29 protein-coding genes are annotated in these 41,151 nt (G+C 35.5%); 22 read left to right on the top strand and 7 right to left on the bottom strand.

The features are described 5' to 3' along the window. Positions 1-697: 697 nt before the first annotated feature. Positions 698-1,219 (bottom strand): Fur family transcriptional regulator, encoded by a 522-nt coding sequence (locus tag ACP6PL_RS18190; protein ID WP_426546682.1) that lies wholly within the window; start codon positions 1,217-1,219, stop codon positions 698-700. Between the two features lie 155 nt (positions 1,220-1,374). On the opposite strand from ACP6PL_RS18190, the gene rd reads away from it, so the two are divergent. From rd to ACP6PL_RS18175, 3 genes are all read left to right on the top strand, one after another. Next, positions 1,375-2,073: a rubredoxin gene (gene rd, locus ACP6PL_RS18185; protein WP_426546681.1), complete on the top strand. Its 699-nt coding sequence runs from the start codon at positions 1,375-1,377 to the stop codon at positions 2,071-2,073. Between the two features lie 224 nt (positions 2,074-2,297). Continuing rightward, entirely contained in the window at positions 2,298-2,729 is a 432-nt protein-coding gene (locus ACP6PL_RS18180) for a transposase (RefSeq protein ID WP_426546680.1), read from the top strand. 682 nt (positions 2,730-3,411) lie between these two features. Then, positions 3,412-5,169, top strand: coding sequence for an alpha/beta hydrolase (locus ACP6PL_RS18175; RefSeq protein ID WP_426546679.1), 1,758 nt, complete (start codon positions 3,412-3,414; stop codon positions 5,167-5,169). Positions 5,170-5,440: 271 nt separating this feature from the next. On the opposite strand, the gene ACP6PL_RS18170 is transcribed toward ACP6PL_RS18175, so the two are convergent. Further along, entirely contained in the window at positions 5,441-6,241 is an 801-nt protein-coding gene (locus tag ACP6PL_RS18170; RefSeq protein ID WP_426546678.1) for a DUF1838 family protein, read from the bottom strand. A 577-nt stretch (positions 6,242-6,818) separates the two neighbouring features. On the opposite strand from ACP6PL_RS18170, the gene ACP6PL_RS18165 reads away from it, so the two are divergent. The 6 genes from ACP6PL_RS18165 (at position 6,819) to ACP6PL_RS18140 (ending at position 13,680) form a co-directional block, all read left to right on the top strand. Beyond that, on the top strand, positions 6,819-7,634 hold the full coding sequence (locus ACP6PL_RS18165; protein WP_426546677.1) for a DUF1838 domain-containing protein: 816 nt from the start codon (positions 6,819-6,821) through the stop codon (positions 7,632-7,634). A 410-nt stretch (positions 7,635-8,044) separates the two neighbouring features. Further along, positions 8,045-8,644, top strand: coding sequence for a hypothetical protein (locus tag ACP6PL_RS18160; RefSeq protein ID WP_426546676.1), 600 nt, complete (start codon positions 8,045-8,047; stop codon positions 8,642-8,644). A 26-nt stretch (positions 8,645-8,670) separates the two neighbouring features. After that, on the top strand, positions 8,671-9,345 hold the full coding sequence (locus ACP6PL_RS18155) for a response regulator transcription factor (protein ID WP_426546675.1): 675 nt from the start codon (positions 8,671-8,673) through the stop codon (positions 9,343-9,345). Between the two features lie 1,234 nt (positions 9,346-10,579). Beyond that, the gene (locus ACP6PL_RS18150) at positions 10,580-11,776 is read left to right on the top strand and encodes a methyltransferase domain-containing protein (protein WP_426546684.1); all 1,197 of its coding nucleotides are present in this window, start codon (positions 10,580-10,582) and stop codon (positions 11,774-11,776) included. A gap of 661 nt (positions 11,777-12,437) precedes the next feature. Then, complete coding sequence (locus ACP6PL_RS18145; RefSeq protein WP_426546673.1) at positions 12,438-12,695, top strand: hypothetical protein; 258 nt, start codon at positions 12,438-12,440, stop codon at positions 12,693-12,695. Between the two features lie 523 nt (positions 12,696-13,218). After that, complete coding sequence (locus tag ACP6PL_RS18140; RefSeq protein WP_426546672.1) at positions 13,219-13,680, top strand: DUF2267 domain-containing protein; 462 nt, start codon at positions 13,219-13,221, stop codon at positions 13,678-13,680. Between the two features lie 485 nt (positions 13,681-14,165). Here the strand turns inward: ACP6PL_RS18140 and ACP6PL_RS18135 are convergent, their stop codons facing one another. Further along, positions 14,166-14,333, bottom strand: a complete 168-nt coding sequence (locus tag ACP6PL_RS18135; protein WP_426546671.1) for a hypothetical protein — start codon at positions 14,331-14,333, stop codon at positions 14,166-14,168. A 433-nt stretch (positions 14,334-14,766) separates the two neighbouring features. Here ACP6PL_RS18135 and ACP6PL_RS18130 point away from each other — a divergent pair, with 433 nt between their 5' ends. The 6 genes from ACP6PL_RS18130 (at position 14,767) to ACP6PL_RS18105 (ending at position 21,171) form a co-directional block, all read left to right on the top strand. Then, complete coding sequence (locus ACP6PL_RS18130) at positions 14,767-14,895, top strand: hypothetical protein (RefSeq protein WP_426546670.1); 129 nt, start codon at positions 14,767-14,769, stop codon at positions 14,893-14,895. Positions 14,896-15,149: 254 nt separating this feature from the next. After that, positions 15,150-16,136, top strand: a complete 987-nt coding sequence (arsS, locus tag ACP6PL_RS18125) for an arsenosugar biosynthesis radical SAM (seleno)protein ArsS (protein ID WP_426546683.1) — start codon at positions 15,150-15,152, stop codon at positions 16,134-16,136. A gap of 159 nt (positions 16,137-16,295) precedes the next feature. Further along, positions 16,296-16,625 (top strand): ArsR/SmtB family transcription factor, encoded by a 330-nt coding sequence (locus ACP6PL_RS18120; protein WP_426546669.1) that lies wholly within the window; start codon positions 16,296-16,298, stop codon positions 16,623-16,625. 949 nt (positions 16,626-17,574) lie between these two features. Next, positions 17,575-18,015, top strand: coding sequence for a pentapeptide repeat-containing protein (locus ACP6PL_RS18115; RefSeq protein ID WP_426546668.1), 441 nt, complete (start codon positions 17,575-17,577; stop codon positions 18,013-18,015). 90 nt (positions 18,016-18,105) lie between these two features. Continuing rightward, positions 18,106-20,079 (top strand): CHASE2 domain-containing protein, encoded by a 1,974-nt coding sequence (locus ACP6PL_RS18110; RefSeq protein WP_426546667.1) that lies wholly within the window; start codon positions 18,106-18,108, stop codon positions 20,077-20,079. Between the two features lie 372 nt (positions 20,080-20,451). Beyond that, positions 20,452-21,171 (top strand): DUF928 domain-containing protein, encoded by a 720-nt coding sequence (locus ACP6PL_RS18105; RefSeq protein WP_426546666.1) that lies wholly within the window; start codon positions 20,452-20,454, stop codon positions 21,169-21,171. Between the two features lie 643 nt (positions 21,172-21,814). Here the strand turns inward: ACP6PL_RS18105 and plsY are convergent. The 4 genes from plsY to ACP6PL_RS18085 form a co-directional block, all read right to left on the bottom strand. After that, a complete protein-coding gene (gene plsY / locus ACP6PL_RS18100) occupies positions 21,815-22,489 on the bottom strand; it encodes a glycerol-3-phosphate 1-O-acyltransferase PlsY (protein ID WP_426546665.1) in 675 nt (224 codons plus the stop codon). Positions 22,490-22,855: 366 nt separating this feature from the next. Then, positions 22,856-24,085, bottom strand: coding sequence for a DUF3086 domain-containing protein (locus ACP6PL_RS18095; protein WP_426546664.1), 1,230 nt, complete (start codon positions 24,083-24,085; stop codon positions 22,856-22,858). Positions 24,086-24,404: 319 nt separating this feature from the next. Next, positions 24,405-24,797 carry a DUF3119 family protein gene (locus ACP6PL_RS18090; protein WP_426546663.1) on the bottom strand — a complete coding sequence of 131 codons (393 nt, stop codon included), beginning with the start codon at positions 24,795-24,797 and terminating at the stop codon, positions 24,405-24,407. A 218-nt stretch (positions 24,798-25,015) separates the two neighbouring features. Next, positions 25,016-25,813 (bottom strand): MlaE family lipid ABC transporter permease subunit, encoded by a 798-nt coding sequence (locus ACP6PL_RS18085; RefSeq protein WP_426546662.1) that lies wholly within the window; start codon positions 25,811-25,813, stop codon positions 25,016-25,018. Positions 25,814-26,013: 200 nt separating this feature from the next. Here ACP6PL_RS18085 and ACP6PL_RS18080 point away from each other — a divergent pair, with 200 nt between their 5' ends. The 7 genes from ACP6PL_RS18080 to ACP6PL_RS18050 form a co-directional block, all read left to right on the top strand. After that, positions 26,014-26,301 (top strand): hypothetical protein, encoded by a 288-nt coding sequence (locus ACP6PL_RS18080; protein ID WP_426546661.1) that lies wholly within the window; start codon positions 26,014-26,016, stop codon positions 26,299-26,301. 187 nt (positions 26,302-26,488) lie between these two features. After that, positions 26,489-29,245: a hybrid sensor histidine kinase/response regulator gene (locus tag ACP6PL_RS18075; RefSeq protein ID WP_426546660.1), complete on the top strand. Its 2,757-nt coding sequence runs from the start codon at positions 26,489-26,491 to the stop codon at positions 29,243-29,245. A gap of 22 nt (positions 29,246-29,267) precedes the next feature. Next, positions 29,268-30,569 carry a GGDEF domain-containing response regulator gene (locus ACP6PL_RS18070; RefSeq protein ID WP_426546659.1) on the top strand — a complete coding sequence of 434 codons (1,302 nt, stop codon included), beginning with the start codon at positions 29,268-29,270 and terminating at the stop codon, positions 30,567-30,569. 508 nt (positions 30,570-31,077) lie between these two features. Beyond that, positions 31,078-31,518 carry an Hsp20/alpha crystallin family protein gene (locus tag ACP6PL_RS18065; RefSeq protein ID WP_426546658.1) on the top strand — a complete coding sequence of 147 codons (441 nt, stop codon included), beginning with the start codon at positions 31,078-31,080 and terminating at the stop codon, positions 31,516-31,518. 167 nt (positions 31,519-31,685) lie between these two features. Further along, positions 31,686-32,126: an Hsp20/alpha crystallin family protein gene (locus tag ACP6PL_RS18060; protein WP_426546657.1), complete on the top strand. Its 441-nt coding sequence runs from the start codon at positions 31,686-31,688 to the stop codon at positions 32,124-32,126. A gap of 282 nt (positions 32,127-32,408) precedes the next feature. Beyond that, the gene (locus tag ACP6PL_RS18055; protein WP_426546656.1) at positions 32,409-32,849 is read left to right on the top strand and encodes an Hsp20/alpha crystallin family protein; all 441 of its coding nucleotides are present in this window, start codon (positions 32,409-32,411) and stop codon (positions 32,847-32,849) included. 312 nt (positions 32,850-33,161) lie between these two features. Then, the coding region (locus tag ACP6PL_RS18050; RefSeq protein WP_426546655.1) for a beta strand repeat-containing protein at positions 33,162-41,151 on the top strand (7,990 nt) is incomplete at its 3' end.

Genomic DNA, 41,151 nt, shown 5'->3' with positions numbered 1-41,151 from the left:
TTAAACCAGAATTATTTAATTATTAATTATTAATAATTAATAATTGGGTAAGAGGCAGATCTCTGCAAGAGGCAGCAGTCCGTCAGGATAACGCTCCGCATTCTGTCAGGAAAGCTTTGCGGAACACAAACATAATTATCAATTATTAGGAGAGGCTTTCAAGCTAGATTTGATTAATTATCAATTATCCATTGGTAATATTAAGTGTGATCTCACTCACAGCAAATTTCGGAGAAATGATGTACCGATTCAATGATAAAAATATTGTAGTGCAGGCATCTTGTCCGCGATGTGTGTACCTCATAACAATGGAAAGCGCTGTATCATTAACTCCCGCTTAACCCAAAGGTTTGAAATCTAGAATTTTCTTTTCTATCCCCTTGAAAAGGAAAGCTTGAGACCTTATTTATCGGTCGAAAAATAATGTTATGAATAAGCTTGAGTGTTTAAAGGAGTTGATTTGACTAATAATAGAGAATAGCTATCAAAAAAAATTGAAATTCTATATTGAAATTCTATTCCTCCTAACTCTGTCTTTGGTCTTCGGTAATCCTCAACAATAACCTAACTATTTGTAGGAAACATTTATCAGATCTGGTATAAATTGGAAACCAGCTTGTAGTCAAATATGCTATAATTGATCAAGGAGACAAAGACCTTTGAATAACGCTGAGATTATCGTTATCTAATAGAAGCTTCATTGCTTTGAACTGCGTGATTTAGAGCTACTATTCTCCCCTATTTTTTTAGATGTAATACTTTTAACTTTAGACTTTTGACTTCCTAGAAGCGGTTGACAACCTGGGCGATCGCATTTACCCTTCACAATAACCTCATAACTTTCAGGATGAAGTCCTGGAGGTAACTCATCTAATCGTATGTTACTAAAAGTTTCCCATCTTATGTCAACGATAGCACTACAGTTTTGACAGCAAAAATGATGATGTGGTTGAACATTGGCGTCATAACGAGTCACTCCCTCCTCGAGCAATACTTCCTTAACTAAACCAACCTCCCGTAATACAGTTAAAGCACTATAAATAGTTGCCTTAGAAGAAATTGGTAACTCGCTGTTTACTTCACTCAGAATTTCCTCAACAGTGGGATGATCTGAGCGAGACAAAAGATTGGAATAAACTGCAAATCGCTGAGGAGTAATTCTTAGCCCCTTAGCTTGCATTTTTCTCTGAATCTCAGTTGTAGAGTAGTTGTTCTTCATTATCGAAAGTTATGATATAAATTTTCAACTGATTCATAACTATAGCATATATAGTGGTTTCTTAAATAAAAATTAGTATTATACTTGACATATTCTTAAATCAGAATTATTCTTAGAAGTAACAGAGTCAAATAACCTACCCAGAGGAAAACACTATGGACTTGTCCAACTCTAACACTGCCCAAAATTTGTCCGATGCCTTTGCCGGAGAATCAATGGCTAACCGTAAATATCTCTTCTTTGCCGAAGTTGCGAAGAAATTAGGCATGGAAGATTTAGCCAAACTATTCCGGGAAACAGCTAATCAGGAAACCCAACACGCCTTTTCTCACTTTCGCCTGCTTCATCCTGAATTAGTAGTAGAAGATCCATCTACCCTGACTGAAGAGCAAAAAAAAGCGATCGCCTCTCGTTGTCTAGAATTAGCAATTGAAGGGGAAACCTACGAATATACAACAATGTACCCAGAATTTGCTGAACAAGCACGAGTGGATCGTGATAGTGAAGCTACCGCAGAATTCAAAGAGCAAGAAGAAGAGTCCCGCGAACATGCTACCACTTTTCGTCAAGCAGCTCATAAGTTTGGTTTACTCACCCATATTGAAAACCACCATGCTAATCAATATACAGAAGCTCTGGAAGGTCTCAATGGTGTTGCTCCCAAACAAAAAGTTGTTGGTAGTAAATGGATATGTCGTGTATGTTCGATGATTTACGATCCAGTTGTCGGTGATCCAGATTCTGGTATTGCTCCTGGCACGCCATTTGAAGACATTCCTGAAGATTGGTCTTGCCCAATCTGTGGAGCGCAAAAAAAATCTTTTGTTCCTTATGAAGAGGAAGTTGCAGCTTAAGTATTTATCAAGACTTAGGCATTGAAGCTATATATAGTGTATTATTTAGGAATTATTCCAAATAATACCACTACAATTAGTATCTTTGCCTAAGTCCTGTTTATATAAAAGCTGATTTATAAAGATATTCTAAAGAAAGTCTTTCCGAGTCAAAATAGAGATTAAGATTTTGCATATTTTAGCAACAACCGTTAAATTTGTTTAGTTTAGTATAATTATTACCAATGAGTCGTCTGCCTGAGATTGCAAATCCTTACAGAAAGATATATCCAAGCGACCTAAGTGATTCAGAGTGGAACCTCATCAAACCCCTACTACCTGCACCCAAAGGCTTAGGTCATCCCATTGAAGTCAATTTTCGGGAGATTCTCAATGGTGTTTTTTATGTACAACGAACTGGATGTCAATGGGAGATGATGCCCCATGACTTGCCACCTTACACTACTGTGTACAAATATTTTCAGAAATGGCAACGTTGTGGTTTGTGGCAGCAAATGCATGACAAAATTCGTCAACAACTATACAGCGAATTAAGAAAAGAAGGAAATTCTAGGGTTGCGATAGCTGACTCAGAATCAGTCACAACGGATAAAATTGATCGCTCTATAGTTTCAATGGTAGTAAGAAAATTAAAGCGCGTAAATGCCATGTTATAGAATTATTTTGGATTATTACAGCAGTTTTCATTTGAATAGAGCATATTAGGGTTAACTACATGGATAATACCTAGTACCGCTACGCGGAAGTCAGAATTCTGAATTCTGAATTCTGAAGTTTTGATTGGTAAGGCTTTGAGTATTTTGTCACTGGTCACTTATTTCTGTCATCCTGCACTAGTAGCGTATCTAAACTAAAATTGTAGGTGAACTCTAACCCCCTACTCACTTCCCTGCTAGCATTAGAGTAGTTTCTCCTCTCTCCTTGGAGGAGAGGTGTTAGGCGAGAAGTATTCATTTGCTCAAACTTACCCACAAAATAGATATTGACGAGCTAGTAGGATAGTTATAGTTTTGAATGTGTGGTTCACCGATCTCAAAAAGACATCTCCGATAATAAAAAATAAAATCAATTATCCCACAGAAATAATCAATTCTTTCCTCCTACTCTCTACTCCCTACTCCCTCTTTTCCAGAGAGCTCTAAAGTCCTGTAATTGCTTTTCATCGAAAGTCCCTAAATTCTTTTTTGGAGGTATCTATTTTTATTACAGGTAATTAAGGGAAAATTATATAATTCTGAAGTTGCTTAGTTGAGCCGATTGCTGCTTTTATTTATTGACATTCTGTAGCAAGCAAGATATAAATATTTTAATTCAATTCATATAATTTAGGAGTAATGAATGGTATTTCAGCGATTCATAACAAAATCTATTCCACAATTTATATTTTCCCTAGGATTAGGAATATTATCACCTATTTTTACTCCTATTCCTGCTATTTCTGCTGAAAAAATTATAATTGCTGTTCCCGATATTAACATCAAAGATCCAATAGAAATTTATCTGCCATCTTTTCAAATTAAAATACCAGTCCAATCTCTCGAAAACTTTGCCAAAGAAGGTCAATACACGGATGAGTTTGTGCTTTATTCAGAACTATTAAAAGATGAAATAAAGGAGTTGCAGCAACTTTTAAGAAAGCAGAAAAAAGAGCTACAGGAACTTTTGCAACAGCCTTTTGATTTAGATCCTAGTATTGTGGAAGCGTTTATGGAAGAACCAGTAGGAAAAGAATTACTAAAACGTTTAGGTGAAATTATCCAAACTGGAGACAAGCAAAATGGTAGTGAAGCTATTAAAAAATCATTTGAGTTAGCGGTTGCAGAACCAGATGGTTTAACTATTATTAATTTACTCAATAAATTTCCTGGAGATATTTTTATAGAACTGGAAGAAAGTGTTAATTTAGTTGATGAGTTAACAGAAAGATTTGTTGAAGAAAATAGGATTTTAACAGAACTACAAACACAAGCACAAAATGTAGCAGTTTCTCAGGATAAACGAAATTTTAATAATTTACCAGATTTAAGAAAAGCAGGGAATACGAGATGGGAAAAACAATCTTTTACTTTTAGAAATCCCAATCGCGATCGCTCTTCTCCAGCAGATATTTATCTCCCTAATATTTCGGGAAATAAATTAATTCCTGTAGTAGTCATTTCTCATGGTTTAGGTTCAGATTTGAATAGTTTTGTCTATATTGCTGAACATTTAGCATCTCATGGTTTTGCTGTAATAGTACCGGAACATATTGGTTCAAGTGCAGAAAAACTTGAAAAGATATTTGCAGGTTTTAGTAAACCTGTAGATGGAATGGAATTTATTAATCGGCCACTAGATATTAAGTATTTGTTAGATGAAATAGAGAAAAAAATAGGCTCCGATCCTAGATGGCGAGGTAGACTAAATTTGCAAGAGGTGGGGATATTAGGTCAATCTTTTGGTGGTTATACTGCTTTAAGTGTTGCAGGTGCCCCTCTCAACCTAGAACAACTACGAAAAGATTGCCAATCTGAAGACACTAAATTTATCTTCAATTTATCCCTACTGTTGCAGTGTCAAACTACTAATTTATCTACAGAAATCATCACAAATTTAAAAGATGAACGTATCACAGCAGCTATTGCAATTAATCCTGTTAGTAGTGGTGTATTTGGGGCTAAAAGTAAAGGTATTAGTCAAATTAAAATACCTATGATGATTGTTTCTAGCACTAAAGATATTTTTGCTCCACCAATTCCAGAGCAAATTGATCCATTCATCAGCTTAACTACTGCAGAAAGATATTTAGTTATAAGTAAACCAGCAACTCATTTTTCCTTTATTGCTGAAGAAGAAAAAACCTCTTCTACTATAGAACTACCAAAACAATTAATTGGTCCTGACCCGAATTTGGCTTATCCCTATCTTCAAGCATTAAGTTTAGCATTTTTTCAAGCTTATCTTCAAAATCAATCCCAATCATTACTATATTTAAGTCAGCCTTATCTCCAATATCTCAATCAAGAACCTTTTACTTTTAGTTTACTGAAGTCTCTTACAGAAAACGATATACAAAGAATAATTGATAATTTTTCTGAACAAGTTACAGATAAATAATTCTCTTTTTCTAGAGGAGATAATAGGCTTTTTAAGCATAATATATATTCGCGCTTCGGCAACGAATTGTTAAAAACATTGCTCTTAATTATTTATTACTTAATAACTCAAGTCTTAAGTAAGTATAGCATTCTTTTTTCATCCATGGTATAACCCAAACTGGGTTTGTTAATAGTAAAAGTTATTATTTTCACTGAATCTTTAACAGGGGTATAAGAGCTATGCAATTGTAGACAGCTGTATCTACTTCTGGCTAACTGGTGAATGCTGACTAAGTAGTTTCTGGAATTGGAAAAATTTCTCCCTTTAAATAAGCATCAAAATACTTCTTAAAATACAAAATACTTGTGACATTTGGTTCATCACTTTCATCGGGAGAAAATTCATAAATTGGCAATTTTTCTCTGACCAACTTAACTAAATTAGGATGAAGTTCTGCAAAAGATTCTACTCTAGAAATAGTAGTTTCAAACCTTAATCTAGCAGGATGACCATAACCTAACTTCATCCAAGGCATCCATGGACAATCTCTTGCCCATTCAGAAGGAGGTATTTCTGTTACTCCTGGTCGAGCTACACTAGAAGTAAAATATTCTACTCCCTGAAACTTTTCTCCAGGGCAATAATCTCGATACTTACTTTCCTTTGCCAAAGGGTGAGGATATTCTAAAGGAATTTCTATAACTTTTTGCACATATTCAGAATTCTCAGGAATAACAATTTTTTTAGGTGAGACAAAACCCTGTACCATCCGATTAGCAATATGCACTACCGGAACTTCTTTTACTCCTTCTCTTGGTCGCCAATAGTGTAATATTTCTTGAGTAGAAGCATCACAAAATAAACAAATTTCTCGATTAATTCTTTGTCCAGCTTCCCCATATTCTGGATGTAGTTTAATAAAAACTTTCGTAGCATTCATACCAATAATAGAAAACAACTTTTCTTTGGGTTTTCCAGGTGATTCTATCCACCAAACTTCTCCACCCCAGTTATAGTAAAGTTGTTTACCATGATTTTCTCTATAGAAGTTTAAATTATCAAATTCATATTCAGTTGTATATTCACTCATTATTGACTCCTGTTGATTGAAGAAGGAAGAAGGAAGAAGGAAGAAGTAAGAAGTAAGAAGGAAAAAGTTGATGAGGATACTTTCATCAAACCTCCCCGCTTCTACAAAGCCTAATCAATTTGATTGAAGAAGGAAGAAGTAAGAAGGAAGAAGGAATAAGGGAAAAGTTGATGAGGATACTTTCATCAAACCCCCCGCTTCTACAAACTCTAATCAATTTGATCGACTCTCTAGAAAGTGCGGTATTAGACTAATCAGGGAAAAATTAACAAATTCATAAGTTTTTTTTGTAACAGATAATTAGAGAAAACCTACACAAACATTTCGCTTTAAAAGGCAGGGTTTTAAACCTAATTATTTTGATAAAATTTCTCTTCTCAATCTACCACAAAATTGATTTTGATTGTAATTAATTAAAATGATTGAAAATCAAGGAGATATAAAATTTATTCAGTTAATAAATTAGATTCAGTAATCATCAAAGCAAATAACAAAAGAAAAAAAATCAGGCTTATAGCTAAGTAGCTGAATGCTAATTGCTGTATTATTATAGACAAAAAACTACAAAAGCAAACGAATGGTCAATCTCACAAAAAAACTACTTGAGGCAAAAGACTGGGTGAAAGTCCGTGCTAGTACCGATGCTCAACAATCTTTTCTCACTTGGCATGGTTCAGTTCATTCCTTTATTCCAGGGGAACCTAAACAGCATTTGTTTGAAATAGTAGGGATGAGTGTGGCTAGATGTATTCCAAAATTTGAGGGAGGTTGGGATTTTACTTCTAGGGAACTGACCTTTTATCTTGACCCCAAAACAGAAGAAAAGTTAGATACTTGGAAAAATCCCTGGACTGATGAAATTTTGCCAGTGCTTCATGTGGCCAATAATCCAGTACAGGGGTTATTTAAAAGGCCAATGCCAGCATTAGTTAATGAGGAGTTAACTACTTATAAGTTTGACCTTTTTTCTAGCTATCCTAATCCCCTAGGCGATGACCCGAAGTTTGCTGAATATAGTCCCCAATCTCTCTATCAAGCCACCGAACTGTTTAAGTTGACAGTATCTACCGCAGATTTGCAAAATCCTGAGACTACTTCTGTGTCTAAGGTAATGTTGGCATGGGATAGAGTTGGCCCTTGGTTACCATGGATGAAAATGGGCGATCGCCCTGGTAATCTTATTTATAGTGCTTGGGGTGGGAAGGTGGCTAGTCTGACAGAATTACCTTTATTAATTCAAGATGAAATTAATACTCGTGTTCCTTTATTTAAAAATGCTGCTAAGTCTCTTTTGGATCGGGATGATGTAACTTCTTGGATTTATTTTAAACAAAATTTTGATGCTTATTTGAAAGGAGAAAAATTTCCAATCATAGCGCCGGAAGTTGAATAATAGCAATTTCATTAATTGATAATTGATAATTGATAATTGATAATTGATAATTACCTCTGGTTAAAACCATCAGATTGAAGATAAAGAAATATCCTAGCACTTTTTTTTCCCTTAAAAGGGGAGGCTTTAAACCAGAATTATTATTAATTATTAATAATTCGGTAAGGATTCAGCTATCAGAACTTAGCTATTATTTTTTTTCGCCTTTATACTGCTAATATAAATCTGGTTTGTTAATAACAAAATTTATGAGTTTTACTGATTTTTAAGGGAAGTATTTGAGTCAGCAATTAGGTAATACCAATTATCAAAAAAAACTATACTAAGCTCGGATTTTGATATTAACATTCTTTCAGTCATAACTGATAATTGAATTAGAGCATATTTAATTTACTCGGAGCTGAAAAAATATGGGCACAATAAAATTAAGTATTATTTGTGGAATATTATTAGTTAGTTTTGGTTGTGGTCAGCCAGCAGAAAATACTACTTCCGAAAATCCCCAGTCTTCACCAATACCAGAATCTCCCTCTAGTTCCATGTCTCTGGAGCAAACAGGTAAAAATGTAGATGAAAAAACACAGAATAATTTAACTGAGGCACTCAATTCTTATTTACAAGAATTAGGTGTTAATTTAGAGACCGAGCAAACTTACAAAACAGAATATATTGACTTAAATGATGATGGTATTAAAGATGCTTTAGTTTTGATGACTACACAAGATTGGTGTGGAACTGGAGGTTGTAGTTTATTTATTTTTCAGGGTGGGGAAAACAAGTTTGAGTTTCTATCGAGTTCTAGCCTCATTCATCAGCCATTTACAGTTAGTGAAACTCAAACTAATGGCTGGCGAGATTTAGTTGTTGAGGTCCGCGGTGGTGGAGCAAAATCTGAGACTGTTACTTTGAAATTTGATGGTAAAGTTTACCCTTTAAATCCTTCTTTGGAACCTCCGATAAATTCCGAAATTACTATTAAAGGTGTCAAAGTTTTTCCTATAGTAGAATAGTAAAAAGTATAGAAATTAAAAAGCAAATGTCATCTCAGATTCTGATAGTTGAAGATGAAGAAAAACTAGCTCAATTTATAGAGCTAGAACTTAAATATGAAGGTTATGAAGTAACTGTGGCTAATGATGGATTTACTGGGCTAACAATGGCACGGGAAATTAAGCCAGATTTAATACTTCTTGACTGGATGTTACCAGGTTTATCGGGGTTAGAATTATGTCGTCGGTTGCGAACTACTGGGGATAAAGTACCAGTTATTTTGTTAACAGCTAAAGATGATGTGACTGATCGGGTGGCTGGTTTAGATGCCGGAGCTGATGATTATGTGTTAAAACCTTTTAGTGTTGAAGAATTATTGGCTAGAGTCCGGGCAAATCTCAGACGTACTCAAGAACCTAATCCCGATTTACTAATGTTTGATGACCTAAGTTTAAACAGAAGTACGAGGGAAGTTTATCGCAGTAATAGGGAAATTGAATTAACCGCAAAAGAGTTTGATTTATTAGAATATTTAATGGCTCATCCTCGGCAAGTTTTGACAAGAGATAGAATTTTGGAAACTGTCTGGGGTTATGATTTTATGGGAGATTCAAATATTATTGAAGTTTATGTTCGTTATTTACGTTTGAAGTTAGAAGCTAATCAGGAAAAACGGTTAATTCAAACTGTGCGAGGGGTGGGTTATGTTTTGCGTGATTAACTTAGGCAGAAGGTATTAAATGCTGAAAAAAATATAGATTTTTGGCTGGAGTAACTCATCTGGCAACAGTTCATTAATTGATAATGGATAATGAATAATGGATAATTACCTCTGGTTAAAACAGTACTTGATTGAATTATCATAAATCACAATTTCTTTTCTCTTGAAATAGAAGGCTTTAAACCGAATTGATTAATTATCAATTATTCATTGGTAAGATATTTTCACGAAAAAAGCACGAAAAATTATTTAGTGGCTGGCTTTTACAACTCTATAGTTGTTAAGTGAAATGGTTAAATAAAGAGCTTGTTTATTTTCTGGAGATGTCTATTAGATGTCAGGTAAAATCTGGCAATCGCGGTTATAACATGATATTAATTGGGTAAAGTATTTTTTTATCTTCCCTAATTTCCTATTTCCTATCTTCTAATACCATTTCTCAAAAACTTTTCTACACTTTCTTGAGTAGGGGAGTAGAGGAGTGGGGGAGAAGTAAAAACATCAATAATTAACGCTAATTGGCTAATAATTATTAAAAAAAATATTCATTCTGTGTTAATTACTTAATAATTTAAATATTACCTAAGTATAGCATTACTTGTTGGTAATTGGTATACAATCCAAAATATATATCTCACCTATTTGAGAATTACTATATTTATTTGAGACTATTACCCTTTCTCTACAACCGTGAAGAAAGAATAAAAAAGAAAAGCTCTATAAATAAATTTACTAATCAAATTGGCTGGCTCTCAACACCAAATTTTGTTGATGGATCTTATCTGATTTTTTAATTTTTCTCAGCAAATACTCATCTAAAAATGTTTTAAATAAAAATGTATACAAAATTCAAAAAAGATAGTTACAGTAAAAATATAGGGAACTGAGAAATGGGAGCTGGGAAAAATTGACCTTTGATCTTTAAATCTAAGAATATGACCTCTATATATGCCAACCTTACCTAAAACCAAAAAGTTAATGTAGGGGTAAGCTAATACGCATTTTAAATGGGTATTAGCAAGTCAGAAGTAATAAGGTTTTTCCTTTGCAAGAGGTAAACAAAAATAATAAGTCGTTTAAATGCACAACAGCTTATTTTTTCAACATGGTATAAATTGAGTAAATCATACAAGGTCTAGACTAGACTTTGTAAAATTTTACTTAATGTTTGCTTCTTCAGTTTAATTATTTGGTAAATATAATGAATCTGGAAAACTTGGAACAAGATTTATCAATGAACGATACAACTAAAAATGAAGAATTGACTGCTAATTACAACATTGAAAGTGCAGTTTTAGAACGTTATCAAGAAGGCGCTCAACAAGTACAACCTGACCTATGTTGCCCAACGGACTATGAGGAAAACTATCTTGATATTTTACCTCTAGAAATTATTGAAAAAGATTATGGTTGTGGAGACCCTACCCGCTACATATCTCCCGGAGAAACAGTTGTAGATTTAGGTTCTGGTGCTGGAAAAAATTGCTATATTATTGCTCAAAAAGTTGGTGCAGAGGGGCAAGTAATTGGGGTAGATTTTAATGATGATATGTTGGCATTAGCTCGGAAATATCAAGATAAAATCGCTGCAAAAATTGGATATAATAATACTAAATTTGTCAAGGGAAAAATCCAAGATTTAGCTTTAGACTTAGACTTAGTGCAAAATTGGCTTACAGCAAATCCGATTACATCTATCGATGCTTTAGCTGCTTTTGAATATGAGTGTAATGCTCTTCGCCAAGAACAACCTTTGATTCCAGATAATAGTGTTGATGTTGTAATTTCTAATTGTGTGTTGAACTTAGTCCGCCCCCAAGATAAACAGACATTATTTCAGGAAATTCATAGAGTATTAAAACGAGGAGGTAGAGCTGTTATTTCTGATATTGTCTGCGATGAAAACCCGACTTCAGAAATTATGAACGACCCAGAATTATGGAGTGGCTGTATTGCTGGAGCATTTCGAGAAGATATTTTTCTAGAAATGTTTGAAAAAGCTGGTTTTTATGGCATTGAAATTCTTAAACGTGAGGAAAAACCTTGGCAAGTAATTGATGGAATAGAATTTCGCTCTCTGACAGTTCGTGCTTTTAAAGGAAAAGAAGGAGAATGTTTAGAAAGAAATCAAGCTGTAATTTATCAAGGTCCCTGGAAACAGGTAGTTGATGATGATGGTCATACTTTATATAGAGGTAAAAGAATGGCTGTCTGTGATAAGACTTTCCAGATTTATACAGATAAAAATGGTCCTTACCATCAGGATTTTTTGCCGATTGAACCTTATACAAATATTCCTTTAGATATGGCAGAAAATTTTGACTGTAGAGATGAAAAAACTCGGCATCCTAGAGAAACTAAAGGTTTAGATTATCAAATAACAAACATTAATAATAATAGTAATTGTTGTACTCCTTCTGATTGTTGCTAAGTCATAATTTTCTGTAGAATGTTGCCCAATATAGATATCAGCTATAACAATCCTAAATAGGTTGTAATATTTTCTTTTAGGGGTTTGGCCTGCAAATCCCTTTTTTACTTTGGTTTAGAAACCAAACCCCTATAGTTTTTTTATAAGTATTCAGCCGTCAGCCATCAGCTATTAGCTATAACAGAGGAGCCAATTTGGAGATGAAAGTCTCATTTCCGGTTCTAAATACGAGTTGGGTAGAGTAACTTACCGAACTTACTTTAACACCTTATTTATTATTTTTGAATAGTTAGGTTTTTTGCTGGTATAAAAAATGATAATCCTCTAGAGACCTTCCATGGAATGTCCCTTCTTTGTGGTCTACTGAAATGAAAAGTGCTTTCAATAATTGATAATGAATAATTGATAATTACCTCTTCCTTTTAGGGAGAGGATTGAGGCGGTAGGGAAAATTTTTTCTTGTTTCTCCTTAAAAGGAGAGGTTTTAAACCTTAATTATTCCGGTAAATTATGAAGCTATGACTAATAGCTGACTTAATTTTTATTGCTGACTGGTATTAATGCAGTTCCTCTGCAAGAGGCTAGCTAATAGCTGAATGCTTACGTTTTTTTACGAAACTACGATAATATAGTAAGCGTTATAGTTAAATATCAAGTACCAATGAATAGAATCCCTAATTCCAATTCTCAGCCTCTAGATAATCATTTAGTTGAGTCAGAAGAAAATGAAAATGAGCAAATGGAAATCATAGAAGCTTATAATCCTGAAACTAAGGTAATGCTAGAACGCTTTATTTTAATGTTAATAGCAGTTGGATTAGTAGTGGGGGCAATTTTATCAGTTGGAGTGGTCTATGTTCTTGATAAAACTGGGTTTACAACTCCTCCTAATCAACAGCAAATAAATATAGGAAAATGAAAATTATTCACCTACTATTTTAAGCATTTAGTCGTCATATATAAGCTATCAGCTATTAGCTTATTTCCTTTGAATGAGGCATCATAATTGAAAAATTAAGCAATAATTAAAAGTATTGATAGAAGCACATTGGCTACTTACTAATGATTTAAGATTACTCAATTTTTTGAACTACTTACTGGAATTGATTGTGATATAAATCAAACGAATAGTTACTCATTTTTCTTCCTAAAATCTGACTGATAATAGCTATTTGCTTACCTATTATCTATGCTGGTTCATCAATACATTAACTACTCGACAAAAATTATCTTAGCAGTAATTTTTTTCGTATTTGTCTATAAGGTATTACACATTAAAATTGTGAATTCTAGATATAGACTTTCAGAAAAGTGTTGATAGCTTAGACTTCTTTCTCTATTCTTTCTTTTATATTCGTTTTACTCCCTATATTTATTATTCTTACAAAGCATATTAGCTTATGATATTATATAAATAATCTAATAAAATCAAGGATATAATTATGACTGATTCTCAACAAGTTCCTGTAGATGAAAAATTTGTACCTTTTCTCCAGAAAGTTCAGATTCAAGCAGGATTACCAGATATTTATGATGCTAGAGATATTAGTGTTATTGTATTTAGGACAATGCGTGATTTGATGACAACACAAGCATCTAATCAAGTCGCCTCAGACTTAGCTTCTAGTAGTGAAAAATCAGACCCAGATGAAATAGGAGAACTTTGGAAAGATAATAACCCACTTGTTGCTTTTCTGAGTAAAATTCGTCCTCCACTGATATTTGATGGCGATACTTTTATTTTCAGAGTTAACCAAGAAGCTGGAGTACCTAAAGGAATAGCACCTGAAACTGTAATTAAAGCTGTTTTTTCTGCTACTAAAGAAGAATTATCTCCAGAGAGAGTTGAAGAAATAGCTAGTTTTATGCCTGATAAAGTTAAGATTATGTGGAACGAAGCTTAGAAAATTAGTAAGTATTTAGCTGTCAGCTATTAGCTAGTCTCCTAGGTCATAATTACCTTAAAAGCTATTGATTTATTAATTCATTATTTTGGCAGGAGTAATTAGTCTCCAAGGAGAATTAAAAGTTATGTTTGCACAGTATTCCGCAGGAAAGAAAAAGGTTATCAGGTAACCTTAGTAAAAGTTATTACCTTCAAAAGATGTTTTAGGCTGTCGCCGACATGAAACGCAGCGTTTCATGAATGCGTAGGATTGCGCAGGAAAAACTGAATGCTAATAGCTGTTTCGCTCCGCCTTAATGTCGCGGAGCATTCCAGTACTAAAATGCTTACCTAAAAATTTTTAGCAGTATTAGTTAAAGTATCAAATTCAAAGCGCTGAGAAAAATTAGTTTCTCCATAAATATTAAAAGTAATAGTTGCCTCTTTTCATAAAGGTTCAACATAATGAATGGCATCTAGCTCCAAACTAATAATATCTCCTGGTTATAAAATTTGAGACCCAACTTGTGCAATTTTATTAGGAAATTTTCTATATTTTTTTTGTTGCCAGAAAGTATGTTTTTCTAACCCACTTAAAAGCGCAACTATTCCCCAGTTAGCATAATTATGAACAGGTGAAATATTTCCTGGTAGCCAAGCAACTATTTCCACAGTTAAATCAAAATATCGTTCTTCATAAAGTGTTAAAACTGACCAACCTATATCTGGATAAGGTTCTAAATAAAAAGTTTGTAACTAAGGAGAAGTATTTAATAATAAACTCACCAACGGACAAATTTTCTGAAGTCGAATTTAGTCATTTTGTTCTTTTAAAATAATATCTTCTACTTCTCTGAGAAAACGATAAAGTCGATAGGGATGTGTGGGTATTTATCTCTGAACAATAGAGTTAAAAATTTTACACTTACCGTCTTTCCTTACTAAAAAATCATGATTTTCTATAATAATGCAAATTTTTCAGCTTTTAGATATAATTAATTAATTATCTATCTCTTAATTGTTTCTCAGGTTAGATTCAGCTTCCCTAGATTTAATCATAGATGTCTGCTAATTAATAATAAAAAAATAAGGAAAGTTGATTTCTATGAAACTGAACTATTTTCTAACATTTGCTATTACTTCTTTTTTGAGTGGGGGAATACCTACTGGTTCTATTGCTAACCCCAAATTTTATACTGTATCAAATACTACTACAAGTGGAGCGATCGCATAAAATCCTTGTGCTGGAGCTAACCCCTGTTCTGGTAAAAACTCAGCAAATATTTATGTAGAAAATAACATTGCCATTCGTGGCGCAGATACAGTACCCTACTTTACCCAAAGTAGAGCAATACTTAAGATAAGGGAATATTTGAACTATAAATCAAATTTATTGGGTTAAATCTTGAGTTAAATTCCTATACTTATTAATTATATTGTCTAATCTCTAGCTGCAATTTTTAAAATTAGTTATTAAAATTTATGACAATGATTCAAACAGCTTTCACACTTTTCCAAACCAAACTTAGTACAACCTTAACTAAGAAAAAAATCACCGTTTTACAAGTTAATCTTGGTAAACGTTGTAACCTAGCCTGTAGTCATTGTCATGTCGAAGCTAGCCCAAAAAGAACAGAAGAACTTACGCCAGAAATTTGCGAACAATTAATTGAGTTAATTAATAGATTTCCCCAAATTAAAACAATTGATTTGACTGGGGGTGCGCCAGAAATGAATTATGGTTTTAAACGATTAGTTGAAGCTGCAAGAGCCAAGAATAAAGAAGTAATTGTTCGTTCTAATTTAACTATTTATTTTGTGCCAGGATTTGAAGATATTCCAAAATATTGTGCTGAAAATCAACTCAGAATTATTGCATCCTTACCTTGTTATTTAGAAGATAATGTTGATAAAATGCGCGGTAATGGTGTGTATAATGAATCTATTCGAGCATTGCAATCTTTGAATAGATTAGGATACGGAAAAAATCAAAGTCTGTTCTTAGATTTAGTTTATAATCCTCCAGTTCCCAATAATGATAAGTTTGCACTTCCTCCCAATCAAAAAAATCTAGAACAAGATTATAAAGATTATTTAAAAGAACATTTTAATATCGAGTTTAATCAACTGTTCACAATTACTAATTTACCTATAGGTAGAACTAAATTATTTCTGGAAAACCGAAAAATATATCAGCCTTATCTAGAATTTTTAGAGTCAAATTTTAACAGGGAAACTGTAGAAAGCTTAATGTGTAGAAATGAGTTGTCAATTGATTATTTAGGTAATGTTTATGACTGTGACTTTAATCAAATGGAAAATATTCCGGCTGAAACAAGGAAAGGTGAAAAAATTACAGTAGCTAAATTATTAGAAGCTAATAGTTTAGACATAATTGAACAAGTACAGACAGAAAATTATTGTTACGGTTGTACCGCAGGTTGTGGATCTAGCTGCGGTGGTGCATTAGTGTAATTTAGACAATGTGATATGATAAACATTAGTTATGTGTAATAGACATCTCCGAAACAGAATGTAGGAAAGTTCCATATAACTTTCCTACAATAGTTTGAAAAAAGAAATATTTAATTTCTGGAGATGTGTAATTAAATAAGCAAATCATTCCAAAAATTAATGCCACAAACATCCCTAAAATCATCTCCTACTTTTGTAGCAGCAAGCTTTCATGCACTTTCTGATCCCTTACGAATACAAATATTAGAACTATTGCAAAAACAAGAGTTATGTGTCTGTGATATATGTGATCGCTTGAATGTTCCACAGTCAAAACTATCTTTTCATCTAAAAAATCTTAAGGAAGCTTCCTTGGTTCAAAGTCGCCAGAATGGTCGTTGGATATATTACAGTCTTAATTTATCTCAATTGAAAATCTTAGAAAACTATTTATCAGAATACAAAAATATTAACCCATTGCCAGCCCAGCTTTGTGAAAATAATGATTAATATTATGTCCCAATGAACAGTTATAAATAATCAGGGAGGAGTCAGGAGCCAGGAGGGAGAAGTAGTGGAAATAAAAAATATATCAGGATGAGAAGGAGGAGCAAGTTTTTTATCACTAATTAAACGAACACCATATAAATTCAATGCCTGTTCATTAATTGATAATGAATAATGAATAATTACCTCCATTCTGGAGGGGCTGTGTGCGGAATTACTTCCGCACTTTATACGCCCCGTAGGGGACCTCAGAATTACACACTCGCTTCTGACTTCTGACTTCTGACTTCCGCGTAGCGGCACTAGCCATCCCACCCTACAGGAAGCTCCGCTTTTTCCTGAGACAATGCTCCGCAAACATTTCGGAGAGAACCGCTAAATGATTTATGCGTCAGCAAAACGGACCGATTGGATATGGGGCTTGCTATCTTAAAGCTCCGCTAACGTGTAGCGTTCCGGAGGGAAGGTAAACTTCGTTATCCCACCCTAGGGGAAACTGCTTCTTGCCTCCTTTCCTACGGAATGCTCCACAAACCGAGGAGTTGCCCCTGACAGAGGAGCTTTCCTTTCCTGCGTAATGCTACGCAAACACTTTTCATTTCGGTGACAGCCGAAGTCAGAAGTTGTGCGCCAGCAAAATGACCCCTTCTTCTCCTTAACTGGAGTTGCTTTAAACCTTTGGGGATTAATTATCAATTATCCATTAGTAAAAGTATTTCCAGTCAACAACAGTATAAAAATGCGTATAAAGGATATGAAAATACTGGCAATACTAACTATAGTTTTTACTAGAACAGGATCATCTCGAAAAAACTAGTTATCAGTTACAAAATCCTCAAACCCTTACTTTTTAAAACTTTTGACTTTTATTTTTTTGATTTTTGACTTACGAGTAGCTGTATTAGTCATTATAGTTATAAATAGTTAGGCTAGATTTTAATGATTCTAAATAATGATTAACCAACAAGTAGAACGAAACATTAGACTTTTGTTAGAGACTCGTGAGTGCCAAAACTGCTACCTAGAGGGAGCCAGACTAGGAGGAGTAAATCTAGGAGGAGCAAACCTTGGGGAAGCAAAATTACCAGTCGCTAACCTAGCAGGAGCCAAGTTAGGAGGAGCCAACCTGGGGGGAGCTAACCTAGGAGGAGCTTACTTGGGGGGAGCTTACTTAGGAGGAGCCAATCTTGGGGGAGCTTATATGGAGGGTGCTAATTTAGAAGGAGCTTATTTAGCCGGAGCAAACTTAGGAGGTAGCTATTTGGTAGGAGCAAATTTATCAGGAGCAAACTTAGAAGGAGCCAACCTGGGGGGAGCAAATTTGGAAGGAGCTACTCTAGAAGGAGCAATTCTCATTGGCACAATCATGCCAGATGGTTTCAGACATGAGTAGGTGAACTGAGGTGCAATTCAGTAATCTCCATGCTTTTGTTCTCAAAATTGATTAGGTAGTTTCAATCTCTATCTGAAGTAGTACATAAGTGTGGAGAATACTCGCTTACAAATGATTGAAAGAGGATTAATGGCCATTAAAATTATGGGGCTTATAAATTTTTGCCAATGGATAAATAAAAAAATTAATTCTCTAAGTATACCAATACCAGTAATTACCGTTTCTGGTATTACCATCCTCAGCTTACTATTTTTTAGACAGTTAGGAGGATTTCAACCACTAGAAGTAGGAATATTTGATGGCATGATGCGTCTGCGGTCTTATGAAGAGCCAGATCCTCGATTGTTAATAGTAGAGGTAACAGAAGACGATATTGAATATTTGCAGCAGTGGCCGATGTCCGATGAAATTTTGGCCAAAGTCTTAGTGTCTCTACAAAAGCATCAACCTACAGTAATAGGTCTAGATATATATCGAGATATTCCTAATCCACCTGGTCATTCAGAATTATTAGAACAACTACAAAAACCAAATGTTTTTGCTATTACTTTCATTGACAATCAATATATTGGCACCGTAAGGCCACCTGCGACAATGCCAGAAGAAAGAATTGGGTTTAATAATATTAGTATTGACCCAGATGGTATAGTTCGTCGTAATTTACTATTTACTGCTGATAGTAATAATAAAATATTGACAGCTTTTTCTCTACAATTAGCCATTAATTATCTTAAAAACTATGGAATTTTTCCTGCTCTAACTGAAAATAATGAATATAAATTAGGTGAGGTATTATTTAAAGAATTACAATCAAATTCAGGAGGATACCAAAGAATAAATGATACAGGATATAAAATTTTAATTAACTATCGTAATCCTAAATCTGTTGCTCCCAAAATTACTATAACGAATGTTTTAAAGGGTGATTTTGACCCCAAGTTAGTCAAAAATAAAATAGTTCTAATTGGTACTACAGCTCCTAGTGCTAAAGACCTATTTTTTACTCCTTATAGTTTAGGTCCTTTCAAGTTGTTCAAAATTTCAGGAGTGGAGGTTCATGCCCAAATTACAAGTCAAATTATTAGTGCAGTTCTTGATGATAGAAAGCTATTTTGGTACTGGGAGGAATCAACAGAAATATTATGGATTATATGCTGGTCAATAGTTGGTACTAGTCTAGCTTGGCAGATCGGAAAACCTCTAATTTTAGTGTTATTGAATTTTCTGAGTTTGGGGGTTTTAATAGGTATTAGTTATACTATTTTTCTGAATATGGGATGGATACCTGTAGCAGCACCAGCAGCAGGAATATTTATCACAGCTGGGATAGTTATAGGTTATAAAATTCAAGAATCATGGCAACAACAAAATATGGTAATGAAATTATTAGGTCAGCAAACTTCTCCAGAGATTGCTAATGCTCTTTGGCAAGAACGTTCAGACTTAATTAATAGTGGAATTTTACCACCCAAAACAGTTACAGCGACTATCTTATTTACTGACTTAAAAAACTTTAGCACTATCTCAGAAAAAAAATCCTCAGAAGCTTTAATGATTTGGTTAAATGAATATCTGAGTGCCATGACAGATATTGTGATTAATAATCACGGAATAGTCAATAAATTTACTGGAGATGGAATAATTGCAGTATTTGGTATACCAGTACCTCGTAACACTGTTGAAGAAATTGCTATAGATGCTCAAAATGCAGTTAATTGTGCTTTAGCAATGGACAAACATTTGTTAGAATTGAATCATCAATGGCAAAAACAAAGTGCTCCAGAAATAAAAATGCGGGTAGGAATTTATACGGGAACTGTAACAGTTGGTAGTTTAGGTGGAAAAAATCGCTTAGAATATGGAGTAATTGGGGATAGTGTTAATATTGCTTCCCGGTTAGAAAGTTTTGAGAAAGAATGTCATCCAGGAATTTGCCGAATTTTAATTGCTCAGGAAACTTTGGAACATTTAGGTGGAAAATTTCAAGTAGAATCTTGGGGTAATTTTTATCTTAAGGGAAAAGAAATACCAGTTGATGTATATTTGGTTATTGGTAAAAAATAATTTTTAATTAACTAAAAATAAATTATTTATCGAAAATATTTCAGCAGTGGAAAGTCCCATATGTTTAAAGTTGGTATGAAAAACGCGCCTTAAATGCCAGTCAAAATATTCTTTTGTTGTCCCCTTAAAAATTCTCTAAAATCCTCCACTATTCTCCTTTTTCCTGAATTCTGCGAATATTTTTTGCATAACCAGAATATGACTACGATATATAATAGTAATATGAATAAATTTTCCAATTGCTCCTGCTCACCTCTGAACCCTAAAAAATTAAAATGAATAGGCTAAAAGTTAAATAAAGATTTTTTGATTTTTAGGGAAAATAATTTCTAAGCAAACCATAATTAGAAAAAATACAAACCTGATCTAACTATGAATATTTATCAAAAAAAATTACTATCTTCCAAGACTATCAAAACTCTTGTTTTGACATTATTTTTGGGATTATCCACCATTACTTTCTCAAGCAGTACATTTGCAAATATTACTCCACGAACCGATAAAGGTACCGGAGATAGTGTTCCTGGAGGCACACGAGGTAGTTGCTTTTATAAGGATCAAAAACCTCTAGTTCCTTTAACTCCTAAAACAAATAACAGACAAGAATTAACCCTAGCATCACATCCAACAATATTTATTTATGTGCCAGAAAATAAAGCTACAGCAGGAGTATTTATCTTAAAAGATTCTACTCAAAAACAGGTTTATGAAGATATAGTATCACTCCCTGATAGTCAGGGAATTATAGATATTAAAATTCCTACCGATCAACCAGAGCTAAAAGTAGGTAAAAATTATAACTGGACATTCCGTTTAATCTGTGAAACTCCTATTCCTGAAGCTGTGGTGGAAGGCTCAATTGAAAGAGTTAATCCCAGCCCAGATTTAACAACAAAATTACAGCAAACTCCAGAGAGCGATCGCTGGTTAATTTATTCAGAAGCTGGTATATGGTATGAAGCACTGTTTACTTTAGCCGAACAAATTCGTTCTAATCCAAATGATTTAAAACTTACTTCAGAATGGGAAAATTTACTTAACTCAGTAGGTTTAAATGAAGTAGCTACAGAGCCATTAAAAAATAACAGATGATTAATAAAGTCAGAACTCAGAAGTTATATCATGTCTGCTAGTATCAGAACGTGTAAACAAGACCGTTAATATCTATAAGAAATTTAAGTTTTCTCGTGCTTTTAACCCTTCTTCCCTCTCTCCTAGATACTAAAGCCTTTTTCCTTACCCTTACCTTAAGATATCTATGCTTATCGGACATGATATTTAGAAGTTGTTTTTGTAACGGAGATTTTGGGCAACCCTCCAAAAACATTTCGCTTTAAAAGGCGGGGTTGCGTGACCCAATTATTGTGATAAAAATTATCAAAATCCTGGTATAATTATAGACTAAATGAATACAGAATATGATCGCCTAATCACTAACAATTAATAGACATCTCCAAAAATAAAAAATTAAATCAATCCCACACCAAAAAACCGTCAATTTTCTCCCCTACTCCCTAGTACCGCTACGCGGAAGTCAGAAGTCAGAAGTCAACCCACCCCTAACCCAACCCACCCCCAACCCCTCCGAGGAGGGGAGCAGGAGGGAAATTCAGAAGTTTTGATTGGTAAAGCTTTGAGTATTTTGTCACTGCTCACTTATTTCCGTCATCCTGCACCAGTCTCTACTTCGTACTCCCTAATCCCTCTTTTCTGGAGATGTCTAATAGTTTTGGACTTAAGACTCTGTTGATAACTTTTGCCCAATACGAGGCTCTGTACCAGCCAAGAGTCGCTCAATATTGGTGCTGTGACGCCAAATCACATACATTCCACCAACAATAGCAAATATTTCATAAGGAAGTGGTTTGCCTGTAATAAACATCAAACCAGAAACACTAACAGCAGCAATAATAGAACTTAAAGAAACAATACGACTAATACTAATAACAACAATAAATACAGCAAGTGTTCCTAAACCAACAACCCAAGACATTGCTAACAAAAGACCCAGACTAGAAGCAACCGACTTACCACCTTTAAAACCAATCCAAATAGATTTACTATGACCTACTATAGCCATTAATCCTGATAAAATAACCATCCATTCTTTTGCTAGATAAATATCAGTTATTCCAGCAGCAATAGTTAAGTTATGAACGAAAAGGAAAGAGTAAATATAGCGAACCAAACCGATCGCCAATGCTGCCTTCAAAATATCAATAACTAACACAACCAAAGCAGGCAACTTTCCCAAGGTTCTTAATATATTAGTCGCACCTGTGGAACCAGAACCTTGTTCACGAATGTCAATACCATAAAACCAAGAACCTATCCAATAGCCACTAGGAGTAGCTCCTAAGAGATAGGCAATCATTAATATTAACCCATTTAATCCTAACCAACTAATCATTAATTTATTCCTTTAAAAAATTAGTAATCGAAGCCATTAATTTGATATTTTACAATCAGGGAATGAGCAATCAAAAGTAGGTATTTTTATATAATTTTTCCTCTGGATAAACTCTGGATAAAATAGTTGAAAATTAATATGTAACACCCAAATTGAAAGATCAAGATATAGATTTTATCACCCTTTGTGACATACAATTATCTTTATTTATTTCTGTTCTTGTGTGTCAGAAATAGGAAGTCATCCCTCAGAAATTTTTTCTATGATAATTTTCGGTTAAGACTTTTTCTAGTTAGTAGTAAGTTTGAATTTTCCACTAATTTTTATTTCTAACTTCTGACTTTTGACTTCTGACTTCTGAATTTATTAAAACCTATCAGTTGAGTTTTGAGAATTAGGTTCAGGAGCAAAGGCCAACCATAAAGGGAACTGTAACATAGAAAGACTAATTTTATCTTCCGTATCATCAATCACAATAATTGGTAACTTGCCCTGCTTCAAGAACCGATCAGCTTTTTGGGCCAAAATCTCCGCATCCTCGAACAAAGCTACACCTCGGTCAGGACTAAAATCACGGCGGTCAATCCCCAGACAATCCTGTAAACCCCGACGCCATTCTCCCAAACGCTCAGGAGAATTAGCAAGCACCAAAGCGCGTACTCGGGTATCATATAAATCTCTCAGTACAGAAATAATTGCCGAAGCAACCAAAATATTTTGCAAGCGACTACCCATAGTTCTTAGGGCACCACGACCACCCTGAGAGAAAAACCAGTTGGAAACCCGTTCTGCATGAATAGGCTCAAATGTACGTCGCAATCTCCAAGGTTGGCCATAATAATCAGGCATATTCCGATATTCGTCAAGAATCTGGCGAATTTGTCTATTTTGTTCCTCAAAACCCATTTCGGCAAATTTGGGATTTTCAGAATTTCTCAGAGATTTAGGAGTATTTTCCGCCACAGGAGTAGTATATTCCTCTGGCTGTGGAGCCAATTCTAACTGTTCAGCAGCAGCAGCTAAATCCTGCAAACTTCCCACCAAATAATCTTTAAACCCCTGAATTCTAATTGCCAAATCCTGAGAAGCACCAGCAAAAGTAGTGCGCATCTCTCGTTGAATACGTTCTTTGCGACGCTCTAGTTTTTCTACCTCTACTTGCAATGTTTGTTTACGTTCTTCCAACTGGCTCAAAGCTTCTGGCACTAGACGTCCTATAGCCTTAGTCTGGGCCATTACTTCTTGTTGTAATTTAGCCTTAGTTTCTTGTAGAGTAGCTATTTCTTCTGTCAAGTTTTGTTTTTGCTCTTGAAAGTCAGAAACTTCTAAGGTCAATTCTTTTTCAATTTTATCAACTGGTGGAGTTATAGACTCCTCAGTCAAACTAGCAGCATCTGTAGAATTATCTTCAATCGATGAAACGTATGTTACTTCTATTGGTTGATTGGGTTCATAAGACTCAGCAACTTGTTGATTTGTAGGAATAGTTTGAGTTTCTATTTTTTCATCTAAGTCCGAAGCTGAAGGGATTATTTCATTTAAGGTATTAGATTGTTCTTTTTGTTCTTGTGGTTGTATTTCGTCTGGGTACATCATGGAAAAAAATATCAAAAATTTATGCTATTAATTAGAGGGATAAATAACCACAGGTTTAGTGTGGCGATAGTAATTTATGAAATGGGAATAACTGTATTTACCCCAGAAAGAGTTTTGTTTTTCAAATCCAAAATTTTATATCTCATTTAACTACCTATCAGCTTTTCCTGACGGAATGCTCCACAAACATTATCTAGCTGTCAGCTCAAAATTTTAAGGGTTTAAGCCTCCAATATATTTGAAGAAGCGCATTGTGCCTGTTAATGGGGTTTTAATCCTCTATTATACAGCTTAGAGAAGCTGATAGCTCAGTGCTATTTCAATCCTGATTTAAAGGAAAGTATTTTTCTAGGCAAATTTGCAACATTTTAGGATCGAAAATAATTGGTAGAAAATGGATACTTTTAACTTCTCTAAAATAGAACAGAATAGGGATAGGAGACCAAAATATTTCCCAGTTGAGCCAATCTTGATAAGGAAAGTTTCGTAAAAGTTTATCTGAACGGTATACTTCTAAGGCTGTCTCGGTAAATTTCAGACGGATAGTTAATGTTTGAACTAATAGAAAAAGTCCTAGTATAGCGATCGCTATACTTACCCACTTTTCTAAAAATGCCAAAGGTAATGCAGCAATTATTAGCACTAAAGGTATTTTATAACTAGGAGTAAGTTCAATAGTTTGTTTTGCTTCTGAGGTAGAAATAGTAGTCATGGTTTTATGTAAATTTATTAAAAGAGGTAGTAGGGAATAGGGAGTAGGGAATAGGGAGAAATAATTGATAAATTAAGAGTGCAATAATTAATTTTATTTTTTATTGTAAGAGATGTCTATTTTTACTTTGTCTCACTAGGCTAAGAAAAATTCCTAGTTTTTGATCTAGATTTAGTCATTTTATGACACTCTCCAATATTTTTTGACTATTCCCTAGTTCACAAACCTTGCTTCATTGCCCCACCCAAACCTTGGAACATTCCCCAAGATAGAAAGAAATTAAAAATAAAGATAGATATTAAAGATGTTACAACTGCTGTAGTCGTAGATTTTCCCACACCCTTAGCCCCACCAGTAGTAGTTAAACCCCAACTTGTACCAATTACAGCGATTAAAACGCCAAATATAACTGATTTAGTTAATCCACTACATAAATCCCAAATAGTTAGAAAACTGTGGACAGAATCTATATATATACTTCGGGGAATATCGTATAGATTCACTGCAATTACTAATCCACCAACTATAGCAGCTACCAAACATAACAAAGTCAAGATTGGCATCATTACACCACAAGCAATAACTCTCGGAATAACTAAATAATCTACTGGATCTGTTTTCAGGATATATAGAGCATCTATTTGCTCTGTCACCTTCATCGTGCCTATTTCTGCTGCAAATGCTGAACCTACTCGCCCCGCAACAACAACTGCTGTTAAGACAGGACCAAGTTCTCTCGTTAAAGTCAGAGCCAACATCCCCCCAACCATATTAGCTGTACCGAAAGCTACAAGTTCCCGGGCTACCTGAATCGTAAATACCATACCGACAAAACTAGCTGTCAATAAGACAATTAGTAAGGATTGTGGACCGACTATCGCCATTTGCTCAATGGTATTGCGACGATAAATTTTGCCCCGTAGCAAATGAACAACTACTTGGCCTGCTAAATATGTGGCGGCCAACATTCGTTGTCCCCATGACCCAAAAGTTAATCGAAAAGTAATCTTACTCAATAGAAATTAATAAATTACAACAATAAATCAAACAATGAGAGAAATTTACCAATCTTCAACAAGATTTTTGAACCAAAATTGAAGTTTTCTGACAGATTTAGTGATTTTGAGCGATCGCTCTCTATCTTAGAAAGTAGGTTAACCAAATAGGTTAACTTGCTACTGAGGTGGCATTATAGCTGGACTTATGGTTAATTATTATGAGTATTTTAACTGATTTGTTACGTTCTTTACTACTTGCAAGTATCTTTAGCTTTATAACTCCTATGATGTTAATTGGGGCTAGTTGGATGAGCTTTGCTGTAATTAGTCATCTTCCTAGTTTACAGAGAATTGGTCAATCTGGTATTGCTCAAATTTGGGAATTTTTAGCAACTTTCGGTAGTGGCCATCCTTGGCAAGGATGTTTAGTAATTGCTATTACCTGTAGTTTAGTGGGAGCAATGTTTGATACCTATGTGTTTTGTCAAAACTCACGGTTTAATTGAGATTGTATTTACCATGATTAACAAAAAATAAAAGCAATAGAGACGTTCAGTCGAATGTCTCTAAACTCTTACTAGGAAATCAATGGCTAATTGTCATTTAGACTTTTATATTTGGTATTTAATTGCGGAATCAAAATATTCAGGCTGTAATGATTACAGCTAACAAAATTTTATAAAAAGTCTTAAAATGCTCAAAATTCCCCCTAAACTTTCTATACGTTGGATATTAGCTATTCCTTTCATTGTCCAAATTATTTTAGTGGTGGGAATTGTTGAGTATTTATCAATCCGAAATAGTCAAAATTCGATTAATGATTTGTCGCTGAAACTTCGCCAGGAAGTCACAAGACGTGTCCAACAATATCTAAAAACCTATCTATCTACTCCTTTTATTGTCAATGGTATCAACTCTAATGCCATTGAATCAGGAGCCTTAGATATTCAGGATGTTGAAAGTGCTCAATATTATCTATGGAAGCAAATTCAACTTTTTGAATCTGTTCCCAATGTTGGCTTTGGCAATGAGAAAGGAGATTTTATTGCCATAGAGCGACAAGAAGACGGTTCATATATTTCAAAAATTGTCATACAATCGAAGAGCAAAAATAAGAATATCCATAAACTTGATAATCAAGGTCAGCAGGAAGAATTCATCAAAACAGTTTTGGATTTTGATGTACGCCGTCGAAAATGGTATCAAGCGAATAAGAGTTCAGGAGAACCGACATGGAGTAATGTTTATGCTTGGGTGAGTCGGGATCAACTTGCTCTCAATGCTGGATATCCTGTTTATGATAAAGAGGGTAAATTTCAAGGTGTCTTAGCGACCGATCTTGTGCTTTCTTATATTAGTAACTTTTTATCAAATCTTGAAATTGGTCAATCAGGTCAAGTCTTTATCATTGAAAAATCTGGTCAGCTAATTGCTAGCTCTACTATTGAGCAGCCTTTTATTGAGAAGGATGGGAAAATTGAACCTATTCAGGCGAATGAAAGTAGTGACTCTCTAGTAAAAACAAGCACTGAATATTTAATATCCACTTTTGGAGAGTTTGACGCTATAACTAGCACTCAAAATCTTAGTTTTGATATTAATAGAGAAAGCCAATATCTACAAGTTACTCCGCTTCGTGGTTTTCCAGGTTTGGATTGGTTTATTGTCATTGTAGTCCCAGAAAAAGACTTTATGGCAGCAATTGACGCGAACACACGCACTACACTCTTACTTTCTAGTTTTGCAGTAGTGATAGCTGCTATTTTGGGAATATTGACAGCACGTTGGATTACTAATCCTATTGCAGTTTTGAATCTGGCGGCAAAAGATATTGCAACAGGAAATTGGGGCCAAATAATTCGCCTTAATCGTGATGATGAGATTGGAGAATTGTCTCAATCATTTAATCAAATGTCTAAACAATTACAGGAGTCTTTTCTGACTTTAGAAAAACGAGTTCAAGAGCGCACTGAAGAACTTGCTGTTGCTAAGAAGCAAGCAGAAGTTGCTAACAATGCCAAAAGTGCTTTTATTGCCAATATGAGCCATGAATTGCGGACTCCTCTGAATGCCATTCTTGGGTTTGCTCAACTTTTAGATCGAAATACCACCCTAGACTCTGAGCAGAAACAACAAATACAAAGTATTAATCGTAGTGGAGAACATCTTTTATCTTTAATTAATGATATTCTGGAAATTTCTAAAATAGAATCAGGAAAAATAAGCTTTACATTATCTAATTTTGATTTACATAGTTTCTTAAATGAGGTTGACAATTTATTTCTGCTGAAAGCGCAAAAAAAAGGATTACAAATGAACTTTTCTTGGCCAGATAATCTTCCTAAATACATTGGCACCGATCAAGGAAAATTACGCCAAGTTCTGATTAATTTATTGAGTAATGCTGTAAAATTTACCACCACTGGAACCGTTAGTTTAAGATTAAAATTTACTGATAATGAATCCCCAATTCAAAATAATGAAATACCTTCAAAAGGTTATATACTTTGGTTTGAAGTAGAAGATACAGGGCAAGGTATTGCAGCGGATGAAATCAATAAACTTTTTCTCCCCTTTGAACAAACTGAAACAGGGCGTAATTCTGGAGAAGGAACTGGTTTAGGTTTAGCAATTAGTCGTAAGTTTATCGAATTGATGGGAGGAGAAATCGAAATTAAAAGTATAGTAGGAATAGGAACTTGCGTTATGTTTCATATTCCCATTGAATCCTGTACATCAGAGGCAGTTATCTCTCAAACCTCCTCAAAAAAAGTCATCGCCTTAGCTCCCGATCAACCAGTCTCTCGTATTCTTGTGGTAGAGGATCACCCTCCAAGTCGCTTGTTTCTCAAAAAATTACTATCTTTAGTCGGTTTTGAAGTCAATGAAGCTAGTAATGGGGAAGAGGCGATCGCTTGTTGGCAAACTTGGCATCCTCACCTGATTTTGATGGATATGAGAATGCCTGTCATGGATGGTTATGAAACAACGAAATGGATTAAATCTACTCCCGAAAATCAAGAAACAGTGATTATTGCCTTAACAGCTAATGCTTTTAAGGAAGAAAAACATAAGATTTTAGGAGCAGGTTGTGATGACTTTATTCCTAAACCTTTCTCAGAAGCTATTATTTGGGAAAAAATTGCTCAATATCTGGGGGTTAGCTATATTTATGAGGAAATCAAAAATGAAGAGCAATTAAAGACAACACAACTAGATAAAGGAACAAACTCAGGTTCAGAGAGAGAGTTCACAGAAAGTTTATCAATGATGTCTTCAAATTGGAAAGCGCAACTCCACGATCAAGCTACACAACTGAATCGTAAAAAAGTCTTACAATTAATTAAACAAATTCCTAATGATCATTGTGCTTTAATTGAAAAATTGACCACCTTAGTCCAAAACTATCAATTTGAGCAAATTGCTCAACTTGCTAGCTCGTCTGATTAATTTACTGATACTCTATTAACTCATGCTTGATATTGAAACCATTTTACAATTTACTGAAGACAAACTTTACGCTAAAACAGGGAACTATTTTAGTGATATACAAAAAATTATCCTCCTAAAAATACTCGAAAATAATCGTTATACTTATGAGCAAATCGCTGATAATTGTGGTTATTCAGCTAAATATCTTAAACAAGGTATTGTGCCTAAACTATGGCAGACTATTTCGGAGATATTTGAAGAAAAGGTTACAAAAAATAATTTTAAAGGGGTGGCGCAACAAAAGATGCAACATCAACTAACCCTAGCTCCTTTACCTTCAGAAAAGCTTTTAAATCAATCCGTTGAGGTGAACGCAGATTCTCCTTCTCTTTCAACTAACCGTCACCGAGGCAATATTCTCCTGGTGGACGATCAACTGCAAAACCTCAATGTTTTATCAGATTTGCTAGAAGAACAGGGATATGAGGTAAGACAAGCCCTTAATGGTTCAATCGCCCTGAAAGCTGTCGAATTAACTTTACCAGATGTGATTTTACTTGATATTCATATGCCAGAATTAGATGGTTATACTGTGTGTCAGCGACTTAAGGCAAATCCTCAAACCCAGGATGTCGCTATCATTTTTGTTAGTGCTTTAGATGAAGCATGGGATAAAGTAAAAGCCTTTTCTGTAGGAGGGGCTGATTACATTACCAAGCCCTTTAAGGTGATTGAGGTTTTAGCAAGGATTGAAAATCAGTTAAATATTCAACGTCTAAAAAGAGAAGTAGAACAGCAGAATATTCAACTACAGCAAGCATTTCATGAATTAGGAAGATTAGGTGTTTTAGACGAGTTGACTCAAGTTGCTAATCGTAGCCGTTTTAATGATTATTTAAACAGGGAATGGGAACGTGCTCATCAAAATAAGGAATCCTTGGCCCTGATTTTTTGTAAGATTGACAAATTTGCAGAGTATAATCAGAGCTATGGTAACCTAGAAAAAGATAGCTGTCTTTATGAAGTAGCACAAGCACTTAAACATGGTTTACAATCATCTAAATCTCTGCTCTGTCGCTACGAAGAGGCTAAATTTGGGATTATTGTTTCTCTTAGTGATATCCCTAATCTGGAAAAGATAGCTAAAAACTTGGTAGATGAAGTTAATCAACTCCAGATTCCCTATAGTATCTCCTCTCCTAATCCTTATATTACTGTTAGCATAGGAATTGCTAGTTTAAATCCTGATGAGCAGATAACATCCGATCGCTTAATTCAATTGTCTGAACAGGAACTAGAAAAAGCAGAAGCACAAGGAGGCGATCGCTATAGCATGAATTAGATATCTAGTGGGCAAGATGCCGGCACTACAAACATTTGATCGTTAGTATCTGTAGTTCATATACGATCGAATCTACTATGGAGCGCTTGGTATAATATGATGTTCAGTAAAACACTTATAATCATGCTCGTAGTTGGGCTTTAGCCCTATCTACAGTTAGGGCTAAAGCCCAACTAAAGGATGGGAAAATTAAACCTATTCAGGCAAATGAAAGTAGTGACTCTCTAGTAAAAACAAGCACTCAATATTTAATATCCACTACCTATTATTTTTTCACCTGAATTATAGTCGAAGCAAAATCAACTTACTTCAACTAAGACTTAAGTAAAGTTTTCGTGGCCAAAGCTGGGAAACTTTCGGATATTATGTCAATTAAAAAAATAGTACGGCAATTGCCCTCGCATTTTTCCTATCCACCGAACTTACTCAGCACAAATCAACTCTAAAATAGAAACAGAAACAACAAATTAAATCCACACATAAAATATAAATTTAGGAGGTAAAAAATATGGCTATTGTTCGTTTTTCTCCTTGGCGTGAAATTGACTCTTTGCAAAAAGAAATGAATCGTTTATTTGATACTTTTGCTCCGACTAGGAATGGAGAAGAAAAAAGAATAGTATTTACACCAGCAGCAGAAATGCAGGAAACTGAGGATACTATTGATTTGAGATTGGAAATCCCTGGTTTAGAAGCGAAAGATTTAGATGTACAAGTGACTGCTGAAGCAGTGGCAATTAAAGGAGAACGTCGTCAAGAAAGTCAGACAGAATCAGAAGGTATGACTCGTTCAGAATTTCGTTATGGTGCTTTCCAAAGAGTAATTTCTCTACCAGTCAGAGTTCAAAATGACCAAGTAAAGGCTGACTATAAAGATGGTATTTTACATCTACATTTGCCTAAAGCTGAAGCTGAGAAAAATAAAGTTGTGAAAGTTAATATTGCCTAGTATGTAGCAACAAAGAAAGATGCGATGATTCAAAAACTTTAGTACGGCAATTGCCCTCGCATCTTTCCTATCTACCGAACTTACTCAACAGAAAATTCCATCTAAAATAGAAACATCAACAACCAATAAATTCTACAGATAAAACATCAATTTAGGAGGTAATAAATATGGCCATTGTTCGTTTTTCTCCCTGGCGTGAAATTGACTCTTTACAAAAAGAAATGAACAGTTTATTTGATACTTTTGCTCCGAATTGGAATGGAGAAGAAAAAGGCATAGCATTTACACCGGCAGCGGAAATGCAAGAAAACCATGATGCGGTTGATTTGAAACTGGAAATCCCTGGTTTAGAAGCAAAAGATTTAGATGTACAAGTGACTGCCGAAGCAGTAGCAATTAAAGGAGAACGTCGTCAAGAAACTAAAACAGAAGAGCAAGGCATGACTCGTTCTGAATTTCGTTATGGTGCTTTCAAACGAGTAATTTCTCTACCAGTCAGAGTGCAAAATGACCAAGTAAAAGCCGACTACAAAGATGGTATTTTACATCTACATTTGCCTAAAGCTGAAGCTGAAAAAAATAAAGTTGTGAAAGTTAATATTGGCTAATGTTTAGCTAAATATTGAGAATGTACAAAGATGGGATTATATTAACAGGACTTACGCACCCAAACAAGAAACCGGGTTTATTACCCTGATGATTGTTTTTCCCTCTCACGAGTCGATAAACCCGGTTTCTGTGTAAGTCTAATTTCAAAAAAAAAAGTACGGCAATTGCGATCGCATCTTTCCCATTAACCGAACTTAGTCAACACAAAATCGGCTCTAAAATAGAAACAGAAACAACAAATTAAATCCACACATAAAATATAAATTTAGGAGGTAATAAATATGGCGATTGTTCGTTTTTCTCCCTGGCGTGAAATTGACTCTTTGCAAAAAGAAATGAACAGTTTATTTGATACTTTTGCTCCGAATTGGAATGGAGAAGAAAAAGGCATAGCATTTACACCAGCGGCAGAAATGCAAGAAAACCATGATGCGATTGATTTGAAACTCGAAATCCCTGGTTTAGAAGCGAAAGATTTAGATGTACAAGTAACTGCCGAAGCAGTGGCAATTAAAGGAGAACGTCGTCAAGAAACTAAAACAGAAGAGCAAGGTATGACTCGTTCTGAATTTCATTATGGTGCTTTCCAACGAGTAATTTCTCTACCAGTCAGAGTTCAAAATGACCAAGTAAAAGCCGATTACAAAGATGGTATTTTACATCTACATTTACCTAAAGCTGAAGCTGAGAAAAATAAAGTTGTGAAAGTCAATATTGACTAATTTAACTAGAAAAATCCAAGCAGTTAACTAAGTCAAAGTAGGGTGTATACACGCCCTACTTTTATATGCAATTTATATACAATTAGATTTACAGTTAATCTGATTGGAGTTGAAAGACACTTATTTCTTATGTCATGTGCCCCTATCAGGGGTAGTTCCGCTATCGGATAATCAATTATACATAAAATATTTTTGTCAGGACGTTCCATGGAACCTCCCTACTTTTCTCCCATTCAATTTGATTATGGAAAAGATATACTGGAACTAATCATAATTATTTTTTTCATAAAAAGTAAATATTCAGTCAATTAGATGAAGCTATTAACATTACATCTTTATCCTCTGATGGCCTTTGTTTCTGTATTGGGAACAGTAGGCATACCTGCTCATAGTCAACCTATTATCCCAGCAACAGACGGTACAGGAACTACAGTCAAGCAAAACGGCAACCAATTTAATATCCAAGGTGGCACTCAGAGCAGCAACGGTGCAAACCTATTTCACAGTTTCAGCCAATTTAACGTTGAATCTAATCAAACCGCAAATTTCCTTACCACTCCAGACATTAGCAACATCCTCGGTAGAGTCACAGGTGGAAATGCTTCTACTATAAATGGCTTAATTCAAGTAGTCGGTGGGAACTCAAATCTATTCTTAATGAACCCTGCCGGAATAATATTTGGCCCTAATTCTAGGCTCAATGTTCCTGCCTCTTTCAGTGTTACTACTGCCACAGGTATAGGTTTCAACGGCAATAACTTCTGGTTTAAAGCAATGGGTACAAATAACTACTCAAATTTAGTAGGTAATCCCAGTGGGTATCATTTTGATGTCTCTAACCCAGGTGCTGTAGTTAATGAAGGAAACTTAAGTTTAAATCCGGGAAATAATCTTACTCTGGCTGGTGGCACAGTTGTCAATACAGGTGAACTATCTACGGCAGGTGGAAATATTACGATCGCTGCAGTTAATGGTGGGGATACATTGCGGATTTCTCAACCAGGCCATGTTTTGAGTTTAGATGTATCACCTGCCTCTGCTAACTTATCGGGAGAGCCCATTACACCATTATCATTAGCACAGTTGTTAACAGGTGACTCAACTAATCATGCCTCATCTGTGATAGTTGATGCTCAAGGTAATTTAGTCTTGACAGATGATACAACGGGACTAGCGATCGCCTCTGGAAATATTGATGTATCGAGCCCCTCTAACCCCCCTTATCAAGGGGACATTTCCAGTCTCCCCCTTGATAAGGAGGACGGAAGGGGGATCGGTGGACAAATTAATGTGTTGGGCGATCGCGTAGCAGTTATTGATGCCAATATTCAGGCCAATGGTTTAAATGGTGGAGGAAGAATATTAATTGGAGGTGACGTTCAAGGCAATAGAATTGTTCCCAATTCTCAGCAAACTTTTGTTAACAATAACTCTTTTATTTTCGCGGACGCTATTAACAGTGGAAACGGTGGTCAAGTCATAATTTGGTCAGATGATACGACGAATTTTGCTGGAAATATTAGCGCTAAGGGAGGAGAATTTTCTGGTGATGGAGGCTTTGTTGAAATATCTGGCAAACAGGAATTAATCTTTGACGGAAATGTTAATGTTAGTGCAGCATTAGGAGAACCAGGAACAATATTATTTGACCCTAAAAACATAACCATAGGAGCCGAAACACAAAATTCAAATGAAGACGATAATCAGACATTTTCTGCTGCAGAAATAGAAGGATTAGAAGGTGAAATTATTCTGCAAGCTGACAATGATATAACTGTTAATCAACCAATAGAAACTTATGAATCTATAGAATTAAATGCCGGAAGAAGTATTAATATAAATGCTGATATAAATACATCCAGTGGTAATAGTAATATTACTCTATCTGGTAATGATGATGGAGCCGATATTAATAATCGTGACTCAGGAACAGGTTCTATTAATCAAGCAGAAGGAACAACATTAAATGCAGGTAGTGGGGATATTACAATCTTACTAGGAAGTTTAGGAGAAAATGGTGATATAAATCTAGCTAATTTAACTACTACTGGGCAACTATTAGTTAATGCTAATCGAGGAAATATTAGACGAGTTTCTCCAAATTCTTTACTTACTGCCAACCGAGCAATATTTGAAACTGAAAGTATTGGTGGTGTGGGTTTGGCTGAAGCACCCTTGCGTATAGATGTAAATAACTTAGAAGTATTCACAGGTGAAAGAGGGCTATTTCTTGAGTCAATAAATAATTTAATTATTGGTGGAGTTAGTGAAGAAGTAGAAGGTATTTCAACTTTTGATGGTGGGGATGTTGAAATAAGTATTAATGGTAATTTGACTGTAACTGAACGGATAATTACATCAACTCCTGATAGTCAACCAGGAAATATTACTATTTCTAGTACTGGGAATATTGATACTACTCAAACCACCCTTGACGCCAATTCAGCATCAACGAGTGGTGGGGATGTTTTTCTTCGTGCTGATGGTGATATTAAAACAGGTGAAATTAATGTTTCCACAGGAGGCAATAATAGAGGTGGGAACGTTACCATAAATAGTAGTGGTGAAGTTGATACAACTGCCAATGAAATATTTTCTGGTTCTTTGGAAGGGAGTGGTGGAAATGTTGCTATTACAAGTAATGGGGATTTAAAAACAGGTAATATTGACTCCCGTTCAGATGGTAGTAGTAATGGTGGAGATATTACCCTGGAAAGTACAGGTGGTAATATTGATACCAGTAGTGGTGAGTTATCTTCTTATTCCGTTGGGGCTGATGCAGGAAATGTGAGTATTACCAGTCAGGGTGATATTAAAACTAGAGACATATTTTCTTCCGCAGGCGAACCATTAGATATCGATGGAGACTTAGAAAATCCGACTAATACTGACTCTAATGAAAATGGTAGTGGCAGTGGAGGAGATATTACTCTGAGAGCAGAAGGAACTATTGATACTAGCGCCGGAACTATAGAATCATTTTCTCGTCTTGGCGGTGGAGGTATAGTCAGTATTACCACCAAAGGCGATATTACTACAGGAGGAGTTTTTTCTACTGCGGGTGAACCGACGACAGGTGCTAGTGTAAATACAGCAGGAACAACACAGACGGAAATAAATAGTAGTAATAGTGGGAATATTACTATTGAAAGTACAGAAGGTGCAGTAACTACCACAGAAGAAATAGACACTGCTGCCGTTAGCGGAAATGCTGGAAGTGTAACTATTAAAGCTTTTGGAGATATTAAGACTGAAAATATTGAATCATCAACATTTGCTGGTGATGGTGGAGATGTCACTATTGAAAGTACCAATGGGAGTATTGATACTACTGGAGTCGCAGGGAATGCAGAAATATTTTCTCTTTCTATTCAGGGAAATGCTGGAAATGTAAATGTTAAAAGTAATGAGAATTTAATCACAGGTAATATTACGTCTAATTCAGAAAATGGTCGGGGTGGGAATATTAGTTTAGAAAGTACAAGCGGAAATATTGATAGCAGTAGTGGCGAACTCGCATCTTCTTCCAGTAGTGGAGATGCTGGAAATGTTAGTCTTACCAGTCAGGGCAATATAACAACTGCAAATATTTCTTCTTTTGCAGGTCAAGGCTTTGGTGAAGCAGAAGACTCAGAAAATTCTGCTAGTGGTAATGGAGGAGATATTACCCTAAGAGCAGAGGGAACTATTGATACTACCGCAGGAACTAATGGTGAATCAAATCTAGAATCATTTTCTCGTGACGGTTCAGGTGGCAATATAATTCTAGAAGCAAAAGGTGACATTACTACAGACAGAATTCTTTCTAGTGCTGGGGACCCGGACAGTGGTAACATCCTAGCAGCAATAACACAGACGGAGGGAAATGTTGCTAGTAGTGGTGATATCAGTATTAAAAGTACAGAAGGATCGGTAACTACCACAGCAGAAATAAATAGTTTTGCCACTACTGGAGATGGTGGTAGTGTCACTGTGGAAAGTTTTAGCGATCTTAATATAGGTAATGAGATTAATTCCCGTAGCGATGTCGATGGTGCTGGTGGCAATATTTTTCTAGAAAGTCAAACAGGTGCTATTACTATCGAAGGTAGGCTATCTTCCTTTTCAGAATTAGGAAATGCTGGAGGTGTGAATATTATTAGTAGTGGTAATCTGATGACAGCTGATATAGACTCCCGTTCCAATGGTAGTGGTCAAGGTGGGAATATTTCCCTCGAAAGTACAGGTGGAAGTGTTGATACCAGTGGAGGTGAATTATCTTCTTTTTCAGAATTAGGAAATGCTGGAGGTGTTAATATTACCAGTAGTGGCAATTTGACTGCAAGTGGTATTGACTCTCGTTCAAATGGTAGTGGTCAAGGTGGGAGTATTTCCCTCGAAAGTAAAAGTGGAAATGTTGATACTACTGGTGGCGAGATATTTTCTTTTTCAGAGTTAGGAGATGCTGGAGGTGTTAATATTATCAGTAATGGCAATCTGACCACAAGTAGTATTGACTCTCGTTCAAAAGGTAGTGGTCAAGGTGGGGGTATTCGCCTCGAAAGTAAAAGTGGAAATGTTGATACCACTGGTGGTTTCTTAAGTTCTTTTTCAGAATTAGGAAATGCTGGAGGTGTAAATATTACCAGTACTGGTAATCTAACGACAGCTGATATAGACTCTCGTTCAAATGGTAGTGGTCAAGGTGGGAGTATTTTCCTCGAAAGTACAGGTGGAAATGTTGATACGAGTATTGGTGAGTTATCTTCTTTTTCAGTAGCAGGAAATGCTGGAAATGTCAATATTACAAGCAATCTGGATTTGATAACAGGTGGTATTGACTCTCGTTCAGAGGGTAATGGTCGAGGGGGAGATATTACTCTAGAAGCTGAAGGTAAGATAGATGCAGGAGCTATAGAATCATTTTCTCGCCAAGGTACAGGGGGCAATATCACTCTTACTAGTAACGATGATATTAATATTGGTAGTAGTGATGAAGAAGCAGGTATTAACTCTGAAGCTAAAACCAGTAGTGATGGTGGTGATATTACAATCGAAAGTCAAACAGGTGATATTACTATCAATAGTGAGTTATCTTCTTCTTCTCAAACAGGTAATGGTGGTGATATTACAATCGAAGGTAAAACAGGTGATATTACTATTAATAGTGAGTTATCTTCTTCTTCTCAAACAGGTAATGGTGGTGATATAAAGATTTTCGCAGGCGGAGATATTAATACAACCAATGGCGCATTAGGTTCTTTCAGTGGTGAAGAAATAGATGAAAACCGAGATCCACAAACACTCACAGGAGGAAACCAAGGAGGTCAAGGTGGAAATATTACTCTAGAAGCTGGAGGTAAGATAGATGTAGGAGTTATAGAATCATTCTCTCGTGAAGGTTCAGGAGGCACTATTAAACTTGAAGCTAAGGGTAATATTACTACCACAAGTGAAATAATTTCCTCAGCAGCAGATCCAGAAGATAGAACTACTGTAGGACAAAATTCAGAAAGTGATACCATAACTCAGTCTCAGGTTGAGGAACCAACAAGTAGGCAAAGCGGTAATATTGATATCGAAAGTACAGAGGGTACAGTAACAACCCAAGGAGAAATTACTTCCTACAGCAATAAAGGAGCAGGGGGGAATATAACTATTATCGGTGATGGTGATATTAATATTAGTACAGGAGCTATTGACTCCCGTACCGATGGTACCACCAATAGCAGTAATGGTGGTGAGATTAGCATCACAAGTAACACAGGTAATATTACCATCGAAGGCGAGTTATCTTCTTCATCCCAAACAGGTAAAGGCGGTCCAGTAAATATTACTGCTCCAGGTAATATCACATCAGGAGCAATTTCTTCCTTTTCAGAGGTTAACGGTGATGGTGGTGAGATTAATATTACCAGCACTCAAGGCAATTTAACAATAGATGAGATATCTTCCTCCAGTGGCGAACCTATAGCTCAGAGAGCCCAAAACTCAGGGCAAACAAATTCTAACTCAGGAGAAAATACTACTGGTGGGGGTGGAGATATTATTCTCAAAGCTGATGAAGGTTCTATAACGGTAGGAAATATAGAGGCATTTTCTCGTCAAGGTGAAGCAGGCAATATCAATATCAATGCTAAAGGAGATATTATCACAGATGCTATTATTTCCTCAGCAGCGAACCCTGAAGAGATTTCAGCCCCTGGAAGAAATGACGAAAATGCTGCCAGAACTCAGTCTCAAGTAGAAGAGCAAGATAATCGCCCAGGTGGTGACATTAGTATTATCAGTACAGAAGGTACAGTGACAACTAACGCCGAAATCACTTCCTATAGTGATAAAGGAGATGGAGGTGACATTAGTATTGTCAGTCAAGGCAATATTAGAATTATTACTGATACTGATTCTGACACGGAGGCTGCTAATATAGACTCCCGCTCTGATGGTACAGGAGGCAGTGGTGGTAACATTATGCTCGAAAGTCAAACAGGTATTATTGATGCTCCAGGTGAGTTTGCTTCTTCTTCCCAAACAGGTAACGGCGGTAATGTGGAGATTTTCGCCCCTGGTAATATCCAAGTAGAAAATATTTCTTCCTTTTCAGAAGGTAATGGTAATGGGGGAGATGTGAATATTACAGGTAATAGTGATATCAAAACAGGAACTATAGAATCATTTACTGAAGGTAGTGGTAATAGTGGTAATATTTCTATTTTTGCTGATGGTGCAATAGATACCAGTTTTGGCGATTTAATCTCTAGGTCTCAAGAAGGTAACGGCGGAGATGTTACCATTACAGGTAATAATGATATCCAAACAGGAACTATAGAATCATTTACTGAAGGTAGTGGTAATGGTGGCAATATCTCTATTACTACTGCAGATGGTTCAATAGATACCAGTTTTGGCGATTTAATCTCTAGATCCCAAGAAGGTAATGGCGGAGATGTCAACATTACAGGTAATAGTGATATAAAAACAGGAACTATAGAATCATTTACTGAAGGTAGTGGTAATAGTGGTAATATTTCTATTTTTGCTGATGGTGCAATAGATACCAGTGTTGGTCAGCTATCATCTTTTTCCGCAGAAGGGGAAGGCGGAAATGTCATCCTTAGCGCCAAAGAAAATATTACTACAGGTTTTATCGAAACTTTTAGCGGTGGCGGAACAAGGGGTGGTAATATTACTCTGGAAACGACTAATGGAAATATTGATACTACTGTAGGACCGTTAGATGTAAATGAATTAGGCGTAGAAGCAAATATTTCTACTGATGCTGATGTATCTTCAGCAGATGTTGCCACCATCTTTGCAGAGGAACGCGCCAATCTAAGTTCCTCTGCTCCTGAAGGCACTGGAGGCAATATTGTGATTATTCAGCAAGGTGAGGGTGAGATTACCACTAGCAATATTAGTTCTTTTGGTGGAGAAGATAGTGGAGCTGTTAATATCATCAACAACAACGGTAATATTAACACAGGGGTGATTTTTTCAACTGCCATCAATGGTACAGGCGGTCAAATCTCTCTCGAAACCACGAATAACGGCGATTTGAATATTAATCATATTGCTACTTATGGTGATGCTGAAACTGCTATAGGAGGTGATATTAGTCTGGATGCTAGTGGTGTTGTCAATATTAATAACATTGCATCTTTTGGTCAAGCAGGTAGTGGAGATGTGAATATTCAAAGTAGTAGTGGTAGTATTAATACTGGCACAATTGAAACTCGCGCCCCCAATGGCACTAGTGGGAATATTACTTTGAATACTTTCAGCACTGAAGGTGATATTAGAACTGCAAGTGTCACCACCCAAGGTGGAGCAGCAGCAGGTCAAGTTGAAATCATTGCTACTGATGGATCTGTGACAACTGAAGATTTAGAATCTAGTTCTGAGTCGGGAAGCGCTGGAGGAATAAATGTAGAGGCGGGGGAAGATATTGAGACTGGAGACCAAACTGTTGAAAGTGCAACTGGTGATGCGACTATAACTAATGAAGCAGGAGGCGATATTACCACGGGAGACCAAACGGCTATTACTGGAGAGGGTGATGCGACTATAACCAATGAAGCAGGTGGCGATATTACGACGGGAGACCAAACGGCTATTACTGGAGAAGGTGATGCGACTATAACTAATGTGGCAGGAGGCGATATTACGACGGGAGACCAAACGGCTATTACTGGAGAAGGTGATGCGACTATAACTAATGTGGCAGGTGGTGATATTACCACGGGAGACCAAACAGCTATTACCGGAGAGGGTGATGCGACTATAACTAATGTGGCAGGTGGTGATATTACCACGGGAGACCAAA

Origin of the sequence: Dapis purpurea BLCC-M126, assembly GCF_050015975.1 — a bacterium.
Classification (GTDB): domain Bacteria; phylum Cyanobacteriota; class Cyanobacteriia; order Cyanobacteriales; family Microcoleaceae; genus Trichodesmium.
This window is presented reverse-complemented; position numbering and strand designations above follow the sequence as displayed.

Bases quoted from the DNA above. Each gene is read 5' to 3' on its own strand.
- ACP6PL_RS18190 (WP_426546682.1), bottom strand. From the start codon at position 1,219: ATGAAGAACAACTACTCTACAACTGAGATTCAGAGAAAAATGCAAGCT.
- ACP6PL_RS18060 (WP_426546657.1), top strand. From the start codon at position 31,686: ATGGCCATTGTTCGTTTTTCTCCCTGGCGTGAAATTGACTCTTTACAA.
- ACP6PL_RS18175 (WP_426546679.1), top strand. From the start codon at position 3,412: ATGGTATTTCAGCGATTCATAACAAAATCTATTCCACAATTTATATTT.
- ACP6PL_RS18165 (WP_426546677.1), top strand. From the start codon at position 6,819: ATGGTCAATCTCACAAAAAAACTACTTGAGGCAAAAGACTGGGTGAAA.
- ACP6PL_RS18075 (WP_426546660.1), top strand. From the start codon at position 26,489: ATGCTCAAAATTCCCCCTAAACTTTCTATACGTTGGATATTAGCTATT.
- ACP6PL_RS18170 (WP_426546678.1), bottom strand. From the start codon at position 6,241: ATGAGTGAATATACAACTGAATATGAATTTGATAATTTAAACTTCTAT.
- plsY (WP_426546665.1), bottom strand. From the start codon at position 22,489: ATGATTAGTTGGTTAGGATTAAATGGGTTAATATTAATGATTGCCTAT.
- arsS (WP_426546683.1), top strand. From the start codon at position 15,150: ATGATTCAAACAGCTTTCACACTTTTCCAAACCAAACTTAGTACAACC.
- ACP6PL_RS18180 (WP_426546680.1), top strand. From the start codon at position 2,298: ATGAGTCGTCTGCCTGAGATTGCAAATCCTTACAGAAAGATATATCCA.
- ACP6PL_RS18105 (WP_426546666.1), top strand. From the start codon at position 20,452: ATGAATATTTATCAAAAAAAATTACTATCTTCCAAGACTATCAAAACT.
- ACP6PL_RS18055 (WP_426546656.1), top strand. From the start codon at position 32,409: ATGGCGATTGTTCGTTTTTCTCCCTGGCGTGAAATTGACTCTTTGCAA.
- rd (WP_426546681.1), top strand. From the start codon at position 1,375: ATGGACTTGTCCAACTCTAACACTGCCCAAAATTTGTCCGATGCCTTT.
- ACP6PL_RS18130 (WP_426546670.1), top strand. From the start codon at position 14,767: ATGAAACTGAACTATTTTCTAACATTTGCTATTACTTCTTTTTTGAGT.
- ACP6PL_RS18140 (WP_426546672.1), top strand. From the start codon at position 13,219: ATGACTGATTCTCAACAAGTTCCTGTAGATGAAAAATTTGTACCTTTT.
- ACP6PL_RS18155 (WP_426546675.1), top strand. From the start codon at position 8,671: ATGTCATCTCAGATTCTGATAGTTGAAGATGAAGAAAAACTAGCTCAA.
- ACP6PL_RS18115 (WP_426546668.1), top strand. From the start codon at position 17,575: ATGATTAACCAACAAGTAGAACGAAACATTAGACTTTTGTTAGAGACT.
- ACP6PL_RS18095 (WP_426546664.1), bottom strand. From the start codon at position 24,085: ATGATGTACCCAGACGAAATACAACCACAAGAACAAAAAGAACAATCT.
- ACP6PL_RS18145 (WP_426546673.1), top strand. From the start codon at position 12,438: ATGAATAGAATCCCTAATTCCAATTCTCAGCCTCTAGATAATCATTTA.
- ACP6PL_RS18120 (WP_426546669.1), top strand. From the start codon at position 16,296: ATGCCACAAACATCCCTAAAATCATCTCCTACTTTTGTAGCAGCAAGC.
- ACP6PL_RS18065 (WP_426546658.1), top strand. From the start codon at position 31,078: ATGGCTATTGTTCGTTTTTCTCCTTGGCGTGAAATTGACTCTTTGCAA.
- ACP6PL_RS18150 (WP_426546684.1), top strand. From the start codon at position 10,580: ATGAACGATACAACTAAAAATGAAGAATTGACTGCTAATTACAACATT.
- ACP6PL_RS18080 (WP_426546661.1), top strand. From the start codon at position 26,014: ATGAGTATTTTAACTGATTTGTTACGTTCTTTACTACTTGCAAGTATC.
- ACP6PL_RS18090 (WP_426546663.1), bottom strand. From the start codon at position 24,797: ATGACTACTATTTCTACCTCAGAAGCAAAACAAACTATTGAACTTACT.
- ACP6PL_RS18160 (WP_426546676.1), top strand. From the start codon at position 8,045: ATGGGCACAATAAAATTAAGTATTATTTGTGGAATATTATTAGTTAGT.
- ACP6PL_RS18070 (WP_426546659.1), top strand. From the start codon at position 29,268: ATGCTTGATATTGAAACCATTTTACAATTTACTGAAGACAAACTTTAC.